We start from the raw sequence: 55,505 nt of genomic DNA on the forward strand, positions 1-55,505 counted from the left end.
CCGGCGGCAACTGCTCCAGGCACGCGTGCGCCAGCTCCACCGACTTCTGGACCTCGTTGACCAAGCAACGGACGCGTGCGGCCGCATCACCTTCGTTGCGGACAACGGGTGTGAAGCCCAAGGTCTTGTAGGCGGGCAGCGGGTCGTCGCGGCGCAGGTCGAAGTCCACGCCGCTGGCCCGGCCGATCGGCCCGGTGACGCCGTACGCCAGCGCGTCCTCGTACGACAGGACCCCAAGCCCTTGCAGCTTCTCGAAATCGATCGGCAGGGCATTGCTGTCCACAGTGGACAGGAAGTCGGCGACCCTCGCGGTCCAGCCTGCCGGGACGTCCTCGCGCAGACCGCCGATCCTGTTGAACATGAAGTGGATGCGTCCGCCCGACGCCTCCTCCATCAACGCCTGCACGCCCTCGCGGTACGTGGCGGCGTTGGGGGACAACGGGGTCAGGAAGACCATGTGGGCCATGAGGCGGTTCAGTTCGCAGAGCAGGGCTCGTAGCCATTGGGCTCGGGCCGGGACGTCCATGCCCGTCATGCGTTCCACGGCCAGGGCCACGGCCAACTCGTTGCAGAACGCCGAGAGCCAGTCGTGGCGGTTCGCGAGGGTGAGGACCTGGCGGTAATCACGCACCTCGAAGAGCTTCTCGGCGCCGCGGTGCAGGTGGCCCACCAGAGGGTCGGCCGCGGTGATCACGAGGTCCGGTGTCACGGTCAGGCGCAGGCGGTAGGCGCCGTGGGCCGACGGGTGCAGCGGGCCCAGGTCGATCACGCGGTCCACGCCCAGGTATCGGGCGCCCGCGCCCACGCCGACGGTGATCTGCTCGCTCACGTGAGCATGGTTTCACGAGCGACCACCGCGATCCTGTGGGCCTTGGGCGGCAAGGCCGCGGCGACGTCCGCAGGCCGGGTTGAGCAGGCCGGGTTGAGCAGGCCGGGTTGAGCAGGCCGGGTTGAGCAGGCCGGGTTGAGCAGGCCGGGTTGAGCAGGCCGGGTTGAGCAGGCCCGGTCAGGCAGGCCCCGGTTGAGCAAATCTGGTCAGGCAGGCCCGGTCAGTCAGACGCGGTCACGCAAGCCCGGTGCTCAGGCCCTGGTGATCGCGAAGAAGAAGCAGCCGTGCGACACGCTGCGGACCTGTACCGACTCAATCGAAGGATTGTTGAACAATCCTTCGATGGTGCGGTCGAACGATCCGGGTTCCACCACCTCGCCGTCGTAGATCTGACCTGCGGCGTTGTAGGAACGTAGGATCCGGGGATTGTTCAACAAGTCGACAGGGAGACGATCCAACGAAGCGCCGCCCGGGCAGTCCACGTGCGTGAACACCGGGCCGGTCTCCGAGTAGGGACCCTTGCCGGACGAGGGCGAGTAGCGGAACAGCCACACCGGCTCACCCTCCAGCGACTTCCGCAGACAGCACCGCAACGGCACACCGGGCTCGGACGCGCGGTACTCGCGGCCGGGGTCGGAGAACGAGTCGGACGGGGACACGGTGTGAATTCGCATGCCCCCAACGATCGTCGTCAGAACCCGGAACCGCTGGCGGGATTCGGACGCCAGGGCGGCAACTCGGGCAACAGGTCCGACAAGGCCACCCCACGCCCGTGCAACAACCACCCGAACGAGCCCAGCCCGTCAGCCGAACGCAACTCCGCGATCCGCCCGGCCCGCGAGGCGGACTCCAACCAGTCCCACCCGGAACCGGACACGTCCCCGCTCAACCCCAAGGCCGCCAACGCATCCCGCTGCGACACCAGCACGAAGTCCCCACCGGCCGCGGCGGCGCAAGCGTCCAGAGCAACGTGCGCGGTGATGTCACAGGAGCCGTCGAAGACCGGCGGCACCTGACGCCCGTTCCGGTACCCGGTCAGCGAGAAGTGCCGCGACGACACCAGATGCCCGTAGTCGATCGCCAACGCCGCCCCGCGCACCGACGACACCGCGGCGGCCCAGGCCGCGTCCCGAGGCGCCCCCACCTCGGCCATCGCCCCCTCGGCCAGCGACGGCCACCACCGGGTGATCCACGGATCGGCGGACGGTCCGGTCACCACGGGGCAGGGGATCGCGTCGAGCCACTCGTGCCCGACCAGCAGCCCGACGCACGGCGGCACGGCAGAGGTCCACCGAACCCCGGGCAGGTCGACGAACGGTCCGACCTCGACCGCGGTCACCCGGAGCCGCGAGGCGAGCGACCCCGATGCGAGAGAACGCACCGCGAACGCCAGCTCACCACCACCGGCACCGACGTCCACGAAGTCCACGACCGGGGGAAATCCCAGTGCGGCGTCCACCCGGGACACCAGCTCCAGCAGTCCGAGTGCCAGCTCCGGACCGACCAGCGGAGACGTCCGGAAGTGCGAAGAAGGCTTCTCGCCACGCGCGAAGAAGCCACCCGGCCCGTACAGCGCGGCGTGCCAAGCGGCTTCCCAGTCGAACATCGGACAAGTGTGCATCTAAGGTCATTTCCCGTGACCGACGCCGACCTGACGCCGACGCCGACGAAGAAGCGCATCGAGCAGCGCCGCTGGACCGTCCTCTTCCCGGTCGTGGCGCTGATCGCGCTCGCCGCGGCCGGGCTCGTGCTGTTCGCACTGGGCACGTCGAGCATCGGCATCGAGCCGCTGCTGGTCGGTGCCGCCGCGGCCCTGATCCCCGTCGCGTTCGTGGTGAGCGCGTTCCTGTGGATCGACCGCTGGGAACCGGAACCGGCGAAGATGCTGCTCTTCGCCTTCGTCTGGGGTTCGTGCGGCGCGACGATCAGCTCGCTCGCGTTCAACCAGACGTCCAGGGTGCTCGGTGATCTGCTGGGGCAGGACGGCGCGACGTTCACCGCCGTGATCGGGGCGCCGATCGTCGAGGAGGCCACGAAAGCCGCGTTCCTCATCGCCGTGTTCGTCCGCCGCCGCCACGAGTTCGACGGTGTCGTGGACGGCATGGTCTACGCCGGCATCACGGCCGCGGGCTTCGCGTTCACCGAGAACATCTGGTACTTCGGCCGGGTCTTCCTGGAGGACGGCCTCGGCAACATGGGTGGCGGCGTCGTCGCGCTGTTCGTGCTCAGAGGCGTGCTCTCGCCGTTCGCCCACCCGCTCTTCACGGCGATGACGGGCATCGGCGTCGGCGTCGCGGCGACCACGAGCAACTCCACGGTCCGCGTCCTCGCGCCGATCGGCGGCTACCTCACCGCCGTCGGGCTGCACTCCCTGTGGAACTTCTCGACCACGGTCGGCACCGGGTCCGCGTTCATCAACCTGTACTTCCTGATCATGGTGCCGGTGTTCGCCGGCGCCGTCACGATCGTGGTGTGGCAGCGCAGGCGCGAGCAGCGGATCGTCGCCGGGCAGCTCGCCGCGATGGCGCAGAACCGGTGGATCGCCAACAGCGAGGTCGCCCTGCTCGCGAGCCTCAACGGCCGCAGGAACTGGCTGCGGGCGGTCAAGCGCAAGTCGGGGGAGGCGTCGGTCAAGGCCGTGAAGAGCTACCAGATCGCCGTCACCGAACTGGCCTTCCTGCGGCACCGCATCGAGCAGGGGACGGCCGGTCAGAGCGCCGAACAGCGCCACGGGGTGCTGCTCGACTCGTTGCACGCAGCCAGGGCCGCCGCCCGCCGGTGAATCCCGTCACCGACGGGCGAAAGCCGGTCGGTCCGGGATTACCCTCGGCGGCGTCGTCTGGTACCCGCACAAGGGACTGGAACGTCAGAAGGAGTTAGTCGCATGGACGCGACCCCACGTCCGGCGAGGCTCGCCGTCGGTGTCATCTCGGCAGGCCGCGTCGGTTCTGTGCTGGGCGCCGCGCTGGCCAGGACGGGCCACGTGGTGACCGGCGTCTCCGCCGTCTCCCAGGCCTCCCGCGACCGCGCGGACGAACTGCTGCCCGGCGTCCCGATCGCCGACCCCACCGAGGTCGCCGCACGTGCCGACCTGGTGCTGCTGGCCGTGCCGGACGACGAGCTGGAAGGCCTGGTCAAGGGCCTCGTCGCCACCGGATCGCTGCGCGCGGGCCAGATCGTCGTGCACACCAGCGGCGCGCAGGGCGTGCAGGTCCTCGAACCCGCCGCCGACCTGGGCGCGCTCACACTCGCGCTGCATCCCGTCATGACCTTCACCGGCCGCGCGGAGGACCTGCAGCGGATGCAGGCCGCGTGCGTCGGCGTCACGGCCGCGGACGGCGACGAGGTGGCCTGGAGCGTCGGCGAGGCGCTGGTCGTCGAGATGGACGCCGAACCGGTCCGGGTGCCCGAGTCCGTCCGCCCGCTCTACCACGCGGCGCTGGCCCACGGGGCGAACCACCTGATCACGCTGGTCCGCGACGCCGCGGACCTGCTCACGAACGCCGGCGTCGCCAACGCCGAGCGCCTGCTCGGCCCCCTGCTGTCCGCCGCGCTCGACAACGCGCTGCGCCACGGTGACCGAGCCCTCACCGGTCCGGTCGCCCGCGGCGACACGGGTACCTTGCGCAAGCACCTCGGCGTGCTCGCGCAGCAGGCACCCGAGACCTTGCCCAGCTACCGCGTGCTGGCCCGCCGCACCGCCGAGCGGGCCGAACACTCCGGGCTGCTCAAACCCGACGCGGCCAACGACGTTCGCACCACTCTCGAGGACTGACGTGACGAAGCCACTGACCAAGGACGACTACCGCCCGGACGACGTCACGGTGCACCGCGATCCTGCGCGGCTGAACAGGGTCGTCAAAACCCTGCGCAACGCCGGGCGCAACGTCGCACTCGTGCCCACGATGGGCGCCCTGCACGCGGGCCACCGGCAGCTGATCCGCGAGGCCAAGGTCATGCAGAACACGGTGGTCGTGGTGTCGATCTTCGTGAACCCGCTGCAGTTCGGTCCGAACGAGGACCTCGCGAAGTACCCGCGCCAGTTCGAGTCCGATGTGGACATCTGCCGCGCCGAGCGCGTGGGCCTGGTGTTCGCGCCGTCCGTCGAGGACATGTACCCGGAAGGCGCGCAGGTCACCGTCCACCCAGGACCGCTGGGCGACGAGCTCGAGGGCGCTGTCCGCCCCGGCCACTTCGCGGGCGTGCTCACGGTGGTGTCGAAGCTGTTCAACATCGTGCAGCCCACGTTCGCGGTGTTCGGGCAGAAGGACTACCAGCAGCTGCAGCTCATCGACAAGATGGCGCGCGACCTCAACTTCCCGCTGGACGTCGTCGGCGTGCCGACCGTCCGCGAGCACGACGGCCTCGCGCTGTCGTCGCGCAACGCCTACCTGACCCCGGAGCAGCGCCACCACGCCGTGACGCTGTCGGCCGCCCTCACCGCCGGCGCGCACGTGTCGGCCCTGGGCGCGGACACGGTGCTCAAGACCGCGCACGAGGTGCTGGCGCAGACGCCCGAGATCGAGCTGGACTACCTGGAACTGCGCGGGCCCGGCCTCGGTCCCGCGCCGGAGAACGGCGACGCCAGGCTGCTCGTCGCGGCCCGCGTCGGTTCCACCCGCCTGATCGACAACATCGCGGTGTTGCTCGGCGACGGCGACGAGTAGGGGGAATGACATGTTCCGCACGATGCTGAAGTCCAAGATCCACCGCGCGACCGTGACACAGGCCGACCTGCACTACGTCGGCTCGGTGACGGTGGACGAGGACCTGATGGAGGCCGCCGACCTGCTGGCGGGCGAACAGGTCGCCATCGTCGACGTCACCAACGGCGCCCGCCTGGAGACCTACGTCATCCCCGGCGAGCGCGGCACCGGCGTGCTCGGCATCAACGGCGCGGCGGCGCACCTCGTGCACCCCGGCGACATCGTGATCCTGATCGCGTACGGGCAGATGGACGACGCCGAGGCGCGCGCCTACAAGCCACGCGTCGTGTTCGTGGACGCCGACAACAAGGTCGCCGACCTCGGCATCGACCCGGCGCACGCGCCCGAGGGCTCCGGTCTGGTGAACGGCTCCACGACCGCCCAGAATTCGGCACCGTCTTCTGAGACCGTTGAGGCGACCGCGCTCGACGCCTTGATCCAGGCCGAGAACTGAGGAACACCACGTGCTGCTCGCCATCGACGTCGGCAACACCAACATCGTGCTCGGTCTGTACGACGGGGTCGGCGACTCGGCCCCGCTCGTGCGCGACTGGCGGATGCGCACCGACGCCAGGATGACCGCCGACGAGCTCGCGCTGACCATGCGCGGCCTGCTCGGCGAGTACGCCGACAAGATCACCGGCATCTCCGCGCTGTCCACCGTGCCCGCGGTGCTGCGCGAGCTGCGGGTCATGCTCGGCCGCTACTACGACGCCGTGCCGAAGATCCTGGTGGAGCCGGGCGTGAAGACCGGCGTCCCGCTGCTCGTCGACAACCCGAAGGAGGTGGGCTCGGACCGCGTGATCAACACGCTGGCCGCGCACCACCTCTACGCGACCTCGTGCATCGTGGTCGACTTCGGCACGTCCACGAACCTCGACGTGATCTCGTCGCGCGGCGAGTTCCTGGGCGGCGCACTGGCGCCGGGCATCGAGATCTCGGTCGACGCCCTCGCCTCCCGCGCCGCCCAGCTGCGCAAGGTCGAGCTGATCAAGCCCCGCAACGTGATCGGCAAGAACACCGTGGAGTGCCTGCAGTCCGGCATCGTCTACGGGTTCGTCGGCCAGGTGGACGGGCTCGTCCGCAAGATCACCGAGGAGCTCCAGCAGACCGACCCCGGTCCCGTGACCGTGATCGCCACCGGCGGCCTCGCACCGCTGGTGGTTTCGGAGTCCTCGACGATCGCGCACCACGTGCCCGATCTGACCCTGCTGGGGTTGCGCATGGTCTTCGAGCGCAACATGCCCACCGTCACTCGCTGACGCGCACCGTCCGGAAGACCTCCGCGCGCAAGGGGACGTCGAACGGCCCGTTCGACGTCTCCGGGTGCCCGCTGAGGAACGCGAGCATCTTCTCGTTGATCGCGGCCCGCTCGGCCTCGTCGATGACGATCATCCGCGAGTGCGTGTTGATCCACGCGATGGCCGCCTCCGGCGACTCCCGGCGGTGGGAGTGCGGGAACGTGGCGCGCTCCGCCGTCGTGAACGACGGGTGCGCCATGAACTCGACGGGGTCCTGCCGCTGCGACTCGACGCTGGTCGCCGACACCTGCTCCAGCTCGCGCACCCACTCGACGTCCGCGACCGGCTCGGCCCACAGGGCCGCCAGCACACCGCCGGGACGCAGCACCCGCGCGATCTCCGGCAGCGCCTTCTCCTGGTCGAACCAGTGGAACGCGGTGCCGACGAACACGGCGTCGACGGTCTGGTCGGGAACGGGGATGTGTTCGGCATGGCCCGGCAGCGCGCGCACGCCGTGCACCCGGCGAACCAGCTCGGACAGCATCTGCTCGTTGGGTTCCACCGCTGTCACGCAGTGGCCCTCCGCGACCAGGCCCGCGGTCAGCTTGCCGGTGCCGGCGGCGAGGTCGAGCACGTCCAGGCGCTCGGTCCTGTCGCCCAGCGGCTCCAGAGCCCACCGGATCGCCGCCACGGGATAGTCAGGCCGGTGTTCGGCGTAGGCCTCGGCCTGCGCGCCGAACGAGTCCGCTCGCCTCGCGTGTAGATCCATCCGTCCAACTTAGTGAGAAGACCGGCGCACATGTTGGTCCGGTCGGAGCCGCGCTCAGATCTTCACCGGCTTAAGCGGTATCCGGTTCGCTTTGACTTCACGGGTGTCCGTACCCTTCTCGGCGTGAGTGAGCAGCCGAAGCAAAACCTCGTGACCAGCGAAGAAGACCTGCCAGAGCAGATGCGCGTGCGCCGGGAGAAGCGTGCGCGGCTGCTCGCTTCCGGTAAGGAGCCGTATCCCGTCGAAGTCGCGCGCACGCACACGTTGCGCGAGATTCGCGACGCCCATCCCGAACTCGAACCCGACACGCAGACCGGTCAGCAGGTCGGCGTCACCGGGCGCGTGATGTTCATGCGCAACACCGGAAAGCTGTGCTTCGCGACGTTGCGCGAAGGCGACGGCACCGAACTGCAGGCGATGCTGAGCCTCGCCGGTGTCGGTGAAGAAGCGCTTTCCGAGTGGAAGACCGACGTCGACCTCGGCGACCACGTTTTCGTGAGCGGTGAGGTCATCAGCTCACGTCGTGGCGAGCTTTCCGTGATGGCCGACGGGTGGCAGCTCACGTCGAAGTCGCTGCGCCCGTTGCCGGTAGCGCACAAGGAACTCGGCGAGGAAACCCGCATTCGTCAGCGTTACGTCGACCTGATCCTCAGGCCGATGGCGCGCGACACTGTTCGGACCCGTGCGAACGTCGTTCGTTCTCTGCGCGACTCGTTCCACCGGCGTGGATTCCTCGAAGTCGAGACGCCGATGTTGCAGACGCTGCAGGGTGGTGCTTCCGCGCGTCCGTTCGTCACGCACTCGAACGCGCTCGACATCGACCTGTTCCTGCGCATCGCGCCGGAGCTCTACTTGAAGCGTTGCGTCGTCGGTGGCATCGAGAAGGTCTTCGAGATCAACCGCAACTTCCGCAACGAGGGTGTGGACTCGTCGCATTCGCCCGAGTTTTCGATGCTGGAGTACTACGAGGCCTACGCCACGTACGACTCGAACGCGGTACTGACGCGCGAGCTGATCCAGGAAGCGGCGGAAGCCGTGACGGGTTCTCAGATCGTCACGTTGGCGGACGGCAGCGAGTACGACCTCTCGGGTGAATGGACGACGCTCAGCATCTACGAGTCGTTGTCCGAAGCTGTTGGTGAGGAAATCACCCCCGAGACGCCGGCCGAGACGCTGCGCAAGCTTTGTGACCGGCACGAACTCGAGGTGAACCCGAAGTTCGGGCACGGCAAGCTGGTCGAGGAGCTGTGGGAGCACCTGGTGTGCGACTCGCTCTACCTCCCGACGTTCGTGCGCGACTACCCGGTCGAGACGTCCCCCCTGACCAGGCAGCACCGCAGCAAGCCGGGGGTGGCCGAAAAGTGGGATCTGTACGTGCGCGGATTCGAACTCGGCACCGGTTACTCCGAACTGGTGGACCCGGTCATCGAGCGGGAACGTCTCGAAGCACAGGCGCGTCTCGGCGCCGCCGGTGACCACGAGGCCATGCCGATCGACGAAGACTTTCTGCGATCACTGGAGTACGGAATGCCACCGAGTGGTGGCGTCGGAATGGGTATCGATCGGCTCCTGATGGCCCTCACCGGTCTGGGTATCCGCGAGACCATCTTGTTCCCGCTCGTTCGCCCTGAATGAGTAACTTTCCGGATGTCGATAGGTGCAATGCGGCACCCGTGCGCTAACCTGCCTCGAAGAAGGCTTTAGTTGGCGACGCGGGTGACCGCGCATTCGGGGTCCAGGAGGATACGCATGGCGCAGAAGGTCACGGTGACCCTCGTCGACGATGTGGACGGTTCCGCTGCTGAGGAGACCGTCGAGTTCGGACTCGATGGTGTCAGCTACACCATCGACCTTTCCTCGGGCAATGCGGGCAAACTGCGGGACGCTCTTGCCGACTTCGTGGGAAGTGCACGTCGTGCGGGTGGACGCAAGCGGATCGGGCCGGGTCGTCCGGCCGGTGCGGTGAAGGCGCGTCCCGCATCGGCGGATCGTGAGCAGAACCAGGCCATTCGCGAGTGGGCCCGCAAGCAGGGCATGAAGGTGTCGGACCGCGGCCGCATCCCGGCCGAGGTGCTCGACGCCTACCACCAGCAGGGCTGAAATTCGGTAAAACACGAAGGGGTTCCGGGGAAGATTCCTCGGAACCCTTCGTGTTTTCTGGGTGACTGCTCAACTACCGGCAGGCATCCGGAAGTGAGAACGGTGCTGTCCAAACGAGATCGTGACGCTCTTACTTCTGATCTTTTAGTTGATCTGACAACGGGTTGATATTTCTCCGTCGAGTTCTCAACCGCGTGGTGCTGATGTGATCAGAACTTCGCCCCGTGACGCGGTCGTCCCAGGTGGTTCGGTTAGGCTTACCTCTCCTGTCTGGATCGAGGAGGGTGGGCCTTGGGTCGTAGGTCGTTGGGCCTGCTCTTCCTGCTGGTCGTGCTGGTCGCCGTGTGCCTGGCGAGCATCGCGATCGGCTCGAAGGAGATCCCGCTGTCCGGGTTGTGGCACGGTCTCTTCACGCCGACCGGTGCCGAGGACGACGTGGTGATCCGCGAGCTGCGGATCCCGCGGACGTTGCTCGGCATCGCGGTGGGCATCGCACTCGGTGTGGGTGGCGCTCTCATGCAGGGCCATACGCGCAACCCGCTGGCGGATCCCGGCATCCTCGGCGTCACGCACGGCGCGGCGCTGGCGGTCGTGCTCTCCATCTTCCTGCTCGGCGTCAACTCGCTGGTCGGCTACATCTGGTTCGCCTTCGCCGGCGCGATGATCGCGAGCGTCCTGGTGTTCCTGCTCGGCTCGGCCGGGCGGGGCGGGCCCTCGCCGGTGACGCTGGCGCTGGCCGGAGCCGCGGTCTCCGCGCTGATGAACGGCCTGGTGTCGGCGATCGTGCTGCTCGACCAGCAGTCGCTCGACGCGTTCCGTTTCTGGCAGGTCGGCGCCATCGCGGGCCGCGACCTGACGGTGCTGACACAGGTGGCGCCGTTCCTGTTCGTGGGCCTGTTCATCGCCGCGTTCAACGCGCCGGGGCTCAACGCGATGTCGCTGGGCGAGGACGTGGCGAAGTCGCTGGGGGTCAACGTCCGCCAGACGCGGTCGCTGGGCATCTTCGCCATCACGCTGCTGGTGGGCGGGGCCGTCGCCGCGTGCGGGCCGATCGGGTTCCTCGGGCTCGTGGTGCCGCACGTCGCGCGTGCGTTCACCGGTCCGGACTACCGCTGGATCCTGCCCTACTCGGCACTGCTCGGCGCGATCCTGATCCTCTTCGCCGACATCGTCGGCCGGGTGGTCGCCCGCCCGTCCGAGGTGGAGGTCGGCGTGATGCTGGCGCTGATCGGCGCCCCGTTCTTCATCTTCCTGGTGCGGCGCAAGAAGCTGGTGAAGATTTGACGACCGCTGCGAAGACCCCTGCGGTGGAGACCCCCGCAGCCAAGGCGCCCGCCCTGCGCGTCGGCGCGGCCTCGTTCCGGCTGCGCCGCCGGCCGCTGCTGGTGGTGGCGGCCTCGCTGGTCGTGCTCGCGGCCGTGCTGGTCGCGGACATCATGGTCGGCGACTTCCCGCTGACCGTGGCCCAGGTCGTCGACACCCTGCTGGGCGGAGGCACGCGCCGCGACCAGTTCGTGGTGATGGAACTGCGGATGCCGCGAGCGCTGACCGGTCTGCTGGTCGGCGGTGCCCTGGGGCTGTCCGGTGCGATCTTCCAGGCCATCGTGCGCAACCCGCTGGCCTCACCGGACATCCTCGGCGTCACCTGGGGAGCGGGCGCCGGCGCCGTCTCGGTGATCACCTTCGCCGGTTCGCTGGGCGTGGTGACCGGCAGCGCGGCGTCGATCGGCGTGCCGCTGGCAGGGCTCTTCGGCGGCCTGATCGCGGGTCTGCTCGTCTACGCGCTGGCGTGGCGTCAGGGCATCGAGGGTTTCCGGATGGTGCTCGTCGGCATCGGCATCACCGCCGTGGCCGGCAACTTCACGCACTACCTGCTGACCGTCGGCGACGTGCAGGACGCCGGGCGCGCGATGGTGTGGATCACCGGCTCGCTGAACGGCCGCGGCTGGGAGCACGTCGTGCCGGTGGCCCTGGCGCTGGTCGTGCTGATCCCGGTCGCGTTGATCGGCGGGCACGTGCTCGGGGCCCTGCAGTTCGACGACCAGACGTCGCGCGGGCTCGGGATCCGGGTCAACCTGGCGCGGTCGTTCCTGATCGTCGTGGCGATCGTGCTGGCGTCCGTGGCCACCGCGGCGGCCGGGCCGATCACGTTCGTCGCGCTGGCCACGCCGCAGATCGCCCTGAGGCTGTCCGGGACCGCGCAGCCGCCGTTGTTCGGCTCCGTGGTGATCGGCGGTGCGCTGGTGATGTTGTCGGACCTGGTCGCGCGGACGATCTACCGGACCGAGCTCCCCGTCGGCGTCGTCACCGCCGTGCTGGGTGCGCCCTACCTGATGTTCCTGCTGATCCGAAGCCGCCGGGAGGCGCGGGTATGAGTGTGCGTCTTGAGGCTTCGTCGTTGTCGATCGGCTACGGGGAGCGGCTGATCGTCGACTCGCTCGACCTGTCGATCCTCGGCGGGACCGTCACCGCGGTGATCGGGCCCAACGGGTGCGGCAAGTCGACCCTGTTGAAGGCTCTCGGGCGGTTGCTGCCCGCCCGGTCCGGCGCGGTGCTGCTGGACGGCAAGCAGATCGAGTCGATGTCCACCCGGGACGTCGCTCGGGTGCTGGGGATGCTGCCGCAGGCCCCGTCCGCTCCCGAGGGGCTGACGGTGGCGGACCTCGTCGCTCGCGGACGGCATCCGCACCAGTCCTGGTACCGGCAGTGGTCCTCGGACGACGCCGCTGCTGTCGACGCCGCGTTGGAGATGACGGGGATCCTGGACCTGGCCGAACGGACCGTGGACGAGCTGTCCGGTGGGCAGCGGCAGCGGGCCTGGATCTCCATGGCGCTCGCCCAGGGGACCGATCTGTTGCTCCTGGACGAGCCGACCACCTACCTGGACCTGGCCCACCAGATCGACGTGCTGGACCTGGTGCAGGAGCTGCACGCCTCGATGGGGCGCACCATCGTGATGGTGTTGCACGACCTGAACCTGGCCGCTCGGTACGCGGACAACATCGTCGCCATGCGGGCCGGTCGGATCGTCGTCCAGGGGTCGCCCGCCGAGGTGCTGACCGAGGAGATGTTGCTGGAGGTGTTCGGGCTGGACGCGCGGGTCGTCGAGGACCCCGTGTCCGGGACGCCGCTCGTCGTCCCGGTGGGGTCGCGGCACCGCCTGCCGTGAGGACCTAGTCGAGCAGCATGTGCAGGGTGACGATCACGGTGCCCAGCGCGCAGAGGCCGGCGAGCACCGCTCCGGGCACGTTGTGGTTCATCAGGAAGGTCAGCGCGCCGACGGCACCGGCGCACAGCACGCCACCGATGACGATCAGCATCGTGCGCAGGCCGACGAACCCGCGCTGGCCGGTCGGGGTGGGGTTGTGCCCGCAGGTCGGGCACGGTGGGGTGGGAGTGGTCATCGCCTCGTCCTCGGGTCAGGCGGTCAGTGCCGCGAGCTCTTGTTCGGAGACCAGCAAGTAGTCCGGGAGGTCGTGGTCGGTTTCCCGGAACAGGCAGTACTTCTGGTGATCGCTGACGCGGGCCCAGGCCAGCTCTTTCCTGGTCCACTTCGTCCGCGCGTACGAGGGTGAGCGGACGGCCACGAACGCCGTCGACTCCACGAACGCGCGCTTCAGGCCGTAGTAGCGGTCGCCGTGCGCGTCGTGGTGCAGGTCGTCGATGTAGGGGGTGCAGCCCGGCAGCAACATCTTGACCTGGCGTTCGATCTCCCGGAGCGCCTCGTCGTCGTTGTCCCTGCGGGCGTAGCTCACGAAGACCTTCATCCGAGCGCCGCCGATCCGTCCAGCTGCGGCTTCAGCTCCGCCAGGACGTCCTCGACCGCGGTGTCGCGCGACCAGCGGCGCCGGAGCACCTCGGCCAGCGCCCTGAGGTCCACCCGGATGGTGTTGGAGTCCACGCGGTGGATGTCGTGGAGCACCGAGCGGACCGTCTCGCAGGCGTCCTCGCGGTCGCCGTTGGACGCGTACGCCAGCGCCAGGCGCGTGGTGAACCGCGTCCGCGACCGCACGTACTGGGTTCCGATCGCGTCGATCTGGGTGCGCAGCACCTCGACCGCCTCGTCGTAGACGCACAGGTCGACCAACGCCCACCCCCTGGTGATCTCGACCGGCTGGGCGACGCTCTTGATGCCGAGCGACTGCGGGTCGGCCGCCGTCGCCGCGTCGAAGAACAGCTGGGCCTCGTCCAGCGCGTGCAGGCAACCGGACTGGTCGCCGAGCAGGGCGTGGCCCTGGGCCTGTCGCTGCCACGCGAAGGAACGGGTGCGGTCGTCGAGACCGTCCTGCGCGAGCGTCCTGCGGGTCAGGTCCAGGATCTGGAGCCCGTCACCCAGGTAGAGGGCGATGTCCGCGATCCTGATCAGCTTCCAGTGCTCCAGAGTCCTGTCACCGGCCTCGAGGGCCAGTTGGGCGGCCTCCTGCGTCAGTCGCTTGCACAACTCGTTCTGCCCCCTTTCCTGGGCCATCCAGCCGGCGTACTCCTTGATCGCGGCGAGCGCGTTGAACAGCTCGGTGACGCTTCCCGGTCTCGCCGACCTGAGCATCTCGTTCGCCGTGCCGACGTTCGTGAGCGCCATCGGGAGGATGAGCTCGGGGCTCATGTGGTGCCCCATGTTCCGCAACGTCGAGTAGATCCCCCACAGCTGGGCGGAGTAGACGTCGACGCTGCCGCGGAACCTGTACCCGCTGTTGTCGTCCGTGGTGGCGAGAGCGGACAGGACGCTGAAGGCCTGCTCCTGCTCGGCGCGGGCCGCTTCGTCGTCTCGAAGCGTCGCGAGCAGTTGCCCCTTCGCTTCGAGGACGCTGTCGCAGACCCTCGCGGTGGCTGTCGCCGCCGTGCGTTCGCCGAGTTCGAGCTTGCTCAGGTAGCCCTTGGAGTAGTTGGTCAGGTGGGACAGCTGCGTCAGCGAAAGGCCTCGCTCCTGACGCAGCCGGCGAAGCGTGCTGCCGAAGTCGTTCACCGGGCACTCCCGAACAGCCCCAGGTAGAGGCGTTCGAAGTGCCCGACGTCGCCGCGGCAGGCCACGACGTACGCCCGGACCATCTCCAACGTCGGCTGCTTCCGGCCGTTCGCGGTCTTGGAGAGCGCGCTCTCCGACGCGGGAACGGACTTGGCCAGCACGGTGTAGGGCGGTCTGCCGATGCTGTCCCGCAATGCCCGCAAGGCCTCTGCGAACAGCCGTTTCGGGCAGTTCGCCGGTCCGGTCAGGGGAGCCTCGCGTCGTCCTGATCTCGCCGTCATCGGTGGTACCTCCAGCTGCTCGCTCATCGCAAGGATGACCTATCGATTTCCTTTTAGGAAGTTCGACGGCAGCATCGGAATTAAATGCGCGGCGTCCGTTGGCGACAGGCGACGCCTCCGTTGGCGACAGGCGACAGTCCGCGTTGGCGACAGGCGACCCGGCTCCGGGCGCGCAGACGAGAAGGCCCCCTCGCCGGCGCGAGGGGGCCTTCTGGCAGGTCTGGGGTCAGGCGCAGGTGCGCGGGCAGGCCGTGCACGGCTCCGCGCCCGGCAGCACGTAGTGGAAGCAGCAGCTGTTGCGCTTGCGCTTCCAGCCCTCGTCGGTGAAGTGCAGGGACGACGCCGCCACGAAGGGGTCGAGCTTCTCCGGGAGGATCATCGCCGCGTCGGTCACGCCCGCGTTCTCGTCGCCGAACAGCCGGCCGGCCGCCCACGGGCCGTACTCCAGCATGTCGGTCGCCGCTGCCCAGAGCTGGCGGCGGCCGAAGCGGACCACCTGGCCGAACGACGCCACGAACTGCGCGGCGTGGGCGGCGTAGCGGGCGCGCAGGACGGCGGCGAGGGCCGCCTCGTTCGCCACGACGGTCGCGGCCGGGTGGTTCGAGGCCGGGTCGTCCGGCAGGCAGGCGAACTCGTCGCAGAACAGCGCCATGCCGTCGGGGTGGGGGCGGCCCGAGGTGTTCAGGCGGAACGCCATGTCCGAGGGCCGCAGGCTCGGTACCCGGCGGGCCGTGTGGAAGAGGAGTCCTGCCAGGTAACCGGGCTGGTGGAGGTACCAGCCCATGATGTACCCGGCGGTGGCCCTGTCGTCGGACTCGCCATACTGCTCGACCATCCACTCGGCGAGGTCCTTGCGCCACAGGTCGAAGCGCGTGGGCTCGGCCAGCAGGTCCGAACAGATCGTCCAGTCGTCAGAGGGCGTGCCGAAGACGATCTCGGTGCCGGTCTGCAGGCGGGCGATGGATTCGGCCAGTGGCGTGAGCGCACGCGGGTTCTGCTGTGAGACCCTCGCAGGTACGGTCAACGCGCAAGTCCAATCTCATGCGTGAGGCTTGCCTAACCTTACCCAAGATCGCCTCTCTTGCGCCTCCTCCGTGGCCCCGGTCACAGGAGTATCGCTCAACGGTGGTTTGTTCGCGTTCAGCGGACATCGCCCGATCTGTGGAATCCGTTGGTCCCGACCTGCGTTGATGCTGATGTCATCGTTCGCCGGACGCGGCTTGCCGCTGATGGGAGCCACAGGCCTCGGGACCGCCCACTACAGTGGAGCCACGGTGCCGCGCTCACCAGGGTAGATCGGTGGAGCCGAGGACCGCCGACGCAGCAGTCAGGGAGTGCGAATGTTCGAAAGGTTCACCGACCGCGCGAGGCGGGTGGTTGTTCTTGCCCAAGAAGAGGCAAGGATGCTCAACCACAACTACATCGGCACCGAGCACATCCTCCTGGGTCTGATCCACGAGGGTGAAGGTGTCGCCGCCAAGGCGCTCGAGTCGTTGGGGATTGCGCTGGAAGGCGTCCGCCAGCAGGTCGAGGAGATCATCGGCCAGGGCCAGCAGGCCCCCAGCGGTCACATCCCCTTCACCCCACGTGCGAAGAAGGTCCTGGAGCTCTCGCTGCGCGAGGCGCTTCAGCTCGGCCACAACTACATCGGCACCGAGCACATCCTGCTGGGCCTGATCCGCGAGGGCGAGGGCGTCGCCGCCCAGGTCCTCGTGAAGCTCGGCGCCGACCTGAACAGGGTTCGGCAGCAGGTGTTGCAGCTGCTGTCCGGTTACTCGACGGAGAAGGGCGCGTCGGAGTCCCCGGGTCGCGGCGAGGGCACGCCGTCGTCGTCCCTGGTGCTCGACCAGTTCGGGCGCAACCTCACGGCCTCGGCCCGTGAAGGCAAGCTCGACCCGGTCATCGGGCGCGCCAAGGAGATCGAGCGGGTCATGCAGGTGCTGTCCCGCCGCACCAAGAACAACCCCGTCCTCATCGGCGAGCCCGGCGTCGGCAAGACCGCCGTCGTCGAGGGTCTGGCGCAGATGGTCGTCAAGGGTGAGGTGCCCGAGACGCTCAAGGACAAGCAGCTCTACACGCTCGACCTCGGCTCGCTGGTCGCGGGCTCGCGCTACCGCGGTGACTTCGAAGAGCGCCTGAAGAAGGTCCTCAAGGAGATCCGCACGCGCGGCGACATCATCCTGTTCATCGACGAGATCCACACGCTCGTCGGTGCGGGTGCCGCCGAGGGCGCGATCGACGCCGCGTCGATCCTCAAGCCGATGCTGGCTCGCGGTGAGCTGCAGACGATCGGTGCCACCACGCTCGACGAGTACCGCAAGCACGTCGAGAAGGACCCCGCGCTGGAGCGCCGCTTCCAGCCGATCCAGGTGGGCGAGCCGTCGCTCGAGCACACCATCGAGATCCTCAAGGGCCTGCGCGACCGGTACGAGGCGCACCACCGCGTCTCGATCACCGACTCCGCGCTCGTCGCCGCCGCCACGCTGGCCGACCGGTACATCAACGACCGGTTCCTGCCGGACAAGGCGATCGACCTCATCGACGAGGCGGGCGCCCGCATGCGCATCCGCCGGATGACGGCGCCGCCGGACCTGCGCGAGTTCGACGAGAAGATCGCGGACGTCCGTCGCGACAAGGAGTCCGCGATCGACGCGCAGGACTTCGAGCGCGCGGCGAAGCTGCGTGACGCGGAGAAGCAGCTCCTGGGCCAGAAGGCCGAGCGGGAGAAGCAGTGGAAGGACGGTGACCTGGACGTCGTCGCGGAGGTCGACGACGAGCAGATCGCCGAGGTCCTCGCCAACTGGACCGGCATCCCGGTGTTCAAGCTCACCGAGGAGGAGACCACGCGTCTGCTCCGCATGGAGGACGAGCTGCACAAGCGGATCATCGGCCAGGTCGACGCGGTCAAGGCCGTGTCGAAGGCGATCCGCCGCACCCGCGCCGGTCTGAAGGACCCGAAGCGCCCCTCCGGCTCGTTCATCTTCGCCGGCCCGTCCGGTGTCGGTAAGACCGAGCTCTCGAAGGCGCTGGCGAACTTCCTGTTCGGCGAGGACGACGCGCTCATCCAGATCGACATGGGCGAGTTCCACGACCGGTACACCGCGTCGCGGCTCTTCGGCGCCCCTCCCGGTTACGTCGGCTACGAAGAGGGCGGCCAGCTCACCGAGAAGGTGCGCCGCAAGCCGTTCTCCGTCGTGCTCTTCGACGAGATCGAGAAGGCCCACCAGGAGGTCTACAACACGCTGCTCCAGGTGCTGGAGGACGGCCGCCTGACCGACGGTCAGGGCCGGACGGTGGACTTCAAGAACACCGTCATCATCTTCACGTCCAACCTGGGCACGTCGGACATCAGCAAGGCCGTCGGCCTCGGCTTCACCTCGGGTCAGGACGGCGCGTCCAACTACGAGCGCATGAAGAACAAGGTCAACGACGAGCTGAAGAAGCACTTCCGCCCCGAGTTCCTCAACCGCATCGACGACATCATCGTCTTCCACCAGCTGACTCAGGACGAGATCATCAAGATGGTCGACCTGATGATCGCTCGTGTCGAGCAGCAGTTGAAGAACAAGGACATGGCGATCGAGCTCACGGATCGCGCGAAGATGCTGCTCGCGAAGCGCGGCTTCGACCCGGTGCTGGGCGCCCGCCCGCTGCGCCGGACGATCCAGCGCGAGATCGAGGACACCCTGTCGGAGAAGATCCTGTTCGGCGAACTTCAGCCGGGCCAGATCATCATCACCGACGTCGAGGGCTGGGACGGCGAGTCGGACCAGCACGACAAGGCGCAGTTCGTGTTCCGCGGCGAGGCCAAGCCGAACCGCGTCCCGGACGCCCCGCCCGTCGACCTCACCGCCACGGCGGTCGCCGAGCCGCAGGACGCTCCGGCGAACGACAGCGAGTGATCTAGGCAGTACCCGAGAACGGCCCTCAGGCTTCGGCCTGGGGGCCGTTCTCGTGTGTGCGGAACCTGCTTCGGTCCTCGTTCGTCGGATCACAAGGCCATGTGGATTTGACCGTTTCGCCTGTGCGTCGGTGATCCACTGTCGACAATCTGTGGTCACGGTGACCTGAAGGAAAGCGAGGCCCCAGCGGTGTCGGCTGAGTTCGACCAGCTCGTAGCCCAGTTCGAGCGGTTCCAGTCCCAGATGAAACGCGTCGACCAGCAGTTCGCCAACATCGGCGACATGCAGCAGCAGCTGGTCGAACTGGAGGCGGTGGCCACGTCGTCCGACCGGGCCGTCACCGTCATCGCGGGACCCTCCGGTTCGATCAAGGACATCCGGCTCACGGACCAGGCCATGCGGCGGCCACCGCACGCGCTGGCCGCCGAGCTGATGTCCACGCTGCAGAAGGCGGTCGCGGAGGCGGCGCGCCGGCAGGCGGGGATCGTCGAGGGTGCGCTGGGTGACGACATGCACCTCAAGGACCAGGTGCTGGAAACGCAGGCGCAGCTCTTCGGAATGTCCAAGGAGGACCTTCGGAGGGCGACAGAGGAGGAAGCGCAGGCCCCCGCGCCGCAACGGCCTCCAACACCACCGCCACCGCCGCCCGCGCCGCAGGGAGGGCCGGTCCGCCAGCCACCTCCCGCCCCGGCGCCGCCGGACAGGCAGCCGCCGCCGCGCAGGCAGGCCCCGGAGCCTCCCGAGGACTTCGGCGACCAGAACGTGCTCCGCGGCGACTCGTGGCAGTCGCGATCTCCGCAGCCACCGCCTTCGGCGCCACCGAAGCAGGGCGGCGGATACCTGAACCTCTACGACGATGAGGACGGACGATGAGCGGCTTCGAAGTAGAGGTCGAGGAGCTGAAGGCGTTCGCGGGCAAGCTCGACGGCCACAAGGGCACGGCGGGGGAGATCGCCGGACTCGTGGACAAGGCGGACGTGGGCCAGAAGTCGTGGGGAATCGTCGGCTTGTTCGTGAAGGACGAGTACGACCAGATGCTCGGCGACCTCAAGGACCTGATGAAGGACCTCCAGAACGGCCTGCAGTCCGCCGGCGACAAGTTCCGCGGCACGGCGCAGGGCTACCAGGACCAGGAGGACGCGTTGAAGGCGATCTTCAGCGGCGTCGACATCGACATCAGCGGGAAGTAGGGCGTCGGCATGGCGGAGGAGGAGTTCGAGGCCGGCGGCGTCAAGATCACCGTCGGTGAGAAGACCACCGGGCAGAAGGCCGCTGAGGCAGCGCCGTTCTACGGCAGCTACCTCAAGACCAAGGAGGCGTTGGGCAAGAGCGGGGAGACCGGTGGCAGCGCCGCGCTGGCCTCCGAGGGCAGCGCGCTGATCAGCGCGGTCGGCACCGCGGCCCAGGGCATCGCGCTCGACCCGATCGGCTGGCTCGTTGGACAGGGGCTGAACTTCCTGATCAGCGTCTGCCAGCCGCTCGAGGACGCGATCCACTTCGTCAGCGGTGACGGCCCCGCGCTCAGCCAGGCGGGTGAGAACTACGGCGCGATCGCCGAGGGCATCGGCAAGCTGCGGGACACGTTCGACCAGGACCTGTCGAGCTCCGTGCAGAGCTGGGGCGGTCAGACGGCCGAGGTCGCCAGCACCAAGCTGGGCGAGTTCGCCAACGGCATCGACGGTGTCGCCGGCCAGGCGGGCGAGCTCGCCGAGATGCTGATGATCTCGTCCATGATCATGACGATGATCGAGGACATCATCAAGGCGATCCTCACCGAGCTGATCACCTGGCTGATCATGATCTGGATCCCGGCACTGGCCGCCGCGGTCCCGAGCTTCGGCGCCTCCACCGCCGCGGCCGGCGCCGCCACCGGCGTTCGCGTGGCGTCGACGGCGAGCCGGGTGTCCCGCATCGTCGCGAAGCTGCGCCAGTTCCTGCAGAAGATCATGCAGTTCCTGAAGAACCTGGGCGCCCGCCTGAAGAACGTGAAGACCGCGTTCCAGAAGTCCATGGCGGACAAGAAGGTCGCGAGCCACGCGGCCGACGTGAAGCTGGAGGGCCTGAGCAACCTGCAGAAGCTCAAGACCAATCCGCTCACCCGTCTGAACAGCAAGGACGGCATGATCGGCGAGCGCGTGCAGCAGGGCTTCGGCAAGTCGATGCTCGACGCGGCCGGCAACGAGGCACTGGCGCAGGTCAACCCGACGCACGAGAAGGGCCTGCGCAACCAGGGAATGACCGACAAAGCGAACTCGTACGACCAGACCGGCTCTGACCAGTCGAAGCAACGCATCGAGGGTTACCTCGACATCTGATTCATCGAGATCGACTAATCGGGGGAACGGGACGACATGGCTTCGTGGCAGCTCAAGCTGGGACTGCTCGTGCTGATCCTGGTGGCTCTGTTGGCGCTGATGTTCTGGTGGGGGTGGCGAAGGGACCGCAAGAACGCCCTCGACCACGCGGCCGAGCTGGCCAAGTTCGCGGCGGGCTTGGGCGGAACGCTCACGCAGGCGCCTGCCTGGTCCGCTGGCCTGCGCCGCCCGTTCGCGGAGGAGCACGGCAACGTGCTCGGCTGGCTGCGGCGGGCGAGCGAGGCGCAGTTCGACCACACCGTCGACTTCGAGCGGCACGGCTGGCGGGTCCGGGTGACCGAGGCGTCGATCGAGCTGAACAGCGCGTCCACCCAGGACAAGGTGGTCACGCACGTCGAGCACCGGATCGAGGTGGCCACCGCCGACCTGGTGCCGCTGAAGCTCGCGATCAGCAGCCTGGGAGGAGGCCGTGCCGCACGGCCATGGGTGACCGAGGCGCCTCAGACCGTCGCCTCCAGCCCGCAGCCGCAATGGCACGAGTTGAGGCTGCCTGCGGGCCTGGACCAGCTGTACCTGGCGGCCACCGCCGACCCGCACCGGGCGACCGCGATGATCACCCCCGCGGTCGTCGAGCGGTTGCAGGGCGAGTCGCAGATGGGCAACCTGCGAACCCTCACAGTCGAGGCAGGCATCGCCTACACCGTGGCGGTCGGGCCGATCGTGCCGAAGCTGGTGTTGCAGGCGGTCGACGCGATCATCGGCGTGCTCGACCGGATTCCGGGGGCGCAGCAGAGGAACTCGGCGCCGACGGCCTGAGTCAGCGGGGCGTCACGGCGTAGCCCGCCAGCACGACCTCCTCCAGCTCCGGGTCGTCGTCCTCGTACGCGCCCTCGTAGTTGAAGCCGAACAGCTCGCGCAGCGCGGCCTCGGCCAGGTCGAGCGGGTGGAAGCGGAACGGGTACTCGTCGTCCTCGTCGAGCGACTCGAGGAACTCCGGGTCGCCGGCGCGGTACTTCTCCTCGAACGGCAGGGGAGTGCCGACGTCGGCGATCACGCCGCTGTCCGGGGAGAGGCTGTACGCGCGGCGCAGCGTGCCGTCCGGTTCCCAGATGGCGTAGGAGAAGAAGTCGACGACGCTGTGCATCGCGTGCAGGTAGAGCGTGCGGCCGGCGGCCTCGCGGACGAAGTGCTCCGGCAGGTCGGTGTACGAGTCGCCCGCTGCCTCCCACGTGCAGATGATCGACAGGCCTGGGAACACGCCCGCGTAGACGGTGCCGTCCGGCGGGTTGCCGTAGTGGAGGTTGCCGTCCTCGATCGGGCGAATGTCGTGCGACGGGTAGAGGCGCTGCACGAACGCTGCCGTGGCCTCTCTGTCGATCTTCGGTGATGCTCGCAGAACCTTGCTGACGTCGTCGGACGCGTAGAACAGCATCCAGTCCTTGGCTCCCATCGGGCCCCCTCCAGGTCGGTTGTGTTCCAGGATGGCGGAGGGGTCTGACAATTTTCGGCAGGCAACGGGACGGGGCCTCCGGCCGTCCATTCGGGTGTGAAGACCACACCGGAGACCGACGCGCGCTCGGGCACACTGCACGACGTGGTCACCACCGAGGTGAAGCCGCCGAAGAGCGGTTTCGCCACGTTCCTGCTGGTCCTGTGCGCGCTGGCGTTCGTCACCGCGGCCCTGGTCAGGCTGCTCGGCATCGACGGGACGCGGCACATGATCGCCGCGACGTCGCTGACCCCGTACATCACGGTCGCGGGGCTGCTCATCGGGTTGTTCGCGCTGTTCCGCAAGAGGTGGGTCATCGGGCTGACGATGACCATCGTGGCGGTGGTGCTCGTCGCGAACTTGGCGCCGCGGGCGTTTCCCGACGCACGGCCCAACGGAGTGGGGCAGCAGGTCAGGCTGATGACCGCGAACCTGCTAGTCGGCATCGCGGACGCGCGGTTCATCGTGCAGGAGGTCCGCAAGCGCAACATCGACGTCCTGGCGTTGCAGGAGTTGACGCCGGACATGGTGAGCGACCTCGACCGGGCGGGTCTGCGGCAGGTGCTGCCCAACCGGGTCTTCCTCGACGAACCGGGCGGGTCCGGCAGCGGCCTCGCCTCCCGGTTCCCGCTCTCGCAGCGGAATCTGACGCCGCCGGGCTCGTTGCAGCAGGCAGGGGCGCTGGTCGACCTGCCGGGCAAGGACATCGAGGTCGTCTCGGTGCACCCGTTGCCGCCCGTGGTCACCGACGGGCCCGAAGCGTGGCAGCGTGAGCTCGCCGGCCTGCCGACGCCCGACTCGACCGGCGCGATCAGGGTGCTCGCGGGCGATTTCAACGCCACGCTCGACCACGTCGGCATGACGCGGCTGCTGAACAAGGGGTACGTCGACGCGGCCGACCAGGTCGGCAAGGGGCTGATCCACACGTGGCCCTCCGACAGCGGGTTCTGGCCGCCGCCGGTGACCATCGACCACGTGCTGGTGGACTCGAAGGTCCTCGTGGACACCGTGGACGTGTTCGACGTGCCCGGCAGTGATCACCGGGCCGTCGTCACGCAGTTCGTCGTGCCAAGGCTGTGAGTGCTTCCAATGCGCCGACCGGCAGCGACACCCCGCGGCCGTGGCGCACGTCGGGCTCACGGACGTTGATCCTGATCAGCGAGCCGGAGGCCGCGCTGGCGAGTTCGGCCTGACGCCGCACGGTCGGCACGGCGGTGCCGGCACCGATCTCGACCACGGCCAGTTTCCGGTGCGAACGACGCCATTCCGTCAACGCGTCCAGCTGCCGCTGGCTGCGGTGCGGCACCCAGCCCCAGTCGCCGAACATCAGGATGTTGGGGCGCGCCAGCCCGCCGCAATTGGGGCAGGAGGGCAGCTCACCGACCGCCCGCATCGTCTCCGGATCGACGGTGACGTCGAACGAGCACTCCCAGATCTCGTCCGTGCACGGCTCCACGCACTGGGCGTGGTGGATCGACCCGTGGACCTCGGCGACGTCCGCGAAGCCGGCCTTCTGGAACTGTCCGTCCACATTGGACGTGAAGACCCGCGCGCCCCACGACCGCAGCACGGCGAAACCCTCGTGCGGCACGGTGGAGCGGTACAGGCCGAGCCGGTGGCCGTAGAAACCCCACGCCAGCGCGGGGTCGTCGGCGAAGTGCACCGGATCGGCGATCTCCTCGAACTTCAGCCCGAGCCGCTCGTAGGGCGGGTACGCCCGCCAGAAGCCCTCGGTGCCGCGGAAGTCGGGGAGACCCGAGTCGACCCCCATGCCGGCACCGGCGCAGACGAGGACGGCGTCCGCGCCGGTGATCAGCTCGGCGGCTCTGTCGTAAGCCTCTTCGGTCACTGCTTGGGCTTGCTGCCCAGCACGACCTCGAACTCCAGCAGGTCGGCACCGCTCGACACGGGCCGTGCGCGCTCACCGGAGTGCGCTGCCGCACCGGCCTGACCGTCCCGCCACGCGACGAAGGCCTCGTCGGTCTCCCAGTGGGTGACGACGAAGTAGCGGTCCTCGCCCGCGACCGGGCGCAGGAGCTCGAAGCCCAGGAAGCCGGGCTGCTCGTCGACCGCACCCAGACGGGCGGCGAACCGCTTCTCGAGCTCGGGGCCGTTGCCCTCGGGGACCTTGATCGCGTTGATCTTCACGACTGCCATGACACCCACATTAGCGGCGTACCCCGACAGGCAGCAGGTACTGATCGTCGGGAATGCCCGAGTCCCGGAACCACGCCTTGAAGAACGGGTCCAGCGGCTGCCCCGAGGCCTGCTTGAAGTGCTCCTCGAACTCCGGCCACGACGCGTTGCCGTCGCGGTGCTTCACGAGCCACGACTGCAGCGCCTTGAAGAACACGTCGTCACCGACCTGCTTGCGCAGTGCGTGCATGCCCAGCAGGCCCTTGTCGTACACACCGCGGAACTCGTTGCCCTTGCCCATGTCGTAGAGCTTCGGCGCCCAGAACGACGACCGCTCGCGCCGCTGCTCGACCTGGTCGCGGTAGCGCTGGTCGAGGTCGGTGCCCTCGTGCTCCAGCCACAGCCACTGCGCGTAGGACGCGAGGCACTCGTTCAGGCAGATGTCCGCCCAGTTCTCGATCGACACCGAGTCGCCGAACCACTGGTGGGCGTTCTCGTGCACGACGGTCTCCAGGTCGGCCCAGGCGGCGTAGATCGGCCTGGTCTGGGTCTCCAGCGAGAACCCGATCTGGTCCGCGACCCAGATGCTGCCCGCCGCGCGCTGCGGGTACGGGCCGAACCTCGTCTCCAGGTGCGCGAGGACCTCCGGGTTCCGCGCCTGGATCGGCTTCTTCGACGCGGACGTGCCGGGCGCGTAGGCGTCGACCACGGGCGTGCCGCTCGGCAGCTTCGAACGGACGATTTCGAACTTGTCGATCGCCACCGTGGTCAGGTAGGTCGCGAGCGGGGTCTCCTCCGACCAGGTGAACGTCGTCCAGCCGCCCTCGCGGGTCACCGGGCCCTCGAGACCGTTCGAGATCGCGGTCCAGCCGTCCGGGACGCGGGCCGCGACCTTCAGAGCTGCCTTGTCGCGCGGGGTGTCGTTGGCCGGGAACCACGTCGTCGCGGAGTGGGGCTGACCTGCGGCGAACGCTCCGCCGGTGGACGAGATCTGCCAGCCGCTGCGGCCCAGTGAAGCGTCGTTGATCGTGGTGGGCCGGCCGCCGTAGGTGACGACGGTGGTGAACGGCCTGCCCTTCGCGAGCGGGGCGGCGGGCGTGATCACCAGTTCGTGGTCGCCCTCCTGCACGAACTTCGCGGGCTGGCCGCCGACCTTCACCTCGCTCACCTCGAGGCCTTCGAGGTCGAGGTTGAAGCGCGCCAGGTCCTGCGACGCGGTCGCGGTGACGGTCGCGACGCCGTCGAGCTTCTTCGCCCCGGGGTCGTAGGTGATCGCCAGGTCGTAGAGCGTGACGTCGTAACCGCTGTTGCCGTCCGTCGGGTAGTACGCGTCGCCCGCACCCGCCCCGGCCTCCACCGCTGCCTGCGGTGACGTCTCCCCGGCCTGCTGCTGTGCGGGGTCGCCGCCCGGCGTTCTGAACACGACGAGCAGACCGGCGACGAGCACGATCAACACCAGGGCGATCAGGTACGGGCGGGCCTTCATGCGTTAATCATCCCTGTGTCGGTCGTGGAGTTCGGCGGAACGGGTCAGGGCGTGCTGCTCCTGCACGGCCTGATGAGCAGGGCCACCGCCTGGTGGCCGGTCGCGCAGTGGCTGCGGCCGTTCGGGCGCGTCGTCGGGATCGACCAGCGCGGGCACGGCCGCAACCCGCGGCGGGGACCGTTTCGCACCGAGGACTTCGTCGCCGACGCCGCGAGGACGATCGAGGAGCTCGGACTCGGGCCCGCCGTGGTGATCGGGCACTCCATGGGCGGGCTGCACGCGTGGTGTCTCGCGGCGACCCGTCCGGACCTGGTGCGCGCGATTGTGGTCGAGGACTTCGCCCCGGACAACAGGGGCCGCACGATCGACGAGTGGAAGTGGCTCTTCGACGCCTGGCCGGTGCCCTTCGAATCCCTGGGTCACATCCGGTCGTACTTCGGCGCGGAGATCTTCTGCGACTACTTCGAGGAACGCGCGGACGGCTGGCACCTGATCGCCGAGATGGACGACCTGTACGAGATCGCCGGCCACTGGGGCACGCGGGCGTACTGGGACCTCATCGACGCGGTCGAGTGCCCGTCGCTCGTCGTCGAGGCGGGCAAGGGCGGCCAGCTACCAGGGCAGATGGCCGAGGCGGCGCGCAGGTCGAACGGCCAGTACCTCTACGTCGAGGAGGCCGGCCACGTGGTGCACGACAGCGCGCCGTGGGTCTACCGGGGCGCCGTCGAGGCCTTCTTGAGCACGTCGATCTCGCCGGTCTGAGTGTCCACGATCGACACCTCGCGGACCTTCGCGCGGATCGGCTCCACCGGGAACACCTTCGCGAACGCGGCCCTCGTCTGCTCGTCGTCGAGGCCGTGGGCGAGCGTGCAGTGGGGGATCCAGTTGCCCGGCAGGTAGTACGCGCTGGGGTTCTTGACCTTGTTCGCGAGGACGTCGTGGATCGCCGAGTGGACGGCGAGGAGCTCGGTGTCGACGACCGCGCCGAGCATCAGCACGTTGTCCGTGGTGGAGAACGTGCCGAGGGTGTGCAGCCACAGGTCCGGCATCCACAGCCGATCCAGGTCGTCGCGCAGCTCCTTGCGGACCTTGGGGCCGATGCTGCTCGCGGCGGCGTAGGTCAGGTGGGGCGTGTGGGATTGTTCAACACCCAGATTGTTCAACAATCCGACGATCCTACGTTCTGCGTCGGCGTCGAAGAAGGCGACCAGGGCGTGCATCAGTTCGTCCCCTTGTCGGACTGTTGAACAATCCCTTCAGTCGGCAGGTCGAAGAGACCGTCGTTGGATTGTTGAACAATCCCCTCACCCGGCAGGTGGAAGAGGCCGTCGTGGGATTGTTCAACAAGTCCATCGCTCAACAAGGACACCAGGCACTTCTCGCGCTGGGTCACGTCGTTCCAGACGACGTCGAGCTGGATCTTCGGCACCGGACCGGGCGCGCCCCGCAGGACGTCCAGCAGCCTGCCCCGCACCTGACGATCGGTGCCGGCGAACTTCTGCACCTTCTTCTCCGGCCCCGCGTAGGCGGGCCGACCGGCCAGCTGCCACGCGCACTCGGCGAACAACGGGCAGTCGGCGCACTTCTGGTTCTTGGCCGTGCAGATCAACGCGCCGAGCTCCATCAACGCCGCCGAGAACACCGCGGCGTCGTGCTGGTCCGCGGGCAGGATCGCCTCGACGTCACGGAGATCGCGCTTGGTCGAAGGAGGCCCGGCGTCCCCAGCCCCGTGCACAGCGCGCGCAACCACACGACGGACGTTCGTGTCGACGACGGCGCACTTCTGCCCGTACGCGAACGTGGCCACCGCACGAGCCGTGTAGCTGCCGATGCCGGGCAACGACTCCAGCGTCTCGATGTCCGACGGCACCACGTCGTCAAAATCGCGCGCGATCACCGTGGCGGCCTCGTGCAGCCGCATGGCGCGACGGGGGTAGCCGAGCTTGCCCCACATCCGCAGCACCTCACCCTGCGAGGACGCGGCCATCGCCGACGGCACCGGCCAGCGCGCCAGCCACTCGTGCCAGATCGGTTCGACGCGGGAGACCGGCGTCTGCTGCAGCATGATCTCGCTGATCAGCACGCCCCAGGCGGTGCAGTCGGGACGGCGCCACGGCAGGTCGCGGGCTGCGGTGTCCCACCAGCCCAGAAGCAACTCGTGATTCATCGCCTGCCATTGTCGCGCAAGGAAAAGGCCCCCCGGAGGGGGCCCTCCCGAAGAACGTCAGGCGGCGGCGGTCTCCGCGGCGTCGACCTCGCGCAGCTCGCCGGTGTGCACGTCGTAGACGAACCCGCGGATCTTGTCGGTGTGCGGGATGAACGGGCTGTGCCGCAGCCGCGCCATCGACCCGCGCACGCTCTGCTCGACGACCTTGAACGCCTCGACGGCCCAGGTCGGGCGCAGACCGGTGTCGGCCTCCAGCTCGTCCTTGAAGTCGTCCTCGGTGACCATCTCGAGGCCGCAGTTCGTGTGGTGCACGAGCAGGACCTCGCGCGTGCCGAGCTTGCGCTGGCTCAGCGCGAGCGAGCGGATGGCGTCGTCGGTGACGACCCCTCCCGCGTTGCGCAGCACGTGCGCCTCACCCTGCTTCAAACCGAAGATCTCGAACACCCGGATGCGCGAGTCCATGCAGGTCAGAATCGCCACCTGCAGGGACGGCTTCGCGGACGAACGGTCTCCGGGAACCACGTTCCCGAGCTCGTAGTTCCGCTTGAGCAGTTCGTCGATCGCGGTCATGTGACACACCTCCATGGCCTACCGGCGGACCCCGCGTCGATTGGAACCGGAGTTAGCGCACGTTCACAAGGGGTTTCCGCTCAATATCACGTTCACCGGATCGAGCGACGCTCGCCTACGCCTGGATCAGACCTGGTCGGGCTACGTTCGGGCCGTGATCGAGCCCACAGGTCCGCTGCCGTCCACGGTGTACTGGCGCCGCCGTCTCGCCGCGATCGGGGCAGCGCTGGTCACACTCCTGCTCGTGATCTGGATCGTCGGGATGTTCGGCTCCGACGGCGAGTCGGCCCAACCGACGAACGCGGCCGCGGCGTCGTCCTCGAACCCGCCGCCGAGCATGTCCGAGAGCCCGGCGGCCGCGTCGTCCTCCTCCACGACCCCGCCGCCCGCACCGACGACCGAAGCGCCGCCGCCCCCGCCTCCCGGCCCGCCGCAGCCCTGCCCGGACGACGTGATCGGGGTCGTGGCGAAGGCCAACAAGCCCTTCTACACCATCGGTGACCAGCCGGAACTGTCCATGGACGTCTCGAACACCGGGCCGGTGCCGTGCATCAGGGACATCGGGCGGCAGCACCGCGAGCTCACGGTCCTGACCGCGGACGGCGCGACCGTGCTCTGGTCGAGCAACCACTGCCTGTCGGCGGTGGGCTCCGAGACCAGGGTGATGGCGCCCAAGGAGAACTTCAACTACGGCACGAGGTGGGCGGGTTCCACGTCGCAGCCGGGGTGCGGGGCCCACACGAAGGTCGGGCCCGGCGACTACCTGCTGGTGGCGAAGCTGGCCGGGAAGGCCAGCTCACCCGTCGTGTTCAGGCTCGAGCACTAGGGGTACCGGGCCTCACGGCCCGAACCAGCGCTCCTCGGCACCACCGCGCGGCGGCCCCGACGTCTTGCCGATGATCAGCTCCGTCGCGAGGTTCACCGACCGCGGCCGCGTGCGCTCGTTCGTGTCGAGCAGCAGCTTGCCCGCCGCCCGGCCCTTCTCGAGCACCGGCTGACGGACCGTCGTGAGTCCGGCCTCCTCGCCACCGCGGATGCCGTCGAACCCGGTGACGGTGATGTCGTGCGGCACGCGCAGGCCGCGGCGAGCCGCCTCGTTCATCGCACCCAGGGCGAGCACGTCCGACGTGCAGATCAACGCGGTGATCTGCGGGTCGCGGTCGAGCACCTGAGCCGCGCCGGACGCACCGGAGGCCATGTTGTGGTCGAAGCGCTCGGCCACGGGCACCTGCGACCAGTCGACGCCGGCCTCGCTGAACGCCTCGGCGAGGCCCGACAGGCGGTTGCGCTGCACGTGGAAGTGCGCGGCGTGCTGGCGGTCCGGCGTCACGAAGCCGTCGTTGCGGTCACGCGCCAGACGCATGCACACGACGCCGATGCGGCGGTGGCCCAGGTCGATGAGGTGCTTCGCGAGCTCGTACATCGCGCCGCGGTCGTCGATGCCGACGCGGTCCACGGTGCCGAGGTCCGGCTGGTCGCAGACGACGGTGGGCACCGGGCGCTCCAGCACGGCGGCGAGGTGCGGGTCGTCGTCCGGCACCGAGTAGACGACGAAGCCGTCGACACCCGCGCGGTGCACCGACGCGACGTCCTCGCGCTCGGGGTTCGCGGGCACCAGCAGCAGACCGGTCCCGGCGTCCTCGCACGCCAGCGCGAGGCCCTCCAGGAACCCGATCGCGGCCGGGTCGCGGAACGCGTACGACAGGTTCTCGGTGAGCAACAGGCCCACCGCACCGGCCTTGCGCGTGCGCAACGAGCGCGCCACAGGATCCGGGCCGGGATAACCCAGCCTTCGGGCCGTGTCCAACACCCGCCGACGCAGCTCGGGCGAGAGCTGGTCGGGCCGGTTGTACGCGTTGGACACCGTTGTCCGGGAAACGCCCAGCTCAGCGGCCAGAGAGGCCAACGTTGCCGGACGTCGCACATGCATCGACCGCGCCATGAAAGGACCGTAACGGTTCAGAACCAATTCGTGAAGTCAGGGTGACCTGCGTCCCTCCAATGACGCATCCGCGCAGGTTGACCCATCTGCCTTGTTCAGAATTTGGTCCAGACCAATTAGGTCAATCGGTCATCTCACTTCGGAGGTGCAGACGATTCCCGCACGACGAGCCGCGGCCGGAAGACGCGGGTGTAGTTGTCGGTGCTCTGCCTGCGGCGATCCGGGTCCAGGCGGAGCACGAGCTCGTCGATCGCGGCCGCCGCCATCTCCTCGATCGGCTGCGCGAGCGTGGTCAAAGCGGGCGACGAATAGGCAGCCAATGGAATGTCGTCGAACCCGACGACCGACAGCTCGTCCGGTACGGAGATCCCCCGTTGGTGCGCCTCGCGCATGACGCCGAGCGCCATGTGGTCGGACGAGCAGATCACCGCCGTCGGGCTCACCGTGTCGAGCAGGTGCGCCAGGGCCTGGCCGCCGCCCTCCGCGCTGAACGGCGCGTGCGCGACGTACTCGCCCCCGGCCGGCAGGTGGTCCTCCTCCAGCGCGGCCGCCCAGCCCGCGCGCTTCAGCCGCGACGGCAGCGAGCGCGCCGGACCCGAGACGAACCCGATGCGCCGGTGGCCCAGTTCGATCAGGTGCCGGGTGGCCATGTAGCCCGCGAGCTGCTCGTCGACCGTCACGTCGGGCACGTCCAGCGCGGGCGTGGCACCGTTCAGGAAGACCATGTGGACGCCGTCCGCCAGGAGCTTCGCGTAGTAGCTCGGGCGGGGCGCCTGACCGAGCGGCACCTCGACGTTGGTGATCTCCGGTGACACGAACACCATGCCCTCGACCCCGCGGGCCAGCAGCATGCGGACGTACTCCTCCTCGCCCATGGGCGCGCCGCTGCGGGTGTTGCACAGCAGCGACGAGTAGCCCAGGCGCGCGGCCCGAGTCTCCAGCGCCTCGGCGAACGCGGGGAACACCGGGTTCGAGAGCTCCGGCACGAGCAGGCCGATCACGCCGGTGCGTTGCAGCGCGCCGAGGCCTCGTGGGGTGTACGGCATCTCCGCGAGCACCGAGAGCACCCGTTGCCGGGTCTCCTCGTTCACACCCGCTCGCCTGTTGAGAACTCGGCTCACGGTCGAGATGGACACCCCGGCTGCCCTGGCGATCTCGGACAGTCCGGACACGTTGCCTCCCAGCTCAGATCAGGTTCGGCGCAAGCCTGCCCGGTTCGGAAAAATTTTGCAACGAGCGTTTGCAAGACAGGGCCGTTACGGCTTGGTTACGGTCCACGTCTTGACCTGACCATGGTTCTGGTAGTGAAATCGCCCGCAACATTATCGCAAAACCTTGCAAGACCCTCGTCTCACTCGGAGTCGGGGCCCCAGCTGGAGGGAACGGCAGCAACGATGCGACGGACAACCCTCGTGACCGCCATGGCGACGGGTGTCGCCCTCGTGCTCACCGCCTGCGGTAGCGGCGGATCGAGCAGCAACAGCGGATCCGACTCGGGTGAGGTGACCTTCTGGGACACCAGCGGTCCCAACGAGAGCCCGGTCTTCAAGAAGATCGCTGAAGGCTGTGCCACCAAGGACGGCTACAAGGTCAAGGTCGAGACGCAGGCCTTCGACGGTGCGCTCAACAACTACAAGACCGCCGCCCAGGGTGGTCAGGGCCCCGACGTCTTCCGCTCCGAGGTCGCGTGGGTGCCGCAACTCGCGAAGCTGAGCTACGTCGCGGACCTGTCCGACACCGACCTCGCGAAGGACACCTCCGACTTCCTGGAGGCCCCGCTGGGCTCGACGAAGTACGAGGGCAAGACCTACGCGGTGCCGCAGGTGACCGACTCGCTCGCGTTGCTCTACAACAAGAAGAAGCTCGCCGACGCCGGCGTCGAGCCGCCGAAGACGTGGGACGAGCTCAAGGCCGCCGCCGCGAAGCTGGGCGGCGAGAAGTCGTTCTTCCTCAACAACGACGCGTACTACGCGCTGCCGTTCATCTACGGCGAGGGCGGCGACCTGGTCGACGCCGCCGCCAAGAAGATCGTCGTGAACTCCGCCGCCAACGTGAAGGCGCTGGAGACCGCGAAGGGCCTGCTCGACGCGAAGGCCGCCACCACGGCGCTCGACGCGACGAACTCGTACTCGAACATGCAGGCCGCGTTCTCGTCCGGTGAGGCCGCCATGGTCGTCAACGGTCCGTGGGCCGTCGCCGACTACCTCAAGGGCGCCGCGTTCACCGACAAGGCGAACCTCGGCATCGCGCCGGTTCCCGGCCCGTCCGCGGGCAAGGGCAGCGCTCCCGTCGGTGGCCACGACTACGTGATCCGCCAGGGCACCAAGGCGAAGCAGTCGTCGATCAAGTTCATCACCTGCATGGCGTCGGTCGAGTCGCAGGCGACCATCGCCAAGGAACTGGGCCTGCTGCCGACCCGCAAGTCGGCCTACCAGAACGCCGACGTCAAGGCCAACGAGGTCGTGGCGGCGTTCGAGCCGGTCACGAAGGTCGCGCACGAGCGTCCGTGGATCCCCGAGGGCGGCGAGCTGTTCGACCCGCTGAAGGTCGGCTACGCGGACTTCCTGGCCGGCAAGAAGGACGCCAAGACCGCCCTTGACGACGTCGCGAAGGCGTACAAGGAGAAGGTCGTCACCGAGTACTCGATCGGCTGATCGTGTTGGACGGCCGGGGTTCGTGAGAGCCCCGGCCGTCCGCCGGAAGGGGAGTCTCGGTGCGTCGGTTCCTGGACAGGTACTGGTACGCGTATGCGATGGTGCTGCCGGTCGTGGTGGTCATCGCGGTGTTGGTGCTCTACCCGCTCGCACAGGGCGTGTTCTTCACCTTCACGAACATCAACGAGGGCAACATCGCGAACCCGATCCTCGATCGGCCCGCGACCTACGACGTGGTGGGGTTCAAGAACTACCTCAACGTCCTGTCGGGCGGCGAGTCGTTCGGCGCGTTCTGGGGCACGCTCGTCCGCACGCTGATCTGGACGTTCTCGTGCGTGTTCTTCCACTACACCATCGGTCTCGGCCTGGCGATGCTGCTGAACCGCCAGGTGAAGGGCCGCACGTTCTACCGCGTGCTGCTGATCCTGCCGTGGGCCGTGCCCGGGTTCATCAGCGCGTTCGCGTGGAAGTACATGTTCAACGCGCAGTACGGGATCATCAACCAGCTCCTGCGCTCGGTCGGCCTGCCCGACCCGGTGTGGCTCGGCCAGTCGAACTGGGCGCTGGTGTCCGTGATCATCGTGAACGTGTGGCTCGGCGTGCCGTTCATGATGGTGGCACTTCTCGGTGGCCTGCAGTCGATTCCGGGCGACCTCTACGAAGCGGCCGAAGTGGACGGTGCCACGCCGTGGCAGCGCTTCCGCCACGTCACGTTGCCGGGCCTGCGTTCGGTGTCGTCGACGGTGGTCCTGCTGGGCATCATCTGGACGTTCAACATGTTCCCGATCATCTACCTGATCGCCGGACCGAACCCGAACGCCCGGATCCTGGTCACCTACGCGTTCGAACGCTTCTTCTCCGGCGCATCCCGCGACTACGCCGTCGCGTCGACGTACGGCGTGCTGATCCTTTCGGTGTTGTTGGTGTTCGCCACGATCTACCGGCGAGCGCTGCGCAAGCAGGGCGAGGTGTGGTGATGACGCTCGACGCTTCGTCCCTGAAGATGGTGCAGGCCGCCGGTCCGGTCCGCCGTCGGTCCGATCGCTCTCGCGGTGCCTCGATCGCGTTGCACGCCACGTTGATCGTCGCGTCGATCATCGCGGTGTTCCCGGTCTTCTGGGTGTTCGTCACCTCGCTGAAGCCGGACGCGCGCGCGGTCGAGCCGACCCCGAAGCTGTTCAACGAGTCCTCTTTGGACAACTACACCCGCGTGCTGTCGGGCGAGAAGGGCGACTTCCTCGCCTGGTTCGGCAACTCCGTGCTGATCGCGCTGATGACGACCGTCCTCGGTGTCTTCATCTCGGCCACCGCCGGGTACGCGGCGTCGCGGTTCCGGTTCCCCGGCAAGCGCGGCCTGATGATGTCGTTCCTGCTGGTGCAGATGTTCCCGTTCGCGGTGCTGATCGTGCCGCTGTACAACATCCTGATCGCGTTGGGGCTCAACGGGACGTCGCTCGGCCTCGTGCTGGTCTACTGCACGACCGCGGTGCCGTTCTGCACCTACATGTTGAAGGGCTACTTCGACACGGTGCCCAACGACATCGACGAGGCCGGCCGCGTGGACGGCCTGTCGCCGTTCGGCGTGTTCTGGCGGCTGATCATGCCGCTGGCCAAGCCGGGTCTCGCGGTCACGGCGTTCTACGCGTTCCTCACGGCCTGGGGCGAGGTGGCGTTCGCGTCCGCCTTCCTGTCCGCCGCGGACGAGTCGAAGACGCTGGCGGTCGGGCTGCAGGTGTTCGTGCAGCAGAACAGGACGGAGTGGGGGCACCTCGCCGCCGCGTCCATCCTGGTGGCGATCCCGGCGATCATCGTGTTCTACCTGGTGCAGAAGTTCCTGGTGCAGGGCCTCGCGTCCGGCGCCGTCAAGGGCTAGCCGCCGGAGTTCCGGCCCTGCCCGGCGGGGCCGGAACTCCGTTCAGTTCCAAGTGATGCCGTAGAAGATGAACTTGCCGTCGCTGGACGGCGAGGCCGGCAGCGTCCGCACCTCCAGCGACGCGTACCTGCCGGCTCGGCTCCGCCCGCACAGTTGACTGCCCGCGTGCAGTTCGGTGAACTCCACTCGGTCCCGCCACGACGTCACCTGCGCGCAGCGGGCACGGCCGGCGAGCGGAGTGTCCGCGACGATCGCGAGCTGGGCGCCGACGGCCGTGTGCACGCCCGTGCCGTCCATCTGCACCTCACCGGGGCTGGCGGTGTCGTGGCGCCAGTACTCGATGTCGACCCAGTTGTAGCGCTCCAGCGGGACGAGTTCGACCACGCGTTGTTCCTGGACGTTCATGGGGCGGTCGGCATCCGCTCCCGGGGCGGCACCACCGGGCGGCGGCGTCGTGGTGGTGGTCGGGTCGCTCGTCCGACTGCTGCTCGAGCTGGTGCCCGTCAGCGGCGTGGTGATCGGAACGCCGCCGGCTGAAGTCGTCGTCGTGGGTGATCCGGTCGAGGATTCGATGACCTGTGTCGTCGTCGTGGTCGATGCACTGGAGGAACTGCCCGGTCCCGCCGTGGGCGTGCCGAACGGGTACAGGATCACGAGCGTCACGACCGTTGCGGCTGCCAGCACGCCGGCGACCGGCACCAGGACCTTCGCCGGCCGGAGGGGTCGCGCGTCCGGCCTGCCGGTCTCCTCCAACGGGGAGTTCCACCTGCTGACGGCCGTCACGAGGATCTTCGGCTGCTCGAGGGGGTGCTGGTCGGCCGCTGGTTCCCCGTCTTCGGGTTCCGTAGCTCCTTCCCCGTCACGACGGGCCCGCATCGATCTCCTCCGGCAAAATCGGTCGTGTCGGCCTAGAAGAATATGCGAGTGCCGACCTGGACACCGGGATTATTGATGGCCATTTCCTGGCCACTCTGAGCTGCTGTTTTGTTCCTTGGTCGACCACTTGTCAATTCGCCGGACTCCAGGTCGATTCCTGTCGAGATGTGCATGTCGGCGGACCTGACTCCACTGTCCGTTGTGGATGATCGACTGCCGCCACTGGTTCACGTCCCTGAACGTAAGCGCTTACGTTGCCCCATCTCGAAACGTAAGCGCTTACGTCTGTTCACGTAAGCGCTTGCAACACCTAACGTCGCCCTCAGACAAGCGGTGAAAGGTGCGTCACATGGCAGAGGTGTCCTACGTCAAGGCTTCACGCGTGTTCTCCGGCAACCCGCCGGTCCGCGCGGTCGACGAGCTCTCGCTCGAGGTGGCAGACGGCGAGTTCCTGGTGCTGGTCGGGCCGTCCGGTTCCGGCAAGTCCACCGCTCTGCGCATGCTCGCGGGCCTCGAGGACATCGACGAGGGCGCCATCCACATCGGTGGCAAGGACGTCACGAACGTTCCGCCCAAGGGCCGGGACATCGCCATGGTGTTCCAGTCGTACGCGCTGTACCCGCACATGACCGTCGCGGAGAACATGGGCTTCGCCCTCAAGCTGCGCGGTGTGCCGAAGCCCGAGATCAAGGCGAAGGTCGAAGAGGCCGCCAAGATGCTCGACCTCCAGAAGTACCTGGAGCGCAAGCCGAAGGCGCTCTCCGGTGGTCAGCGTCAGCGTGTCGCCATGGGTCGCGCCATCGTGCGTGAGCCGTCCGTGTTCCTCATGGACGAGCCGCTGTCCAACCTGGACGCCAAGCTGCGCGTCGAGACGCGCGCGAACATCGCCGCCCTCCAGCAGCGTCTCGGCACCACCACGATCTACGTCACGCACGACCAGGTCGAGGCCATGACCATGGGCCACCGCGTCGCGGTGCTCAAGGACGGCCTGCTGCAGCAGTGCGACACGCCTCGCGCGCTGTACGACCGCCCGGCCAACGCGTTCGTCGCGGGCTTCATCGGCTCGCCGGCCATGAACCTCAAGACCGTGCCGATCTCGGCCGAGGGCGCGAAGCTCGACGGCATCATCGTGCCGCTGACCCGTGCCGCGCTCGACGCCGCCGGTGGTCTGGACGAGGTCACCTTCGGCATCCGGCCCGAGGCGCTCGGCATCGTGCCGTCGAGCGAAGAGGGCATGGACATGACGGTCGAGCTGGTCGAGGAGCTCGGCGCCGACGCGCTCGTGCACGGTGCGGTGAAGATCGGCGACGCGTCGCAGCGCTTTGTCGTCCGCGTCGACGGCCGCACGCCGCCGACCCTGGGCCAGCACGTCAAGGTGGCCGTCCGCGACACCACCGAGATCCACCTGTTCCACCCCGAGTCGGGCGAGCGCCTGGAGGCGTGATTCACACGTTCAAGCCCCCGGCGTGACCGCCGGGGGCTTTTTCGTGTCGTAAGCTGAACTCGACAACGGTTTCCATTACCTGATCGAGGGACGGCGTGATGACTCTCCGCAACGCTCTGGTCGGCACTCTCGCCGTCGTGAGCCTGGCCGCGTGTGGCACCTCCACGCCGTCCGCTGACAACGGCAAGATCCAGGTCGTCGCCTCCACGAACGTCTGGGGCAGCGTCGTCAAGGCCGTCGGCGGCGACGAGGTCGAGGTCAAGGCGCTGCTGGACGACCCGAGCGCCGACCCGCACTCGTACGAGAGCAAGCCCGCGGACGCGGCGCTGGTCAAGGACGCCAAGCTGGTCGTCTTCAACGGCGGCGGCTACGACGACTTCTTCGCGAAGCTGATCACCAGCGACGCCACCAAGAAGGTCGAGGCGTTCCCGCTGCGCGACAACCACGCGGAGCCGCAGACCGGTGCGCCCGACGCCGACGGTCACGACCACAGCGTCAACGAGCACGTCTGGTACGACCTGCACACCGTCCAGGCGGTGGCCGAGGCCGCGGCGAACGAGCTGGGCGCCATCGCACCGGACAAGAAGTCGACGTTCGAGAAGAACACCGCGGACTTCTCGGCCAAGCTCGAAGAGCTGGAGAAGAAGGTCGCCGGCGTCGGCAAGGGCCGCAAGGTCGCCTCCACCGAGCCCATCGCGCACTACCTGATCGACGAGTCCGGTGCCGAGGACGTCACGCCCGAGGCGTTCAGCAAGGCCATCGAGGAGGAGTCGGACGTGCCCGCCGCCGCCCTCGCGGAGATGAACCAGCTGGTCGAGGGCAAGCAGGTCAACGCCCTGATCAACAACACCCAGACCGAGAACCAGGTCACCAAGGGGATCGTGGAGAAGGCCAAGACCGCGAACATCGCGGTCGTCGCGGTCACCGAGACGTTGCCCGAGGGTGTGACCGGCTACCTTGACTGGATGAGCAAGCAGGTTGACGCGCTCACGCAGGCGCTCAAGGCATGACCGCTATCTCGCTGCGCGGAGCACGGCTGTCCTACGGGGACAGGGTGCTGTGGGACGGGCTCGACCTCGACGTCGAGCCCGGTGAGTTCCTCGCGGTCCTGGGGCCGAACGGCTCCGGCAAGACCAGCCTGATGCGCGTGCTGCTCGGTCTGCAGCCGCTGTCGTCCGGCACGGTCTCGATCGCCGGCGGGAACCACGCCATCGGGTACATCCCGCAGCAGCGAGCGCTCGACCAGTCCATGACGTTGCGGGGCCGCGACCTCGTGGGGCTGGGCCTGGACGGTCACTCGTGGGGCTTCGGCCTGCGGGGCCGTCACGAACGCCGGATCCGTGTCGACGCGGCCATCGAGGCCGTCGGCGGCACCCGGTACGCGGACTCGCCCATCGGGGTGTTGTCCGGTGGTGAACAGCAACGGCTGCGGGTCGCCCAAGCACTGGTCGGCGACCCCACCGTGATGCTGTGCGACGAGCCGTTGCTGTCGCTCGACCTGGCGAACCAGCGCGTGGTGTCCGAGCTGATCGACAAGCGCCGCCGCGAGGCCGACACCGCCGTCCTGTTCGTCACGCACGAGCTGAACCCGGTGCTGCCGCTGGTGGACCGGGTTCTGTACCTGGTCGGCGGGCGGTTCCGGGTGGGCACGCCCGAAGAGGTCATGAACTCCCGCACGCTGTCCGAGCTGTACCGGACGCCGGTCGAGGTCGTGCGGGTGCGCGACCAGATCCTGGTCGTCGGCGCCGGCGCCTGCGAGGAGCAGACGCACCACCTGTCGGCGGAGGCCGCGTCGTGAGCTTTCTCGACCTGCTCGAACTGGACTTCGTGCAGACCGCGCTGATCGCGGCCGCGGTCCTGGGCCTGGTCGCCGGTGTGCTCGGCCCGCTCGTGGTGACCCGCAAGATGGCGTTCGCCGTGCACGGGACCAGTGAACTCGCGTTCACCGGTGGTGCCGCGGCGTTGCTGCTCGGCGTGGGGATCGGGTACGGCGCGCTGGCCGGGTCGATCATCGCCGCGGTGCTGCTCGGAGTGTTGTCCCGGCGGGAGAGCGATCGCGACTCGGTCATCGGGGCGATCCTCGCGTTCGGGCTCGGCATGGGCATTCTCATGCTGGCGCTCTACAAAGGACGCGCCAGCAACAAGTTCGGGCTGCTGACCGGTCAGATCGTGGGGGTCGACTCCACCGACCTGAACCTGCTGGTGATCTCGTCGGTGGCCGTGCTGGCCGTGCTGGCGGTCATCTACCGGCCGTTGTTCTTCGCTTCCGTGGATCCTGATGTGGCTGTGTCGCGCGGGGTTCCGGTGCGGGCGCTGTCGATCGTGTTCGCGGTGCTGGTCGGTGTTGCTACCGCGCTGTCCGTGCAGGTCGTCGGGGCGCTGCTGGTGCTGGCGTTGATGATCACGCCTGCTGCGGCAGCGATGCGTGTGACCGCGTCGCCTCTGCGGGCCACCGTTCTGTCCGTCGTCTTCGCTGAGGTGGCGGCTGTCGGCGGCATTCTGCTGTCGTTGCAGCCGGGGCTTCCTGTGTCCGCTCTCGTTACGGCGGTCAGCTTTGTGATCTACCTCGTGTGCCGGGGTGTTGGGGCCGTGCAACGGCGTTCCGCCTGAATTTCTGGGGCTCCGCCCCAGACCCCGCCAATCTGATCCAAAGCCGGGGCCTGCGCCGTGCGCGGGTAGATGGCACGCCTGTTGCGTTGGGCGGAGGCGCGTTGCTTAGTTTGGGCGCGGTGGTGGGGTGGCTTCGTCACGAGTCGTACCAAGAGCGGGCCACATGCCTGAAGGGGTGTCAAACCGCCGAAAAGCGTGGCGGTTTGACACCCCTTCTGACATGCAGCAAGAGCTGTGGCACGACTCGTGACGAAGCCACCCCACCCGGACCATTTGGTAAGGACGGCTTGCCTTCGGCTTCGCGTGCGATCAGGCGGTTCGGGAGCTGATCGGCTTGGTCACGTCGTCCTGGCGTGGTGCCGGCATCAGGCGCGGTGGGATGTCCAAGCCCGCCACTCGGACCTGGTTGCGGCCGTTCTCCTTGGCCTTGTACAAGGCTGCGTCTGCCGAGTGCTGGGCCATTGCCATGTCCGGGCCGTTGTCCGGGATCACCGCCACGCCGATGGAGGCCGAGATCGCCTGCAGCGACTCGCCTTCCGGTTCTGGGGGCTGGATTTCGCGGCCGTAGAGGGTGACGACGTTGCGGTGCTTGTCCGTTGTGGGGACTGCCAGGGAGCCGATCGCCTCGCGGATGCGTTCGGCGATCGTCACGCCTTGGGCCACCGGTGTGTCCTTCAGCGCTACCACGAACTCCTCGCCGCCGTCTCGGCCCGCCACGTCTCCCGGGCGGAGCTTCTCGCGGAGGATTCTGCCCACCTCTGCGAGGACCGCGTTTCCTGCTGGGTGGCCCCAGGTGTCGTTGATGCGCTTGAAGTGGTCGAGGTCGATGACCAGGACCGTCATCGGTTCGCCGTCCAGGCGGCAGCGTTCTGCCAGGCGGCCCGCGTACTCGGTCAGGCCGTTGGTGTTCAGCAGGCCCGTGCGGTAGTCGGTGTGGGCGTCTGCTGCCAGGCGCTGGTGCAGTTGTTCCTGTTCTCGCAGCAGGCGTTCGAGGTGGGTTCGGCGCTCGCCCGCCCTGGACAGCAGGGCGTTCACGAGGATCACCGGGACCATCAGCAGGAGTGGGCCCACCCAGTGGCTCGTCATGAGCATGCCGAGCATCGCGCCGGCGCCGAGGGTGCTCATTTCGAGCATGTTGTCGACCTTGGAACCCAGGAAGTCGAGGACTTTCGAGTTCGGGGTGACGATTTTGAACGCGGCGGCGACGGTCATCACCTGGACGAACCAGTAGACGACTGCCGCTATCGCGAGGATCAGCACGAGGCTGAGGTCCGCGGGGACGTTTCCCGTGGCGGCTAAAGAGACACCTGACAGGTGGACAAGTGCCCACGACAGGAGCGTGGAGGCGAGCATGGAGGCGGTGCCGAAGACGAAGCGGTACGGCTGGCGGCGGGCGATCGGCTGGATCAGGATGCGCATCCAGATCGTGGCGATCACTGCCAGGCCGCCTGGCAGTGCCACGGCTGCTGCGAACGTCCAGACCGAGGTCAGGTCTATGTGGGGGCCCGAGGCCTCGTTGCGCCGGGCCTCCTCGGCTCTGCGCACGACGGTCAGGTGGATCGTGATCGCGGCGATGAGCGCGCCGAAGCGGAGCCAGTCGTCGTTCGAGACGGCGGTGAGCTTCGTCAGGAGCCAAATGGCCGCTACGGCTACGGCCGCTTCGAGCACGAAAAAGTATGCGATCGCACTAGGCGCAACGGTCCAAAGGTCCCAGTTGCGAATCGGAGTCAAGCCGAGTGCCCGCGATCGCCTGCGATCAGTCAAACTGTTCTTCACCACGACCCCCTACGCTCATGGCACTTCATGAGCTAAGCCGCCGCTGACCAGGTCGTAGACCACCACGCTGCTGCTCGTCGCAACGAGGAGGTGTCCTTCCATGTGCAACCGAGACTTCTGAACGCCACCCTTCCTCTACCCGGCTTCAAAGCGCACCTGGATCATCTTGGTGCCTCACGACGGATATCGCTATTGGTGACTGTTCTGTTTCAGATTGCCACCACCTTCGTGTCGTTGCGACCCCGAGCGCGTCGCCAGGCGAAGGTAGCTTGCGTTGCCAGCAGCAGTCCGATGCCGCCCGCTCCCGCGATCGTGGCCGTCACGGACCCGATCGAATGGGCGACCACGCCCGCCAGCGCCATTCCGCCGCCCTGGCTCGAGCGCAGCGCCGCGCGCCCAATGCCATAAGCCCTTCCGCGGTACTGGTCCGGTAGCAGCCGCATCCACGCCGAACGAGCGGGTGTGTGATAAGCCCCGCCTATACCGGCAATCACCAGCAATACGATCGTCCAGGTCAGGTTCGGGTTGAAAGCGAACATGATCAACGGCGCCAGCGACAGGATCGCCAGCGGACCGATCAGGCGTTCTCGCTTCGCCGGATCCCGGACGAGCCGGAAGAGCAACGCCACGCCCAGCACGTTCGCCGCGGGTTCGATGGCGAGGATCAGGCCCACCGCCCAGACGGCGTTCAGGCTCGCCGCCAGAGGGACCGCGAGGCCTTCCGGGACCATCGCGAGGCCCGCGAGCATCCGGACGCCCAGCAGGGTCCTCAGGCGGGGTTCCGCCACCATCAGCGTCAGCACGCCGCGGGGCTGTTCCCCGTCGTCCTTCTTCTTGCGGCCCAGTGGATCCGCGGCCGGGCGGTGTTTCACCGACGTCTGCACCAAGATCGCCAGGACGACGAACGTGCCGGCGTTGATCGCCAGCGCCAGGCCCGGACTCGTGTGCGCGACGAGGAAGCCCGCGGCCGCGAGTCCTGCCATCTGGGCTATGTCGACGGACGTGCCGAACAACGCCACGCCGTCGTCGTAACGCTTGGGCGGCAGCACGTTCGGGAGGCTCGCCTCCTGGGCCGCGAGGTACGGCGAGGAGATCGCCAGGACCACCACCAGCAGCACGATCATCGCCCACAGCGGCATGCCGGGAATGGCCATCGCGGCCATCAGCGCGGCCTGCAACCAGGCCGTCGTCACCATTACCGTGCGGCGCGGGAACCGGTCGGCGACCCAGCCGAGCAACGGACCCGAAATCAGCGGCGGGAAGAGCGTCAAAGACCAGGTGAGAGCGGTTGCGGCAACGGATTGTGTCCGCTCGAATACGAGCAGTGACAATGCGACCGCGGCGAGTTGGTCACCGGCTGTCGAAAGAGTGGAACCGATCCACATGGCGCGGAACTCGCGCATACCCACGAGCTCGCGGAGGGTGCCGCGCGTCGTCATGCGCTACCTCGCGGAGCCGCCGCCCGCGCGCGGCGAATCGGCACGTCCCGATTCGCTCTACGCCGAGTCACGTCGCCCCCGCCGGTGGTAATCAATTCCTATCGACAATCACGGTAGAAGCTGCCTGACCGTTCAACGTCTGTCCTACCACAGTGTGTACCTAAACGGAGCAGAGCAGTTACATAAAGTAGTTACAATAGCAAAACGTAGAGCTGATCTTCTTGACAGTTGACCTCGGGTTCGCCTGATTGGATCCCAAATGGTCACGTTGCGTGTCAGCTGGTGCCAAACGGGCGTCGGTGGCTCGACCAACCGGTGCAACCCGCTCCGACTCCCGCCCCTCGTGACCTGCGCATTCTCACCGAGACGAAGGTACCCGCGTCCGGGAGTGGCACGGAATAGGCCACGCGGTTTGTCATCCGTTGAGCGGCGCGGTTCTGGCAAGTGTGGAGATCTCGTTTCCTCGTCCGCGTAACGAAACCGGTTTCGCGGACGAGGAAAACGATCACTAACGTCGGTTATGGACGCGCATGGCGTCGCAAACTGATCAATAACGTCAGGCAACCGTCAGACAAGGGCCAAAAGTAGGGTCAGCCCTTGGCATCGATGCGGCGGCGACGGGCGACCTCCGCCAGCACGACACCGGCCGCGACGGACGCGTTGAGCGACTCGACGCCGGGGGCCATCGGGATCGACACGGTCTGGTCGCACGTCTCCTTGACGAGACGGCCGAGACCGCGGCCCTCCGAACCGACCACGACGACGAGCGGGCCCGTCGCGAGCTCGAGGCCGTCCACGTCGACGTCACCGTCCGCGTCGAGGCCCACGATCATCAGGCCCGCCTCCGCCCAGTCGCGCAGCGTGCGGGTGAGGTTCGTGGCCATCGCGATCGGCAGCTTGGCCGCCGTGCCCGCGCTGGTGCGCCAGGCCACGGCCGTCATCGACGCGCTGCGCCGCTGCGGCACCACGACGCCCTGCGCGCCGAACGCGGCGGCGGACCGGATGACGGCACCCAGGTTGCGCGGGTCCGTCACGCCGTCCAGCGCCACCAGCAGCGGCGGCCGGGTGGAGCGCTGGGCGAGTTCCAGCAGCTCGTCCGGGGTCGCGTACTCGAACGGCGGCACCTGGAGGCCGAGGCCCTGGTGCATCGCGCCGGCGGTGATCCGGTCGAGCTCACCGCGGGACACCTCCAGCACGGAGATTCCCCGCTCGGCGGCCAGCTGCACGGCCTCCTGCACGCGGTCGTCCGTGTCGATGCCCAGCGCCACGTAGAGCGCCGTCGCGGGCGTGCCCGCGCGCAGGCACTCGACGACGGGGTTGCGGCCTGCCACGGTCTCCGCGGAGGCCTTCTCCTTCGTCTGCCTGCGCTGCGTCCTGGCGGCACTGGACTTCGCCGCCATCTTGGCGTTGCGGTACGCCGGGTGGTTGGGGCGGTCGGTCGCCTTCGGCGTCGGACCCTTGCCCTGCAGGCCCTTGGACTTCTGCCCGCCGGAACCGGCGACCGCGCCCTTCTTCGAGCCCGGATTGCGCATCGCGCCCTTGCGCTTGGAATTGCCAGCCACGGAAGTCAGTCGTCCTTCAAAGTCCACTGCGGACCGTCGGGGGTGTCCTCGACGGCGATGCCCGCGTCGTGCAGCTGGTCGCGCAACGCGTCAGAGCGTGCGAAGTCCCTGCTCTTGCGGGCTTCCTGGCGTTCGACGAGAAGTCGGTCCACCAGCGTGGTCAACGCCTGTCGCATGCCGAGGTCGGCAGACGACTGGTCGTTCCACTTCGGCGACAACGGGTCGACGCCGAGGATGTCGGCCATCCGGCGCACGCACTCGGCCGCTTCACGGGCCTTGTCGTGATCACCGTCGGCCAGCGCCGTGTTGCCCTGGCGCACCTTGTTGTGCAGTGCCGCCACGGCTTGGGGCGTGTTCAGATCGTTGTCCATCGCGACCACGAAGTCGGGGCACATGTCGCCGCGCAGCTGGACCTGACCAGTGCGTTCGGCGACCCGGCGCAGGAACGACTCGATGCGCCCGTAGGACGTCACCGCCTCCTGCAACGCCTCTTCGGAGTACTCGATGTGCGAACGGTAGTGCGGCGCCACCAGGTAGTACCGCAGCTCCTGGGCGCGGACCAGCTCCAGCATCGCCGGGATGGACACGGTGTTGCCGAGCGACTTGGCCATCTTCTCGCCGGACAGCGTCACCCAGTAGTTGTGCATCCAGTAGTTCGCGAAGCCGTCGCCGGCCGCGCGGGACTGGGCCTGCTCGTTCTCGTGGTGCGGGAAGATCAGGTCGAGCCCGCCGCCGTGGATGTCGAACGTGCTGCCGAGGTACGTCGTGGCCATCGCCGAGCACTCGAGGTGCCAGCCGGGCCTGCCGTCGCCCCACGGCGTCGGCCAGGACGGCTCGCCGGGCTTCGCGGCCTTCCACAGCGTGAAGTCACGCGGGTCGCGCTTGCCGCGCACCGCCGTCTCACCCTGCTCCACGCCGTCGAGCTTCTGCCCGGACAACGCGCCGTACTCGGGGAACGAGCGCACGTCGAAGTAGACGTCACCGTCGACGTCGTAGGCGTGACCCTTGTCGATCAGCCGCTGCATCAGCTCGACCATCTGCGTGACGTGGCCGGTGGCACGCGGCGCGTACGACGGCGGCAGGCAGCCCAGCGCGTCGTAGGCGTCCTCGAACGAGCGCTCGTGCTTGTACGCCCACTCCCACCAGGTCTTGCCGTGGTCGGCGGCCTTGGCGAGGATCTTGTCGTCGATGTCGGTGACGTTGCGGACCAGCGTGACGTCCGCCCCGTCGCGGGCGAGCCAGCGACGGAGGACGTCGAAGTTCAGGCCGCTGCGGACGTGCCCGATGTGCGGCACACCCTGCACCGTCGCCCCACACACGTAGATCGACGCCGTTCCGTTGACCTGCGGGTGGAACTCCCGCATGGACCGGCTCGCGGTGTCGTAGATGTGGAGGCTCACACGGGAATGGTACGGGCCACATCCAAAAGAGCGTCCGGGCGGTCACTCGTCGGAACGGGGTTGACGAGCCGGAAGGAGCAACCGATGGCCTCCGCGCCGCCGTCCGCCTCCTCGCTGTCGCCGACCATTACGGCATCACGGGGATCGACGCCCAGCCGTTCGCACGCGGTGGTGAAGATCTTCGGGTCCGGCTTGATGACGCCTTCCTCGTAGGACAGCACGAACTCGTCCACGAGGTGCGTCAGGCCGTGCAGTTCGAACACCGTGCGGATGTCCCAGCCGATGTTGCTGACGACCGCGACGGGCACGTCTTTCAGGTGTTCGAGTGTCGCCTTGGTGTCCGGGTAGGGCACCCACGACTCGGCGTGGATCAGCTGGTCGTAGAGGGCCTCGGCGTCGGGCACGAGCGAGTCCTGGAGGACGCGGACGTGCACCCAGCGGTGCACGTCGGGGTCGAGGTCGCGGCGCACCCAGGCGTCGGCGAGTTCGGGGTCCATGCCGTCGGAGATGCCGACGGGGGCCGTGAGTGCACGCATCAGGTCACCGTTGGACGCGAGCTCGGGGTGCTCGAGCCGGAACAGCGTGCCGGAGAAGTCGAAGAGCGCGGCGCGGATCGTCACGCCCCCGACTCTACGTGCCGAACGGCTAGGTGGTCTGGACCTTTTTGAGTTCGGCTTCGACGGCGGACGCGTCGTAGGAGAGGGTCAGCTGCAGGTCGCCCGCACCGCGGTCGGTGGCCGCCTGGAACTCCTCGACGAACTGCTCGATCTGCTTCAGCGGCTGGTCGGAGAGGTGGGCCGCGGTGGAGTAGAGCGCGGTGAACCGGTCCGGCGTCGTGGTGCCGCGCAGTTCGGCGGACCAGTCGAGCAGGCTCTCGTAAGCCTCCACGAAGCTGTTGGCCAGGTACTTGATCTTGTCGCTGTCGCCGGGACGCCCGGCCGGACCGAACGCGCTCTGCAGCCTGCCGGGGGAGAGCAGGTCCGAGACGCCGTTGATGATCTTGTCGAACGCCCGGCTGCGTGCCATGAACGTGTCGAGCGCGTCGACGTCCTCGGTGATCATGCGCGTCGGCTTGGCGCCGCCCATCTCGTGGCGGGTCCGCTTGTCCTTGAGGTTGCGCATGTGCAGCCCCACGGTGGCGGCGAACAGCTGGTACTCCCAGCCCGCCTTGGGTCCGGGGACCGCGGTGCCGACCTTCCTGGCGATCATCTCCGCCAGCTCGCGCGGAGTGCTGTGGCGGATGTCCAGGTAACCGGTGCCGGCCCGCAGCGCGGGGATCTCGGTGTCGTCGAAGCGGACGGGCAGCACGTACTCGGTGTCGGAGACCAGCGCGCGGTCGAACGCGGCCTGCCGCTCGTGCTTGGTCCACATCTTCCTGGCGTAGTGCTCCGACACGAACATCACGCAGAAGCGCGAGTCGTGGCGGTAGATCTGGTCGAGGTGCTCGACGAGGTTCTTGCCCCAGAGATCGGCTTGCTCGTCGGTGTCGTAGAAACGGGTCACACCCAGTTCGGTGAGGTGGCGGGCCACCTCGTCGACGTAGGGGCGGTCTTCGCCGGCGAAGGAGAGGCACACGTCGTACTTGGGCACCAGGCGATCGTAGTGGCGGGAACCACACCGCTGTGCGGGGAGTTGGGAAGGTATGAGCCTGGGGTTCCTGTTCGCGATGTCGTTACCCGCGTTGGTGGCGGCCCTGTTCTTCCTCGCCGTGTTCGAGAGGTTCGTCCGCGGCAGGAAGAAGGGCATGCCGATGTCGACCGCGGGGATCGGCGAACTGGGAGCCACGTTCGAGGCGGGCAAGCGCGACGAACTGGAGTTCCGCAAGGAGGAACGGCATCTGCGCGACGACGAGGGTGATCACGCGCCGCCGCGGAGCCGGGTGGACCTCGACGGCGGCACGGCCGTGCTGAAGGTGCCTGCGCAGAGGCAGTCGAGTTAGGCGTTGCCGGTGGTCTTGGCGACCTTGACGCGGACGATGACGCGGACGTTGTCCGTGCCGGCGTCGCCCGGGTAGTCCTTGCCGAGGTACTTGTGCGAGAGCTCGTTGATGAGCTCGGCGCCGCCCTCGGTCGTCAGCGACGCGTCACCGCGGAACTCGCTGTACTGGTACGGGTTGTCCTTGTTGATGACGGTGATGCTCACCCGCGAGTCGTTCTGCAGGTGGCGTTCCTTCGCGCGGCCGACGACCGTGGAGAACAGCACGTCGTCCCCGTCGCGCTTGACCCAGACCACGGAGGTCTGCGGGCTGCCGTCCTTGGTCAGCGTCGCGACCGTGCCGTAGTTGGGGCTGTCCAGGAGTTCGCGCTGTGCATCTGAAAGCGTGGCCATGAGGTCAGGCTACGGGGAACAGCAGGGCCGTCGCGATCGCCGCGATGCCCTCGTTCCGCCCTGTGAGACCGAGGCCGTCCGTGGTGGTGCCGGCGACCGAGACGGGGCCTCCGACGGCCTCCGAGAGGGTCTTCTGGGCCTCTTCGCGACGCTTGCCGACGCGCGGCTGGTTGCCGATGACCTGCACTGTGGCGTTTCCCACACGGAAGCCGGCCTCCTCGACGAGGCGGCGCACCTCCGTGAGCAGGACCACGCCGTGCGCACCGGACCAGCGCGGGTCGGACGTGCCGAAGACGGCGCCCAGGTCACCCAGGCCCGCTGCCGAGAGGAGCGCGTCGCACAGGGCGTGCGAGGCCACGTCGCCGTCGGAGTGACCGGCGCACCCGTCCACGCCCTCCCACAGCAGCCCGGCGACCCAGCACTCACGTCCTGCCTCGATCGGGTGGACGTCGACGCCCTGGCCGATCCTCACTACTGGCCTCCGCTGAACAGTGCCGCCGCGACCGCGAGGTCGAACGGGGTGGTGATCTTCATGGCGTGGGGGTGTCCGGGGACCGTGTGCACCGCGACACCGTTCTTCTCCACGAGACCGGCGTCGTCAGTCGCGGCGATACCGGAGCTGTAGGCGGCTTTGAGAGTCTCGACGCGGAAACCCTGCGGGGTCTGCACGACCCGCAGACCGGCTCGATCAGGTGTGGAGACGACCACTCCGGCCTCGTCCACCTGCTTGATCGTGTCGGCGACCGGGAGCACCGGGATGACGGCGTCGAACCCGTCGCGCACGGCGGCGACGACACCGGCGATGACCTCGGGAGGGGTGAAGGCACGAGCGGCGTCGTGGACCAGCACGATCGAGGTGTCCGGAATCACGCGGAGCGCGTGTTCGAGGGCGAGCCGCACCGAGTCGGTGCGCTGCGAACCCCCTGAAAGCACGTGCACCGCCCCGCCGGCCGGAGCCAGCGAGGCGGTTGCGGTGTGCACTTGGTCCACATCGGACGGAGGAGCGGCGATGACGACGTGCTGGACGTGACCTGACTCGAACAGGCCTCGCACGGCACGAGTCAACAGCGGTACACCGTTGACCGGCACGAGCGCCTTGGGCATCCCGTAGCCCAGACGCTCACCCCGCCCTGCCGCGGGCACGAGCGCGACAACACTCATGTTCGCGACTTACATCCGATGCTCAGTTGTTGTTTGCAGAAAAACTACGAAGCAGTGGCGAGAACTTCGTCGAGGAGAACCTCGGCCTTGTCCTCGTCGGTGCCCTCGGCCAGCGCCAGCTCGCTGACCAGTATCTGCCGCGCCTTCGCCAGCATCCGCTTCTCGCCCGCGGAAAGTCCGCGATCCTTTTCGCGCCGCCAGAGGTCGCGCACCACTTCCGCAACCTTGTTCACGTCGCCGGAGGCGAGCTTCTCAAGGTTGGCCTTGTACCGCCGAGACCAGTTGGTCGGCTCCTCGGTGTGGGGAGCACGCAAGACCTCGAAAACCTTGTCGAGCCCTTCCTGGCCGACAACGTCACGCACGCCTACGATTTCGGCGTTGTCAGCGGGAACCCGTACGGTGAGGTCGCCCTGCGCTACCTTCAGAACGAGGTACTTCTTTTCCTCGCCCTTGATCACGCGGGTCTCGATTGCTTCGATGAGAGCGGCACCGTGGTGCGGGTAGACGACGGTCTCTCCGACCTTGAAAACCATGTGTCCTCTGCCCCTTTCGATGCCCCCATCCTAACACGTCCGGCAACCCTTCGATTGTCGCTCGATGATCCGTTAGTGCTGGTCAGGGCCATGCGGGGGGTTGACAAACCACCTGTTCGCGTGCAAGGTACGTCTCATCGAAGATCGACTGGCAGCCAGTCGCGCCCTCGATTCGGGTCCCGGTTAGGCTCCTTGCCTGGTGGTTGTTCCCTAGGAAGGACGCTGGAGCCGTGAACTCAGGAGTGTCTCGCCGGATGATCGTGACGGCAGCGCTGGCCGCGGGCCTCGGCCTGGTGGCGGTCGGCTGCAGCGCCGGTCAGGTCACCCAGACCGACACCCAGGTCGCCGCCGTGGACGGTGCGAGCGGCAACGCTGGCCCGATCGCGGTGCGCAATGCCATGCTCGCCTTCCCGCCGGACGGCAACCGGTACAAGGACGGCGCCGATGTGCCGCTGACCTTCGTCATCGCGAACACGGGGTCCACCCCGGACAAGCTGCTGTCGATCAAGTCGGACGCGTCCGAGGCAGAGGCCGAGGTCGTCGGTTCGAAGGAGATCCCGGCGCAGTACGCGCTGCGGGCCGAGTACGACGCCTCGAAGGCGCCGGTGAAGTCCTCTTCGCCGTCGTCCTCCGCCGCCTCGTCCTCGTCGGTCGCGCCGACCTCGGGCGCCCCCTCGTCGAACGCGGGCACGCCGTCGTCCAGCGCGGGCACGCCGTCCTCGACGTCGGGCAACCCGTCCTCGAACGCGGGCACGCCGTCGTCGAACGCGTCGTCGTCCGGCGCCCCGTCGACGACCGGTCGCCCGTCCTCCTCGGCTCCGGCCACGGTGGACCCCGACCTCGAGGTGCTGCAGATCCGCTGCACGCTCAAGAAGCTGAACCGCGAGGTGGTGGCGGCCCAGACCGTCAAGATCACCTTCCTGTTCGAGAAGGCAGGCTCCGTGACGCTGGAGGTGCCCATGGCGCCGTCCGACCACAAGCGCACGAGCGAGAACCACGAGTCCGGCGGTCACTGAGTTTTCTGCCGCTGCTGCGCAGCAGCGGCGAGTTCGCCGGGAAGTCGCGAACTCGCACTAAGTGCCCTGATACGCGAAACGCCGCTCCCTGGGTATCCAGGGGGCGGCGTTTGGCGTTGCTGGGTCAGGAGGCCTGCAGCATCGGGCGGAACTTGTCGCGGTAGGCCCACGCGAGGCCGATCTCGGCGGCGACCACGAGCAGCGCCATGACCATGCCGCTCGGCTCCAGGAAGACGTGGAACAGGAAGATGTTCACGATGACCGGGGCGAGCAGGGCCAGTGCCAGCGGCACGAACCGGCCGATCACCAGCAGGACGCCGGCGAGCAGCTGGACGCCGGACGTGAGCTGCACCATGTAGCCGGTCGCGTAGAGGGCCGCGTTGAACGCCACGCCGTCGGGCGCCATGGTGCTGGGGTCCGGGGCGGGCATGAACATCAGGAAGCCGTTCAGGCCGGTCGTGGCGAACAGCAGGCCGGTCAGCACGCGGGTGACGACGGTGGCGTAGCGGCCGATGGCGAACTTGCGGGTCTGCGTCGCGGAAGCGGTTGCGGTGCTCACTGTGTCCTCCAGGTGTGTCGTGTCCTTCCACTGATGCGTCGAACGGGCCCCACGCCGGATCGACATCGGGCGTCAGAAAATCTTCGAGATTTCTGCGCGTGGCTGTGACCTGCGGCGATCGGAAGTGTCAGACCTGTCCTCTACCGTTCTGGTCGTGGCGAAGACAGCGCGGCCGATCTTCCGTTGTGCCGAGTGCGGGCACGAGGTGGCGAAGTGGTTCGGCCGCTGCCCCGAGTGCCAGGCCTGGGGCAGCATCGAGGAACGAGGCACCGCCTCGGTGACCCGTGTCGTGGCGGGCGCGCCGACCTCCAGGGCCAGGCCGATCGGCGAGGTCGACATCGAGTCGGCGCGGGCGCTCACGACGGGCGTCAGCGAGTTCGACCGGGTGCTGGGCGGCGGCCTGGTGCCGGGTGCCGTCGTGCTGCTCGCCGGTGAGCCCGGCGTCGGCAAGTCCACGCTGCTGCTGGAGACGGCGCACCGGTGGGCGGAGGCGCACGGCCGCTGCCTCTACGTGACGGGTGAGGAGTCCGCGGGCCAGGTGCGGCTGCGCGCCGAGCGCACCGGGAACCTCCACCCCGAGATGTACCTGGCGGCCGAGAGCGAGCTCAGCGCGTTGCTCGGGCAGGTCGACCAGGTGAAGCCGTCGATGTTGATCGTCGACTCCATCCAGACCATGTCGACGGTGAGCGTCGAGGGTGTGCCCGGCGGCGTCACGCAGGTGCGGACCGTCGCATCAGGACTGATCGCGATGGCCAAGGAACGCGGTCTCCCGGTGGTCCTCGTGGGACACGTCACGAAGGACGGATCCGTTGCGGGGCCCAGGGTTCTGGAGCACCTGGTCGACGTGGTGCTGCAGTTCGAGGGCGACCGCCACTCCAGCCTGCGGCTGCTGCGGGGCATCAAGAACCGCTACGGCGCGGCGGACGAGGTGGGCTGCTTCGAGCTGCGCGACGACGGCATCGCGTGCGTGCCGGACCCGTCCGGCCTCTTCCTCACGCGCCGCGAGAAAGCAGTCGAGGGCACCTGCGTCACGGTGATCGTCGAGGGCAAGCGCCCGATGCTCGGCGAGGTGCAGGCGTTGGTGGCCAAGACAAATCTGCCCGCACCCCGGCGCGCGGTGAGCGGCCTCGACTCGGCGCGGATCTCGATGGCCTTGGCCGTGCTGGAGAAGCGCGGCAAGGTCAACCTGTTCCAGAAGGACGTCTTCACCGCCACGGTCGGCGGCATGCGTCTGGTGGAGCCGGCTGCGGACCTCGCGGTGGTGCTCGCGGTGGCCTCGGCCGAACGCGAGATCGCCCTGCCCGCCGACCTGGTGGTGCTGGGCGAGGTCGGCCTGGCCGGAGAGATCCGGCGCGTCAACGGCGTGGGCAAACGCCTCAGTGAGGCCGCGCGGCTGGGGTTCAAGAAGGCCTTGGTGCCGCCGGACCACGGGCCGCTGCCCGAGGGCGTGCGGGCGCTGGTGGCGCACGACCTGGTGTCGGCGCTGGAAGTGCTGGGACTGAACCGTCGGCGCAGCGGCAAGGGCGGTGACGGCAAGGAGGCCGAGCCCGAGGATGACTGACCCCTTGCGCCGTGCGGTGTCGTTGATCCCCGACGACGCACGCAGCGACGCGGGGTGCACCTCCGCGGACGTGCTGGACTACCTCGACCACAACGAGCCAGAGGTGGCGCACGGCATCCTGGAGGACTTCGACGGCGTCGCGTGGCAGACCGACGAGTTCTGGGACCTGCTGGCCGAGTCCGCGCGGCAGATGCGCCTGGGCACGGACTGGATCACCTGGCGCAAGGAGGAAACGCGGCACGGGCTCCTCCGCGCCGAACTCGAACTGGCGACGGACGCCACCCCGATCCCCGCCGGGGAGAGGCAGGGAACGCGCTGGGACCTCGGGGACGGAGTGCTCCGGCCCGCGACGATGCGGATCGAGTCGATGCTGGTCCTGGAACCAGGCCGGACGGCGGTCGTCCGGCTCAGGCCCGCGGACCCGTGGCAGCACCTCACCGAGGGCGCCGTGATCGCGTTTCACGAACACCAGCCCATGGCGGGCGTGGCGACTGTGATCGAATTAGCGGGTGTTGGGGAGACACGACAGCGAGATCGGTGAGTTGTTGCGGTTCGCCGCGTCCTTGGTGCCCTCCGAGGTGCGGAGCACGGACCTGCTCGACTACCTGGACCTCGAAGAGTGGGAGCTCGTGCTCCAGCTGCTGGGGGAGTTCGACGGCAACACCTGGCAGACACCGCGCTACTGGGCCCTGCTGGCCGAGGCGGCCACGCAGATGGACCAGGACGACGCCTGGTTCCAGTGGCGGTGCGTGGAGTCGATCCAAGGGGTGCTGCGGGTGGAGCTGACCATGGCCGTCGCCGCGGAACCGTTGCGGGCCAGGGGAGAACGCCCGACGTGGGACGTCACGGGCAGGCACCAGCGGGTGGCCGCGCTGTGGATCGAGTCCAAGCCGGTGCTGGGGCCCGGCGAACGGGCGACGGCCCGGCTGAGGCCGTTCGTGCCGCCGGCGTGGGCGCACCTGATCCGGGGCGACACGATCACGTTGCTCGGCAGCTCGCCGGGGACGGCGAAGATCATCGAAAAGATACCGCCGCGGCCCTGAACAGGACCGCGGCGGCAGCAGAACTACGAGATCACTGCGAGAGCAGCTGGGCGCAGCGGATCAGGCCCAGGTGCGAGTACGCCTGCGGGTGGTTGCCCAGCGAGCGTTCCGCGACCGGGTCGTACTCCTCGGGCAGCAGGCCGGTGGGGCCTGCTGCCGCGACGATCTGGCCGAACAGCTCCTCGGCCTCGGTGCGGCGGCCGGTGAGCAAGTACGACTCGATCATCCAGGCGGCGCAGAGGTGGAAGCCGCCCTCGTCGCCGGGCAGGCCGTCGTCGCGGTGGTAGCGGTACACGGTGGAACCGGACCGCAGCTCCGCCTCGATCGCGGTCACCGTCGACTGGAAGCGCTCGTCGGCTGGGTCGATCAACCCCGACAGGCCCACGAACAGCGAGGCGGCGTCGAGGTCGTCGCCGTCGTAGGCCGTGGTGAAGGACTGGACCTCGTCGTTCCAGCCGTTCTTCAAAACGTCGGTGGCGATCGTGTCGCGCAGCGGAACCCACGACGGGTCCAGCTCGCGGCCGAACTGCTCGCCGAGCTTGATGGCGCGGTCGATGGTCAGCCAGCACATGACCTTGGAGTACACGTGGTGGCGCGGCGCGTGCCGTTCCTCCCAGATGCCGTGGTCGGGTTCGTGCCAGCGCCGGGAGACGGCCTCGGCCATCGCCTGGACCATCGTCCAGTCGGCGTCCGAGAGCGACCCGCGTGCGGTCGCGAGCTGGACGACCAGGTCGACGACCGGGCCGAACACGTCGAGCTGCACCTGCTGGTTCG

At 68.3% G+C, this 55,505-nt stretch carries 61 protein-coding genes (2 of these 61 cut by a window edge); 30 read left to right on the forward strand and 31 right to left on the reverse strand.

Features of this window, described 5'->3' with window-relative positions; genetic code table 11:
- The 3 genes from PV646_RS12740 to PV646_RS12750 form a co-directional block, all read right to left on the reverse strand.
- Positions 1-829, reverse strand: the 5' portion of a protein-coding gene (locus PV646_RS12740; RefSeq protein ID WP_500341614.1) for an NADH-quinone oxidoreductase subunit D. It extends 257 nt beyond the left edge of the window; 829 of the gene's 1,086 nt are visible here — the first part of the coding sequence; the start codon lies at positions 827-829; the stop codon falls past the left edge of the window.
- 251 nt (positions 830-1,080) lie between these two features.
- Positions 1,081-1,503 carry a DUF1203 domain-containing protein gene (locus PV646_RS12745; protein ID WP_500341615.1) on the reverse strand — a complete coding sequence of 141 codons (423 nt, stop codon included), beginning with the start codon at positions 1,501-1,503 and terminating at the stop codon, positions 1,081-1,083.
- A gap of 17 nt (positions 1,504-1,520) precedes the next feature.
- Positions 1,521-2,435 (reverse strand): SAM-dependent methyltransferase, encoded by a 915-nt coding sequence (locus PV646_RS12750; protein ID WP_500341616.1) that lies wholly within the window; start codon positions 2,433-2,435, stop codon positions 1,521-1,523.
- A 30-nt stretch (positions 2,436-2,465) separates the two neighbouring features.
- Between PV646_RS12750 and PV646_RS12755 the strand changes: the two genes are divergently transcribed.
- The 5 genes from PV646_RS12755 (at position 2,466) to PV646_RS12775 (ending at position 6,797) form a co-directional block, all read left to right on the forward strand.
- Complete coding sequence (locus tag PV646_RS12755) at positions 2,466-3,611, forward strand: PrsW family intramembrane metalloprotease (RefSeq protein WP_452255444.1); 1,146 nt, start codon at positions 2,466-2,468, stop codon at positions 3,609-3,611.
- Between the two features lie 102 nt (positions 3,612-3,713).
- The gene (locus PV646_RS12760) at positions 3,714-4,604 is read left to right on the forward strand and encodes a Rossmann-like and DUF2520 domain-containing protein (protein ID WP_500341617.1); all 891 of its coding nucleotides are present in this window, start codon (positions 3,714-3,716) and stop codon (positions 4,602-4,604) included.
- Position 4,605: 1 nt separating this feature from the next.
- Positions 4,606-5,496: a pantoate--beta-alanine ligase gene (gene panC, locus PV646_RS12765; protein WP_500341618.1), complete on the forward strand. Its 891-nt coding sequence runs from the start codon at positions 4,606-4,608 to the stop codon at positions 5,494-5,496.
- A 10-nt stretch (positions 5,497-5,506) separates the two neighbouring features.
- Positions 5,507-5,989 carry an aspartate 1-decarboxylase gene (panD, locus tag PV646_RS12770; RefSeq protein WP_500341619.1) on the forward strand — a complete coding sequence of 161 codons (483 nt, stop codon included), beginning with the start codon at positions 5,507-5,509 and terminating at the stop codon, positions 5,987-5,989.
- 10 nt (positions 5,990-5,999) lie between these two features.
- A complete protein-coding gene (locus PV646_RS12775) occupies positions 6,000-6,797 on the forward strand; it encodes a type III pantothenate kinase (protein WP_500341620.1) in 798 nt (265 codons plus the stop codon).
- Here PV646_RS12775 and PV646_RS12780 read toward each other — a convergent pair.
- Positions 6,787-7,545, reverse strand: a complete 759-nt coding sequence (locus tag PV646_RS12780) for a class I SAM-dependent methyltransferase (RefSeq protein WP_500341621.1) — start codon at positions 7,543-7,545, stop codon at positions 6,787-6,789. The two genes, PV646_RS12775 and PV646_RS12780, sit on opposite strands and share 11 nt — an antisense overlap.
- 123 nt (positions 7,546-7,668) lie before the next feature.
- On the opposite strand from PV646_RS12780, the gene lysS reads away from it, so the two are divergent.
- From lysS to PV646_RS12805, 5 genes are all read left to right on the forward strand, one after another.
- On the forward strand, positions 7,669-9,180 hold the full coding sequence (gene lysS, locus PV646_RS12785) for a lysine--tRNA ligase (protein WP_500341622.1): 1,512 nt from the start codon (positions 7,669-7,671) through the stop codon (positions 9,178-9,180).
- A 114-nt stretch (positions 9,181-9,294) separates the two neighbouring features.
- Positions 9,295-9,645 carry a histone-like nucleoid-structuring protein Lsr2 gene (locus PV646_RS12790; RefSeq protein WP_189156303.1) on the forward strand — a complete coding sequence of 117 codons (351 nt, stop codon included), beginning with the start codon at positions 9,295-9,297 and terminating at the stop codon, positions 9,643-9,645.
- 291 nt (positions 9,646-9,936) lie between these two features.
- On the forward strand, positions 9,937-10,929 hold the full coding sequence (locus tag PV646_RS12795; RefSeq protein ID WP_500341623.1) for a FecCD family ABC transporter permease: 993 nt from the start codon (positions 9,937-9,939) through the stop codon (positions 10,927-10,929).
- 23 nt (positions 10,930-10,952) lie between these two features.
- Positions 10,953-12,020 carry a FecCD family ABC transporter permease gene (locus PV646_RS12800; RefSeq protein WP_500341624.1) on the forward strand — a complete coding sequence of 356 codons (1,068 nt, stop codon included), beginning with the start codon at positions 10,953-10,955 and terminating at the stop codon, positions 12,018-12,020.
- Positions 12,017-12,814, forward strand: a complete 798-nt coding sequence (locus PV646_RS12805; protein ID WP_500341625.1) for an ABC transporter ATP-binding protein — start codon at positions 12,017-12,019, stop codon at positions 12,812-12,814. The genes PV646_RS12800 and PV646_RS12805 overlap by 4 nt, the downstream gene beginning before the upstream one ends.
- A 4-nt stretch (positions 12,815-12,818) precedes the next feature.
- On the opposite strand, the gene PV646_RS12810 is transcribed toward PV646_RS12805, so the two are convergent.
- The 5 genes from PV646_RS12810 to PV646_RS12830 form a co-directional block, all read right to left on the reverse strand.
- Positions 12,819-13,049, reverse strand: coding sequence for a hypothetical protein (locus PV646_RS12810; protein WP_500341626.1), 231 nt, complete (start codon positions 13,047-13,049; stop codon positions 12,819-12,821).
- Between the two features lie 15 nt (positions 13,050-13,064).
- Complete coding sequence (locus tag PV646_RS12815) at positions 13,065-13,412, reverse strand: TIR domain-containing protein (protein ID WP_500341627.1); 348 nt, start codon at positions 13,410-13,412, stop codon at positions 13,065-13,067.
- Positions 13,409-14,608: a helix-turn-helix domain-containing protein gene (locus PV646_RS12820; RefSeq protein ID WP_500341628.1), complete on the reverse strand. Its 1,200-nt coding sequence runs from the start codon at positions 14,606-14,608 to the stop codon at positions 13,409-13,411. Before PV646_RS12820 ends, PV646_RS12815 begins: the two co-directional genes overlap by 4 nt.
- Positions 14,605-14,889 carry a hypothetical protein gene (locus PV646_RS12825; RefSeq protein WP_500341629.1) on the reverse strand — a complete coding sequence of 95 codons (285 nt, stop codon included), beginning with the start codon at positions 14,887-14,889 and terminating at the stop codon, positions 14,605-14,607. Before PV646_RS12825 ends, PV646_RS12820 begins: the two co-directional genes overlap by 4 nt.
- 226 nt (positions 14,890-15,115) lie before the next feature.
- Complete coding sequence (locus PV646_RS12830; RefSeq protein ID WP_500341630.1) at positions 15,116-15,913, reverse strand: (2Fe-2S)-binding protein; 798 nt, start codon at positions 15,911-15,913, stop codon at positions 15,116-15,118.
- Between the two features lie 316 nt (positions 15,914-16,229).
- Between PV646_RS12830 and PV646_RS12835 the strand changes: the two genes are divergently transcribed.
- The 5 genes from PV646_RS12835 (at position 16,230) to PV646_RS12855 (ending at position 21,922) form a co-directional block, all read left to right on the forward strand.
- Entirely contained in the window at positions 16,230-18,791 is a 2,562-nt protein-coding gene (locus PV646_RS12835; RefSeq protein ID WP_500341631.1) for an ATP-dependent Clp protease ATP-binding subunit, read from the forward strand.
- A 189-nt stretch (positions 18,792-18,980) separates the two neighbouring features.
- Positions 18,981-19,664, forward strand: coding sequence for a YbaB/EbfC family nucleoid-associated protein (locus PV646_RS12840; RefSeq protein ID WP_500341632.1), 684 nt, complete (start codon positions 18,981-18,983; stop codon positions 19,662-19,664).
- Positions 19,661-19,981, forward strand: coding sequence for a WXG100 family type VII secretion target (locus PV646_RS12845; protein ID WP_500341633.1), 321 nt, complete (start codon positions 19,661-19,663; stop codon positions 19,979-19,981). The genes PV646_RS12840 and PV646_RS12845 overlap by 4 nt, the downstream gene beginning before the upstream one ends.
- A gap of 9 nt (positions 19,982-19,990) precedes the next feature.
- Positions 19,991-21,106, forward strand: coding sequence for a hypothetical protein (locus PV646_RS12850; protein WP_500341634.1), 1,116 nt, complete (start codon positions 19,991-19,993; stop codon positions 21,104-21,106).
- A 36-nt stretch (positions 21,107-21,142) separates the two neighbouring features.
- Positions 21,143-21,922, forward strand: coding sequence for a hypothetical protein (locus tag PV646_RS12855; protein WP_500341635.1), 780 nt, complete (start codon positions 21,143-21,145; stop codon positions 21,920-21,922).
- Between the two features lies 1 nt (position 21,923).
- On the opposite strand, the gene PV646_RS12860 is transcribed toward PV646_RS12855, so the two are convergent.
- Positions 21,924-22,556: a DUF6928 family protein gene (locus tag PV646_RS12860; RefSeq protein WP_500341636.1), complete on the reverse strand. Its 633-nt coding sequence runs from the start codon at positions 22,554-22,556 to the stop codon at positions 21,924-21,926.
- Positions 22,557-22,652: 96 nt separating this feature from the next.
- On the opposite strand from PV646_RS12860, the gene PV646_RS12865 reads away from it, so the two are divergent.
- Complete coding sequence (locus PV646_RS12865; RefSeq protein ID WP_500341637.1) at positions 22,653-23,675, forward strand: endonuclease/exonuclease/phosphatase family protein; 1,023 nt, start codon at positions 22,653-22,655, stop codon at positions 23,673-23,675.
- Here the strand turns inward: PV646_RS12865 and PV646_RS12870 are convergent.
- The 3 genes from PV646_RS12870 to PV646_RS12880 are packed head-to-tail and all read right to left on the reverse strand — an operon-like array spanning position 23,647 to position 26,217.
- On the reverse strand, positions 23,647-24,444 hold the full coding sequence (locus PV646_RS12870) for an SIR2 family NAD-dependent protein deacylase (protein WP_500341638.1): 798 nt from the start codon (positions 24,442-24,444) through the stop codon (positions 23,647-23,649). The genes PV646_RS12865 and PV646_RS12870 overlap by 29 nt on opposite strands.
- Positions 24,441-24,752 (reverse strand): antibiotic biosynthesis monooxygenase family protein, encoded by a 312-nt coding sequence (locus PV646_RS12875; protein WP_191305030.1) that lies wholly within the window; start codon positions 24,750-24,752, stop codon positions 24,441-24,443. The genes PV646_RS12870 and PV646_RS12875 overlap by 4 nt, the downstream gene beginning before the upstream one ends.
- A 10-nt stretch (positions 24,753-24,762) precedes the next feature.
- A complete protein-coding gene (locus PV646_RS12880; protein WP_500341639.1) occupies positions 24,763-26,217 on the reverse strand; it encodes a M1 family metallopeptidase in 1,455 nt (484 codons plus the stop codon).
- A 15-nt stretch (positions 26,218-26,232) separates the two neighbouring features.
- Between PV646_RS12880 and PV646_RS12885 the strand changes: the two genes are divergently transcribed.
- Positions 26,233-26,979, forward strand: coding sequence for an alpha/beta fold hydrolase (locus PV646_RS12885; protein WP_500341640.1), 747 nt, complete (start codon positions 26,233-26,235; stop codon positions 26,977-26,979).
- On the opposite strand, the gene PV646_RS12890 is transcribed toward PV646_RS12885, so the two are convergent.
- From PV646_RS12890 to PV646_RS12900, 3 genes are read right to left on the reverse strand one after another with little or no spacing between them, the layout of a single operon-like run.
- Positions 26,928-27,383, reverse strand: a complete 456-nt coding sequence (locus PV646_RS12890) for a 2'-5' RNA ligase family protein (protein ID WP_500341641.1) — start codon at positions 27,381-27,383, stop codon at positions 26,928-26,930. The genes PV646_RS12885 and PV646_RS12890 overlap by 52 nt on opposite strands.
- Positions 27,384-27,436: 53 nt before the next feature.
- A complete protein-coding gene (locus PV646_RS12895) occupies positions 27,437-28,384 on the reverse strand; it encodes an HhH-GPD family protein (protein ID WP_500341642.1) in 948 nt (315 codons plus the stop codon).
- Positions 28,385-28,441: 57 nt separating this feature from the next.
- The gene (locus PV646_RS12900) at positions 28,442-28,954 is read right to left on the reverse strand and encodes a beta-class carbonic anhydrase (protein ID WP_189156287.1); all 513 of its coding nucleotides are present in this window, start codon (positions 28,952-28,954) and stop codon (positions 28,442-28,444) included.
- A gap of 154 nt (positions 28,955-29,108) precedes the next feature.
- On the opposite strand from PV646_RS12900, the gene PV646_RS12905 reads away from it, so the two are divergent.
- Complete coding sequence (locus PV646_RS12905; RefSeq protein ID WP_500341643.1) at positions 29,109-29,780, forward strand: hypothetical protein; 672 nt, start codon at positions 29,109-29,111, stop codon at positions 29,778-29,780.
- Between the two features lie 12 nt (positions 29,781-29,792).
- Here the strand turns inward: PV646_RS12905 and PV646_RS12910 are convergent, their stop codons facing one another.
- Positions 29,793-30,896 (reverse strand): LacI family DNA-binding transcriptional regulator, encoded by a 1,104-nt coding sequence (locus PV646_RS12910; protein WP_500341644.1) that lies wholly within the window; start codon positions 30,894-30,896, stop codon positions 29,793-29,795.
- 134 nt (positions 30,897-31,030) lie between these two features.
- Positions 31,031-32,068 (reverse strand): LacI family DNA-binding transcriptional regulator, encoded by a 1,038-nt coding sequence (locus PV646_RS12915; protein WP_500341645.1) that lies wholly within the window; start codon positions 32,066-32,068, stop codon positions 31,031-31,033.
- Between the two features lie 222 nt (positions 32,069-32,290).
- Between PV646_RS12915 and PV646_RS12920 the strand changes: the two genes are divergently transcribed.
- The 3 genes from PV646_RS12920 to PV646_RS12930 are packed head-to-tail and all read left to right on the forward strand — an operon-like array spanning position 32,291 to position 35,423.
- Positions 32,291-33,550: an extracellular solute-binding protein gene (locus PV646_RS12920; protein WP_189156283.1), complete on the forward strand. Its 1,260-nt coding sequence runs from the start codon at positions 32,291-32,293 to the stop codon at positions 33,548-33,550.
- A gap of 59 nt (positions 33,551-33,609) precedes the next feature.
- Positions 33,610-34,527, forward strand: a complete 918-nt coding sequence (locus tag PV646_RS12925; protein ID WP_500341646.1) for a carbohydrate ABC transporter permease — start codon at positions 33,610-33,612, stop codon at positions 34,525-34,527.
- Complete coding sequence (locus PV646_RS12930) at positions 34,527-35,423, forward strand: sugar ABC transporter permease (protein WP_500341647.1); 897 nt, start codon at positions 34,527-34,529, stop codon at positions 35,421-35,423. Before PV646_RS12925 ends, PV646_RS12930 begins: the two co-directional genes overlap by 1 nt.
- A 42-nt stretch (positions 35,424-35,465) precedes the next feature.
- Here PV646_RS12930 and PV646_RS12935 read toward each other — a convergent pair whose 3' ends face one another.
- A complete protein-coding gene (locus PV646_RS12935) occupies positions 35,466-36,299 on the reverse strand; it encodes a hypothetical protein (protein ID WP_500341648.1) in 834 nt (277 codons plus the stop codon).
- Positions 36,300-36,648: 349 nt separating this feature from the next.
- Between PV646_RS12935 and PV646_RS12940 the strand changes: the two genes are divergently transcribed.
- From PV646_RS12940 to PV646_RS12955, 4 genes are all read left to right on the forward strand, one after another.
- Entirely contained in the window at positions 36,649-37,743 is a 1,095-nt protein-coding gene (locus PV646_RS12940; protein ID WP_500341649.1) for an ABC transporter ATP-binding protein, read from the forward strand.
- Between the two features lie 98 nt (positions 37,744-37,841).
- Entirely contained in the window at positions 37,842-38,753 is a 912-nt protein-coding gene (locus tag PV646_RS12945; protein ID WP_500341650.1) for a metal ABC transporter solute-binding protein, Zn/Mn family, read from the forward strand.
- On the forward strand, positions 38,750-39,541 hold the full coding sequence (locus tag PV646_RS12950; protein WP_500341651.1) for a metal ABC transporter ATP-binding protein: 792 nt from the start codon (positions 38,750-38,752) through the stop codon (positions 39,539-39,541). Before PV646_RS12945 ends, PV646_RS12950 begins: the two co-directional genes overlap by 4 nt.
- A complete protein-coding gene (locus PV646_RS12955) occupies positions 39,538-40,353 on the forward strand; it encodes a metal ABC transporter permease (protein ID WP_500341652.1) in 816 nt (271 codons plus the stop codon). The genes PV646_RS12950 and PV646_RS12955 overlap by 4 nt, the downstream gene beginning before the upstream one ends.
- Before the next feature lie 309 nt (positions 40,354-40,662).
- Here the strand turns inward: PV646_RS12955 and PV646_RS12960 are convergent, their stop codons facing one another.
- The 6 genes from PV646_RS12960 to PV646_RS12985 all read right to left on the reverse strand — a co-directional run bounded on the left by PV646_RS12960 (position 40,663) and on the right by PV646_RS12985 (position 48,120).
- Positions 40,663-42,021, reverse strand: a complete 1,359-nt coding sequence (locus PV646_RS12960; RefSeq protein ID WP_500341653.1) for a GGDEF domain-containing protein — start codon at positions 42,019-42,021, stop codon at positions 40,663-40,665.
- Between the two features lie 317 nt (positions 42,022-42,338).
- A complete protein-coding gene (locus PV646_RS12965) occupies positions 42,339-43,568 on the reverse strand; it encodes an MFS transporter (protein ID WP_500341654.1) in 1,230 nt (409 codons plus the stop codon).
- A 590-nt stretch (positions 43,569-44,158) separates the two neighbouring features.
- The gene (gene rlmB / locus PV646_RS12970; protein WP_500341655.1) at positions 44,159-45,130 is read right to left on the reverse strand and encodes a 23S rRNA (guanosine(2251)-2'-O)-methyltransferase RlmB; all 972 of its coding nucleotides are present in this window, start codon (positions 45,128-45,130) and stop codon (positions 44,159-44,161) included.
- Positions 45,131-45,135: 5 nt separating this feature from the next.
- Positions 45,136-46,530 (reverse strand): cysteine--tRNA ligase, encoded by a 1,395-nt coding sequence (cysS, locus tag PV646_RS12975; RefSeq protein WP_500341656.1) that lies wholly within the window; start codon positions 46,528-46,530, stop codon positions 45,136-45,138.
- A complete protein-coding gene (locus PV646_RS12980; RefSeq protein WP_500341657.1) occupies positions 46,527-47,150 on the reverse strand; it encodes an HAD family hydrolase in 624 nt (207 codons plus the stop codon). The genes cysS and PV646_RS12980 overlap by 4 nt, the downstream gene beginning before the upstream one ends.
- A gap of 25 nt (positions 47,151-47,175) precedes the next feature.
- The gene (locus PV646_RS12985) at positions 47,176-48,120 is read right to left on the reverse strand and encodes a toll/interleukin-1 receptor domain-containing protein (protein ID WP_500341658.1); all 945 of its coding nucleotides are present in this window, start codon (positions 48,118-48,120) and stop codon (positions 47,176-47,178) included.
- A 52-nt stretch (positions 48,121-48,172) separates the two neighbouring features.
- Here PV646_RS12985 and PV646_RS12990 point away from each other — a divergent pair, with 52 nt between their 5' ends.
- Positions 48,173-48,469, forward strand: a complete 297-nt coding sequence (locus tag PV646_RS12990) for a DUF6191 domain-containing protein (RefSeq protein ID WP_500341659.1) — start codon at positions 48,173-48,175, stop codon at positions 48,467-48,469.
- Here the strand turns inward: PV646_RS12990 and PV646_RS12995 are convergent.
- From PV646_RS12995 to PV646_RS13010, 4 genes are read right to left on the reverse strand one after another with little or no spacing between them, the layout of a single operon-like run.
- Positions 48,466-48,858 (reverse strand): PPOX class F420-dependent oxidoreductase, encoded by a 393-nt coding sequence (locus PV646_RS12995; RefSeq protein ID WP_500341660.1) that lies wholly within the window; start codon positions 48,856-48,858, stop codon positions 48,466-48,468. The two genes, PV646_RS12990 and PV646_RS12995, sit on opposite strands and share 4 nt — an antisense overlap.
- A gap of 4 nt (positions 48,859-48,862) precedes the next feature.
- The gene (gene ispF, locus PV646_RS13000; protein ID WP_500341661.1) at positions 48,863-49,330 is read right to left on the reverse strand and encodes a 2-C-methyl-D-erythritol 2,4-cyclodiphosphate synthase; all 468 of its coding nucleotides are present in this window, start codon (positions 49,328-49,330) and stop codon (positions 48,863-48,865) included.
- On the reverse strand, positions 49,330-50,019 hold the full coding sequence (ispD, locus tag PV646_RS13005) for a 2-C-methyl-D-erythritol 4-phosphate cytidylyltransferase (RefSeq protein ID WP_500341662.1): 690 nt from the start codon (positions 50,017-50,019) through the stop codon (positions 49,330-49,332). The genes ispF and ispD overlap by 1 nt, the downstream gene beginning before the upstream one ends.
- A 44-nt stretch (positions 50,020-50,063) precedes the next feature.
- Positions 50,064-50,552 carry a CarD family transcriptional regulator gene (locus PV646_RS13010; RefSeq protein ID WP_012782996.1) on the reverse strand — a complete coding sequence of 163 codons (489 nt, stop codon included), beginning with the start codon at positions 50,550-50,552 and terminating at the stop codon, positions 50,064-50,066.
- 254 nt (positions 50,553-50,806) lie between these two features.
- On the opposite strand from PV646_RS13010, the gene PV646_RS13015 reads away from it, so the two are divergent.
- Positions 50,807-51,568: a hypothetical protein gene (locus tag PV646_RS13015; RefSeq protein WP_500341663.1), complete on the forward strand. Its 762-nt coding sequence runs from the start codon at positions 50,807-50,809 to the stop codon at positions 51,566-51,568.
- Between the two features lie 124 nt (positions 51,569-51,692).
- Here PV646_RS13015 and PV646_RS13020 read toward each other — a convergent pair whose 3' ends face one another.
- Positions 51,693-52,127, reverse strand: coding sequence for a hypothetical protein (locus PV646_RS13020; protein ID WP_500341664.1), 435 nt, complete (start codon positions 52,125-52,127; stop codon positions 51,693-51,695).
- A 154-nt stretch (positions 52,128-52,281) separates the two neighbouring features.
- Between PV646_RS13020 and radA the strand changes: the two genes are divergently transcribed.
- The 3 genes from radA to PV646_RS13035 are packed head-to-tail and all read left to right on the forward strand — an operon-like array spanning position 52,282 to position 54,731.
- On the forward strand, positions 52,282-53,688 hold the full coding sequence (gene radA / locus PV646_RS13025) for a DNA repair protein RadA (protein ID WP_500341665.1): 1,407 nt from the start codon (positions 52,282-52,284) through the stop codon (positions 53,686-53,688).
- Complete coding sequence (locus tag PV646_RS13030) at positions 53,681-54,229, forward strand: hypothetical protein (protein WP_500341666.1); 549 nt, start codon at positions 53,681-53,683, stop codon at positions 54,227-54,229. The genes radA and PV646_RS13030 overlap by 8 nt, the downstream gene beginning before the upstream one ends.
- A complete protein-coding gene (locus PV646_RS13035; RefSeq protein WP_500341667.1) occupies positions 54,198-54,731 on the forward strand; it encodes a hypothetical protein in 534 nt (177 codons plus the stop codon). Before PV646_RS13030 ends, PV646_RS13035 begins: the two co-directional genes overlap by 32 nt.
- A 31-nt stretch (positions 54,732-54,762) precedes the next feature.
- On the opposite strand, the gene otsB is transcribed toward PV646_RS13035, so the two are convergent.
- Positions 54,763-55,505, reverse strand: partial view of a trehalose-phosphatase gene (otsB, locus tag PV646_RS13040; protein ID WP_500341668.1) — the 3' end only. 1,789 nt of this gene lie beyond the right edge of the window; only the last 743 of its 2,532 coding nucleotides appear in the window; its start codon lies off the right edge, out of view; it ends in the stop codon at positions 54,763-54,765.

Source organism: Streptomyces sp. ID05-26A (assembly GCF_033794685.1).
In the GTDB taxonomy this organism is placed as follows: Bacteria; Actinomycetota; Actinomycetes; order Mycobacteriales; family Pseudonocardiaceae; genus Lentzea.

Bases quoted from the DNA above. Each gene is read 5' to 3' on its own strand.
- PV646_RS12745 (WP_500341615.1), bottom strand. From the start codon at position 1,503: ATGCGAATTCACACCGTGTCCCCGTCCGACTCGTTCTCCGACCCCGGC.
- PV646_RS12750 (WP_500341616.1), bottom strand. From the start codon at position 2,435: ATGTTCGACTGGGAAGCCGCTTGGCACGCCGCGCTGTACGGGCCGGGT.
- PV646_RS12760 (WP_500341617.1), top strand. From the start codon at position 3,714: ATGGACGCGACCCCACGTCCGGCGAGGCTCGCCGTCGGTGTCATCTCG.
- panD (WP_500341619.1), top strand. From the start codon at position 5,507: ATGTTCCGCACGATGCTGAAGTCCAAGATCCACCGCGCGACCGTGACA.
- PV646_RS12780 (WP_500341621.1), bottom strand. From the start codon at position 7,545: ATGGATCTACACGCGAGGCGAGCGGACTCGTTCGGCGCGCAGGCCGAG.
- PV646_RS12790 (WP_189156303.1), top strand. From the start codon at position 9,295: ATGGCGCAGAAGGTCACGGTGACCCTCGTCGACGATGTGGACGGTTCC.
- PV646_RS12805 (WP_500341625.1), top strand. From the start codon at position 12,017: ATGAGTGTGCGTCTTGAGGCTTCGTCGTTGTCGATCGGCTACGGGGAG.
- PV646_RS12810 (WP_500341626.1), bottom strand. From the start codon at position 13,049: ATGACCACTCCCACCCCACCGTGCCCGACCTGCGGGCACAACCCCACC.
- PV646_RS12815 (WP_500341627.1), bottom strand. From the start codon at position 13,412: ATGAAGGTCTTCGTGAGCTACGCCCGCAGGGACAACGACGACGAGGCG.
- PV646_RS12825 (WP_500341629.1), bottom strand. From the start codon at position 14,889: ATGACGGCGAGATCAGGACGACGCGAGGCTCCCCTGACCGGACCGGCG.
- PV646_RS12835 (WP_500341631.1), top strand. From the start codon at position 16,230: ATGTTCGAAAGGTTCACCGACCGCGCGAGGCGGGTGGTTGTTCTTGCC.
- PV646_RS12845 (WP_500341633.1), top strand. From the start codon at position 19,661: ATGAGCGGCTTCGAAGTAGAGGTCGAGGAGCTGAAGGCGTTCGCGGGC.
- PV646_RS12850 (WP_500341634.1), top strand. From the start codon at position 19,991: ATGGCGGAGGAGGAGTTCGAGGCCGGCGGCGTCAAGATCACCGTCGGT.
- PV646_RS12855 (WP_500341635.1), top strand. From the start codon at position 21,143: ATGGCTTCGTGGCAGCTCAAGCTGGGACTGCTCGTGCTGATCCTGGTG.
- PV646_RS12860 (WP_500341636.1), bottom strand. From the start codon at position 22,556: ATGGGAGCCAAGGACTGGATGCTGTTCTACGCGTCCGACGACGTCAGC.
- PV646_RS12875 (WP_191305030.1), bottom strand. From the start codon at position 24,752: ATGGCAGTCGTGAAGATCAACGCGATCAAGGTCCCCGAGGGCAACGGC.
- PV646_RS12880 (WP_500341639.1), bottom strand. From the start codon at position 26,217: ATGAAGGCCCGCCCGTACCTGATCGCCCTGGTGTTGATCGTGCTCGTC.
- PV646_RS12895 (WP_500341642.1), bottom strand. From the start codon at position 28,384: ATGAATCACGAGTTGCTTCTGGGCTGGTGGGACACCGCAGCCCGCGAC.
- PV646_RS12900 (WP_189156287.1), bottom strand. From the start codon at position 28,954: ATGACCGCGATCGACGAACTGCTCAAGCGGAACTACGAGCTCGGGAAC.
- PV646_RS12910 (WP_500341644.1), bottom strand. From the start codon at position 30,896: ATGGCGCGGTCGATGCATGTGCGACGTCCGGCAACGTTGGCCTCTCTG.
- PV646_RS12920 (WP_189156283.1), top strand. From the start codon at position 32,291: ATGCGACGGACAACCCTCGTGACCGCCATGGCGACGGGTGTCGCCCTC.
- PV646_RS12930 (WP_500341647.1), top strand. From the start codon at position 34,527: ATGACGCTCGACGCTTCGTCCCTGAAGATGGTGCAGGCCGCCGGTCCG.
- PV646_RS12935 (WP_500341648.1), bottom strand. From the start codon at position 36,299: ATGCGGGCCCGTCGTGACGGGGAAGGAGCTACGGAACCCGAAGACGGG.
- PV646_RS12940 (WP_500341649.1), top strand. From the start codon at position 36,649: ATGGCAGAGGTGTCCTACGTCAAGGCTTCACGCGTGTTCTCCGGCAAC.
- PV646_RS12945 (WP_500341650.1), top strand. From the start codon at position 37,842: ATGACTCTCCGCAACGCTCTGGTCGGCACTCTCGCCGTCGTGAGCCTG.
- PV646_RS12950 (WP_500341651.1), top strand. From the start codon at position 38,750: ATGACCGCTATCTCGCTGCGCGGAGCACGGCTGTCCTACGGGGACAGG.
- PV646_RS12965 (WP_500341654.1), bottom strand. From the start codon at position 43,568: ATGACGACGCGCGGCACCCTCCGCGAGCTCGTGGGTATGCGCGAGTTC.
- PV646_RS12990 (WP_500341659.1), top strand. From the start codon at position 48,173: ATGAGCCTGGGGTTCCTGTTCGCGATGTCGTTACCCGCGTTGGTGGCG.
- PV646_RS12995 (WP_500341660.1), bottom strand. From the start codon at position 48,858: ATGGCCACGCTTTCAGATGCACAGCGCGAACTCCTGGACAGCCCCAAC.
- ispD (WP_500341662.1), bottom strand. From the start codon at position 50,019: ATGAGTGTTGTCGCGCTCGTGCCCGCGGCAGGGCGGGGTGAGCGTCTG.
- PV646_RS13010 (WP_012782996.1), bottom strand. From the start codon at position 50,552: ATGGTTTTCAAGGTCGGAGAGACCGTCGTCTACCCGCACCACGGTGCC.
- PV646_RS13015 (WP_500341663.1), top strand. From the start codon at position 50,807: ATGATCGTGACGGCAGCGCTGGCCGCGGGCCTCGGCCTGGTGGCGGTC.
- PV646_RS13030 (WP_500341666.1), top strand. From the start codon at position 53,681: ATGACTGACCCCTTGCGCCGTGCGGTGTCGTTGATCCCCGACGACGCA.